This window comes from Neobacillus sp. NRS-1170 (assembly GCF_050468025.1).
In genome coordinates this window covers 115,344-173,014 of sequence record NZ_JBITPF010000011.1, presented here as the reverse complement: position 1 = coordinate 173,014, position 57,671 = coordinate 115,344, and the positions used below count along the sequence as shown (strand labels likewise).

Annotated in this window: 58 protein-coding genes and 1 riboswitch (2 of these 59 cut by a window edge); of the genes, 42 read left to right on the top strand and 16 right to left on the bottom strand. The window is 39.2% G+C overall.

Annotated elements, in window-relative coordinates; genetic code table 11:
- The 12 genes from ACIFOT_RS04450 to ACIFOT_RS04395 form a co-directional block, all read left to right on the top strand.
- A protein-coding gene (locus ACIFOT_RS04450; protein WP_430062136.1) for an FdhF/YdeP family oxidoreductase crosses the window boundary here: on the top strand, positions 1-1,211 show its 3' portion. It extends 1,147 nt beyond the left edge of the window; only the last 1,211 of its 2,358 coding nucleotides appear in the window; the start codon falls outside the window, past its left edge; the stop codon is at positions 1,209-1,211.
- 24 nt (positions 1,212-1,235) lie between these two features.
- Positions 1,236-2,039, top strand: coding sequence for a formate dehydrogenase accessory sulfurtransferase FdhD (gene fdhD / locus ACIFOT_RS04445; RefSeq protein WP_430062133.1), 804 nt, complete (start codon positions 1,236-1,238; stop codon positions 2,037-2,039).
- 17 nt (positions 2,040-2,056) lie between these two features.
- The gene (gene pcp / locus ACIFOT_RS04440) at positions 2,057-2,704 is read left to right on the top strand and encodes a pyroglutamyl-peptidase I (RefSeq protein ID WP_430062131.1); all 648 of its coding nucleotides are present in this window, start codon (positions 2,057-2,059) and stop codon (positions 2,702-2,704) included.
- A gap of 507 nt (positions 2,705-3,211) precedes the next feature.
- The gene (locus ACIFOT_RS04435) at positions 3,212-4,543 is read left to right on the top strand and encodes a MarR family transcriptional regulator (protein ID WP_430062128.1); all 1,332 of its coding nucleotides are present in this window, start codon (positions 3,212-3,214) and stop codon (positions 4,541-4,543) included.
- A 93-nt stretch (positions 4,544-4,636) separates the two neighbouring features.
- Positions 4,637-5,755: a mandelate racemase/muconate lactonizing enzyme family protein gene (locus ACIFOT_RS04430; protein ID WP_430062125.1), complete on the top strand. Its 1,119-nt coding sequence runs from the start codon at positions 4,637-4,639 to the stop codon at positions 5,753-5,755.
- Between the two features lie 22 nt (positions 5,756-5,777).
- Entirely contained in the window at positions 5,778-6,911 is a 1,134-nt protein-coding gene (locus tag ACIFOT_RS04425) for a M20 peptidase aminoacylase family protein (protein WP_430062121.1), read from the top strand.
- Positions 6,912-6,982: 71 nt separating this feature from the next.
- Entirely contained in the window at positions 6,983-7,804 is an 822-nt protein-coding gene (locus tag ACIFOT_RS04420; RefSeq protein ID WP_430062118.1) for a GNAT family N-acetyltransferase, read from the top strand.
- Positions 7,805-7,917: 113 nt separating this feature from the next.
- Positions 7,918-8,592, top strand: coding sequence for a YetF domain-containing protein (locus ACIFOT_RS04415; protein WP_430062115.1), 675 nt, complete (start codon positions 7,918-7,920; stop codon positions 8,590-8,592).
- Between the two features lie 214 nt (positions 8,593-8,806).
- Positions 8,807-10,045 carry an MFS transporter gene (locus ACIFOT_RS04410; protein WP_430062112.1) on the top strand — a complete coding sequence of 413 codons (1,239 nt, stop codon included), beginning with the start codon at positions 8,807-8,809 and terminating at the stop codon, positions 10,043-10,045.
- A 91-nt stretch (positions 10,046-10,136) separates the two neighbouring features.
- Positions 10,137-11,045: a LysR family transcriptional regulator gene (locus ACIFOT_RS04405; RefSeq protein WP_430062109.1), complete on the top strand. Its 909-nt coding sequence runs from the start codon at positions 10,137-10,139 to the stop codon at positions 11,043-11,045.
- Between the two features lie 167 nt (positions 11,046-11,212).
- Positions 11,213-12,385, top strand: coding sequence for an acyl-CoA dehydrogenase family protein (locus tag ACIFOT_RS04400; protein WP_430062106.1), 1,173 nt, complete (start codon positions 11,213-11,215; stop codon positions 12,383-12,385).
- A 34-nt stretch (positions 12,386-12,419) separates the two neighbouring features.
- On the top strand, positions 12,420-13,997 hold the full coding sequence (locus tag ACIFOT_RS04395; RefSeq protein ID WP_430062103.1) for a class I adenylate-forming enzyme family protein: 1,578 nt from the start codon (positions 12,420-12,422) through the stop codon (positions 13,995-13,997).
- A 70-nt stretch (positions 13,998-14,067) separates the two neighbouring features.
- Here the strand turns inward: ACIFOT_RS04395 and ACIFOT_RS04390 are convergent, their stop codons facing one another.
- Positions 14,068-15,627, bottom strand: a complete 1,560-nt coding sequence (locus ACIFOT_RS04390) for a catalase (RefSeq protein WP_430062100.1) — start codon at positions 15,625-15,627, stop codon at positions 14,068-14,070.
- Between the two features lie 123 nt (positions 15,628-15,750).
- Complete coding sequence (locus tag ACIFOT_RS04385) at positions 15,751-16,635, bottom strand: LysR family transcriptional regulator (RefSeq protein WP_430062096.1); 885 nt, start codon at positions 16,633-16,635, stop codon at positions 15,751-15,753.
- 168 nt (positions 16,636-16,803) lie between these two features.
- Here ACIFOT_RS04385 and ACIFOT_RS04380 point away from each other — a divergent pair, with 168 nt between their 5' ends.
- The 6 genes from ACIFOT_RS04380 (at position 16,804) to ACIFOT_RS04355 (ending at position 23,221) form a co-directional block, all read left to right on the top strand.
- On the top strand, positions 16,804-19,692 hold the full coding sequence (locus ACIFOT_RS04380; RefSeq protein ID WP_430062093.1) for a 2-oxoglutarate dehydrogenase E1 component: 2,889 nt from the start codon (positions 16,804-16,806) through the stop codon (positions 19,690-19,692).
- A 284-nt stretch (positions 19,693-19,976) separates the two neighbouring features.
- On the top strand, positions 19,977-21,227 hold the full coding sequence (gene odhB / locus ACIFOT_RS04375) for a 2-oxoglutarate dehydrogenase complex dihydrolipoyllysine-residue succinyltransferase (RefSeq protein ID WP_430062090.1): 1,251 nt from the start codon (positions 19,977-19,979) through the stop codon (positions 21,225-21,227).
- Between the two features lie 24 nt (positions 21,228-21,251).
- Complete coding sequence (locus ACIFOT_RS04370) at positions 21,252-21,437, top strand: Spo0E family sporulation regulatory protein-aspartic acid phosphatase (RefSeq protein ID WP_430062087.1); 186 nt, start codon at positions 21,252-21,254, stop codon at positions 21,435-21,437.
- 105 nt (positions 21,438-21,542) lie between these two features.
- Positions 21,543-21,725: a 4-oxalocrotonate tautomerase gene (locus ACIFOT_RS04365; protein WP_166258818.1), complete on the top strand. Its 183-nt coding sequence runs from the start codon at positions 21,543-21,545 to the stop codon at positions 21,723-21,725.
- 226 nt (positions 21,726-21,951) lie between these two features.
- A complete protein-coding gene (locus ACIFOT_RS04360; protein ID WP_430062083.1) occupies positions 21,952-22,428 on the top strand; it encodes a hypothetical protein in 477 nt (158 codons plus the stop codon).
- A 229-nt stretch (positions 22,429-22,657) separates the two neighbouring features.
- On the top strand, positions 22,658-23,221 hold the full coding sequence (locus ACIFOT_RS04355) for a DUF2062 domain-containing protein (protein ID WP_430062080.1): 564 nt from the start codon (positions 22,658-22,660) through the stop codon (positions 23,219-23,221).
- Between the two features lie 61 nt (positions 23,222-23,282).
- On the opposite strand, the gene ACIFOT_RS04350 is transcribed toward ACIFOT_RS04355, so the two are convergent.
- Positions 23,283-24,011: a GntR family transcriptional regulator gene (locus tag ACIFOT_RS04350; RefSeq protein WP_430062078.1), complete on the bottom strand. Its 729-nt coding sequence runs from the start codon at positions 24,009-24,011 to the stop codon at positions 23,283-23,285.
- A gap of 341 nt (positions 24,012-24,352) precedes the next feature.
- On the opposite strand from ACIFOT_RS04350, the gene ACIFOT_RS04345 reads away from it, so the two are divergent.
- The 6 genes from ACIFOT_RS04345 (at position 24,353) to ACIFOT_RS04320 (ending at position 28,825) form a co-directional block, all read left to right on the top strand.
- A complete protein-coding gene (locus ACIFOT_RS04345; protein WP_430062075.1) occupies positions 24,353-24,661 on the top strand; it encodes a PTS sugar transporter subunit IIB in 309 nt (102 codons plus the stop codon).
- 5 nt (positions 24,662-24,666) lie between these two features.
- A complete protein-coding gene (locus ACIFOT_RS04340; RefSeq protein WP_430062072.1) occupies positions 24,667-26,037 on the top strand; it encodes a PTS sugar transporter subunit IIC in 1,371 nt (456 codons plus the stop codon).
- 25 nt (positions 26,038-26,062) lie between these two features.
- Positions 26,063-27,403, top strand: coding sequence for a 6-phospho-beta-glucosidase (locus ACIFOT_RS04335; protein ID WP_430062069.1), 1,341 nt, complete (start codon positions 26,063-26,065; stop codon positions 27,401-27,403).
- On the top strand, positions 27,391-27,699 hold the full coding sequence (locus ACIFOT_RS04330; protein ID WP_430062066.1) for a PTS lactose/cellobiose transporter subunit IIA: 309 nt from the start codon (positions 27,391-27,393) through the stop codon (positions 27,697-27,699). The genes ACIFOT_RS04335 and ACIFOT_RS04330 overlap by 13 nt, the downstream gene beginning before the upstream one ends.
- Positions 27,700-27,741: 42 nt before the next feature.
- Positions 27,742-28,464 carry a chitin disaccharide deacetylase gene (gene chbG / locus ACIFOT_RS04325; protein WP_430062064.1) on the top strand — a complete coding sequence of 241 codons (723 nt, stop codon included), beginning with the start codon at positions 27,742-27,744 and terminating at the stop codon, positions 28,462-28,464.
- Positions 28,465-28,576: 112 nt separating this feature from the next.
- On the top strand, positions 28,577-28,825 hold the full coding sequence (locus ACIFOT_RS04320) for a hypothetical protein (protein ID WP_430062061.1): 249 nt from the start codon (positions 28,577-28,579) through the stop codon (positions 28,823-28,825).
- Between the two features lie 38 nt (positions 28,826-28,863).
- On the opposite strand, the gene ACIFOT_RS04315 is transcribed toward ACIFOT_RS04320, so the two are convergent.
- Together ACIFOT_RS04315 and ACIFOT_RS04310 are read right to left on the bottom strand one after the other, a co-directional pair.
- Complete coding sequence (locus ACIFOT_RS04315; protein ID WP_430062058.1) at positions 28,864-29,145, bottom strand: hypothetical protein; 282 nt, start codon at positions 29,143-29,145, stop codon at positions 28,864-28,866.
- A 2-nt stretch (positions 29,146-29,147) separates the two neighbouring features.
- The gene (locus ACIFOT_RS04310) at positions 29,148-29,357 is read right to left on the bottom strand and encodes a hypothetical protein (protein WP_430062054.1); all 210 of its coding nucleotides are present in this window, start codon (positions 29,355-29,357) and stop codon (positions 29,148-29,150) included.
- Positions 29,358-29,485: 128 nt separating this feature from the next.
- On the opposite strand from ACIFOT_RS04310, the gene ACIFOT_RS04305 reads away from it, so the two are divergent.
- A complete protein-coding gene (locus ACIFOT_RS04305; RefSeq protein ID WP_430062050.1) occupies positions 29,486-29,995 on the top strand; it encodes a hypothetical protein in 510 nt (169 codons plus the stop codon).
- Between the two features lies 1 nt (position 29,996).
- On the opposite strand, the gene ACIFOT_RS04300 is transcribed toward ACIFOT_RS04305, so the two are convergent.
- The 3 genes from ACIFOT_RS04300 to ACIFOT_RS04290 all read right to left on the bottom strand — a co-directional run bounded on the left by ACIFOT_RS04300 (position 29,997) and on the right by ACIFOT_RS04290 (position 31,690).
- Positions 29,997-30,377 carry a hypothetical protein gene (locus tag ACIFOT_RS04300; RefSeq protein ID WP_430062047.1) on the bottom strand — a complete coding sequence of 127 codons (381 nt, stop codon included), beginning with the start codon at positions 30,375-30,377 and terminating at the stop codon, positions 29,997-29,999.
- A gap of 144 nt (positions 30,378-30,521) precedes the next feature.
- Positions 30,522-30,956, bottom strand: a complete 435-nt coding sequence (locus ACIFOT_RS04295; RefSeq protein ID WP_430062044.1) for a DMT family transporter — start codon at positions 30,954-30,956, stop codon at positions 30,522-30,524.
- 38 nt (positions 30,957-30,994) lie between these two features.
- Positions 30,995-31,690: a LuxR C-terminal-related transcriptional regulator gene (locus ACIFOT_RS04290; protein ID WP_430062041.1), complete on the bottom strand. Its 696-nt coding sequence runs from the start codon at positions 31,688-31,690 to the stop codon at positions 30,995-30,997.
- A 146-nt stretch (positions 31,691-31,836) separates the two neighbouring features.
- Here ACIFOT_RS04290 and ACIFOT_RS04285 point away from each other — a divergent pair, with 146 nt between their 5' ends.
- The 5 genes from ACIFOT_RS04285 to htpG all read left to right on the top strand — a co-directional run bounded on the left by ACIFOT_RS04285 (position 31,837) and on the right by htpG (position 39,686).
- A complete protein-coding gene (locus tag ACIFOT_RS04285) occupies positions 31,837-32,784 on the top strand; it encodes an alpha/beta hydrolase (RefSeq protein WP_430062038.1) in 948 nt (315 codons plus the stop codon).
- A gap of 32 nt (positions 32,785-32,816) precedes the next feature.
- A complete protein-coding gene (locus ACIFOT_RS04280) occupies positions 32,817-34,442 on the top strand; it encodes a flavin-containing monooxygenase (RefSeq protein WP_430062036.1) in 1,626 nt (541 codons plus the stop codon).
- 179 nt (positions 34,443-34,621) lie between these two features.
- Complete coding sequence (locus tag ACIFOT_RS04275) at positions 34,622-35,392, top strand: L,D-transpeptidase family protein (protein ID WP_430062033.1); 771 nt, start codon at positions 34,622-34,624, stop codon at positions 35,390-35,392.
- 292 nt (positions 35,393-35,684) lie between these two features.
- On the top strand, positions 35,685-37,637 hold the full coding sequence (locus ACIFOT_RS04270) for an LTA synthase family protein (RefSeq protein WP_430062030.1): 1,953 nt from the start codon (positions 35,685-35,687) through the stop codon (positions 37,635-37,637).
- Between the two features lie 171 nt (positions 37,638-37,808).
- Positions 37,809-39,686, top strand: a complete 1,878-nt coding sequence (htpG, locus tag ACIFOT_RS04265) for a molecular chaperone HtpG (protein WP_430062291.1) — start codon at positions 37,809-37,811, stop codon at positions 39,684-39,686.
- Between the two features lie 174 nt (positions 39,687-39,860).
- Here htpG and ACIFOT_RS04260 read toward each other — a convergent pair whose 3' ends face one another.
- Positions 39,861-40,718, bottom strand: coding sequence for an MBL fold metallo-hydrolase (locus ACIFOT_RS04260; protein WP_430062027.1), 858 nt, complete (start codon positions 40,716-40,718; stop codon positions 39,861-39,863).
- Between the two features lie 165 nt (positions 40,719-40,883).
- Positions 40,884-40,984, top strand: a riboswitch (SAM riboswitch).
- Positions 40,985-41,097: 113 nt separating this feature from the next.
- Between ACIFOT_RS04260 and ACIFOT_RS04255 the strand changes: the two genes are divergently transcribed.
- The 7 genes from ACIFOT_RS04255 (at position 41,098) to ACIFOT_RS04225 (ending at position 46,591) form a co-directional block, all read left to right on the top strand.
- A complete protein-coding gene (locus tag ACIFOT_RS04255; protein ID WP_430062288.1) occupies positions 41,098-41,208 on the top strand; it encodes a YezD family protein in 111 nt (36 codons plus the stop codon).
- 81 nt (positions 41,209-41,289) lie between these two features.
- Complete coding sequence (locus tag ACIFOT_RS04250; protein WP_430062024.1) at positions 41,290-42,006, top strand: phosphoadenylyl-sulfate reductase; 717 nt, start codon at positions 41,290-41,292, stop codon at positions 42,004-42,006.
- Positions 41,981-43,111, top strand: coding sequence for an inorganic phosphate transporter (locus ACIFOT_RS04245; RefSeq protein WP_430062286.1), 1,131 nt, complete (start codon positions 41,981-41,983; stop codon positions 43,109-43,111). The genes ACIFOT_RS04250 and ACIFOT_RS04245 overlap by 26 nt, the downstream gene beginning before the upstream one ends.
- Before the next feature lie 5 nt (positions 43,112-43,116).
- Complete coding sequence (gene sat / locus ACIFOT_RS04240) at positions 43,117-44,265, top strand: sulfate adenylyltransferase (RefSeq protein WP_430062021.1); 1,149 nt, start codon at positions 43,117-43,119, stop codon at positions 44,263-44,265.
- Between the two features lie 12 nt (positions 44,266-44,277).
- Entirely contained in the window at positions 44,278-44,877 is a 600-nt protein-coding gene (gene cysC / locus ACIFOT_RS04235; RefSeq protein ID WP_430062018.1) for an adenylyl-sulfate kinase, read from the top strand.
- A 28-nt stretch (positions 44,878-44,905) separates the two neighbouring features.
- Positions 44,906-45,628, top strand: a complete 723-nt coding sequence (locus ACIFOT_RS04230; protein WP_430062015.1) for a sirohydrochlorin chelatase — start codon at positions 44,906-44,908, stop codon at positions 45,626-45,628.
- Between the two features lie 120 nt (positions 45,629-45,748).
- A complete protein-coding gene (locus tag ACIFOT_RS04225; protein WP_430062011.1) occupies positions 45,749-46,591 on the top strand; it encodes an aldo/keto reductase in 843 nt (280 codons plus the stop codon).
- A 69-nt stretch (positions 46,592-46,660) separates the two neighbouring features.
- Here ACIFOT_RS04225 and ACIFOT_RS04220 read toward each other — a convergent pair whose 3' ends face one another.
- On the bottom strand, positions 46,661-47,905 hold the full coding sequence (locus ACIFOT_RS04220) for an MFS transporter (protein WP_430062008.1): 1,245 nt from the start codon (positions 47,903-47,905) through the stop codon (positions 46,661-46,663).
- Positions 47,906-48,109: 204 nt separating this feature from the next.
- Between ACIFOT_RS04220 and ACIFOT_RS04215 the strand changes: the two genes are divergently transcribed.
- Positions 48,110-48,538: a MarR family winged helix-turn-helix transcriptional regulator gene (locus ACIFOT_RS04215; RefSeq protein ID WP_430062005.1), complete on the top strand. Its 429-nt coding sequence runs from the start codon at positions 48,110-48,112 to the stop codon at positions 48,536-48,538.
- A 54-nt stretch (positions 48,539-48,592) separates the two neighbouring features.
- On the opposite strand, the gene ACIFOT_RS04210 is transcribed toward ACIFOT_RS04215, so the two are convergent.
- From ACIFOT_RS04210 to ACIFOT_RS04185, 6 genes are all read right to left on the bottom strand, one after another.
- On the bottom strand, positions 48,593-51,025 hold the full coding sequence (locus tag ACIFOT_RS04210) for a cytochrome P450 (protein ID WP_430062003.1): 2,433 nt from the start codon (positions 51,023-51,025) through the stop codon (positions 48,593-48,595).
- A gap of 401 nt (positions 51,026-51,426) precedes the next feature.
- A complete protein-coding gene (locus tag ACIFOT_RS04205) occupies positions 51,427-52,557 on the bottom strand; it encodes a polysaccharide deacetylase family protein (protein ID WP_430062000.1) in 1,131 nt (376 codons plus the stop codon).
- 73 nt (positions 52,558-52,630) lie between these two features.
- The gene (locus tag ACIFOT_RS04200) at positions 52,631-52,903 is read right to left on the bottom strand and encodes a YqhV family protein (RefSeq protein WP_430061996.1); all 273 of its coding nucleotides are present in this window, start codon (positions 52,901-52,903) and stop codon (positions 52,631-52,633) included.
- Positions 52,904-53,035: 132 nt separating this feature from the next.
- Positions 53,036-53,800, bottom strand: coding sequence for a sulfite exporter TauE/SafE family protein (locus ACIFOT_RS04195; protein WP_430061993.1), 765 nt, complete (start codon positions 53,798-53,800; stop codon positions 53,036-53,038).
- A gap of 115 nt (positions 53,801-53,915) precedes the next feature.
- Complete coding sequence (locus ACIFOT_RS04190) at positions 53,916-54,197, bottom strand: hypothetical protein (RefSeq protein WP_430061990.1); 282 nt, start codon at positions 54,195-54,197, stop codon at positions 53,916-53,918.
- 13 nt (positions 54,198-54,210) lie between these two features.
- Entirely contained in the window at positions 54,211-55,455 is a 1,245-nt protein-coding gene (locus ACIFOT_RS04185; RefSeq protein WP_430061987.1) for an MFS transporter, read from the bottom strand.
- Positions 55,456-55,617: 162 nt separating this feature from the next.
- Here ACIFOT_RS04185 and ACIFOT_RS04180 point away from each other — a divergent pair, with 162 nt between their 5' ends.
- The 4 genes in view from ACIFOT_RS04180 to sat (ACIFOT_RS04165) are tightly spaced (at most 21 nt apart) and all read left to right on the top strand, a layout consistent with a single transcriptional unit that may run on beyond the window.
- Positions 55,618-56,385, top strand: a complete 768-nt coding sequence (locus tag ACIFOT_RS04180) for a phosphosulfolactate synthase (protein WP_430061984.1) — start codon at positions 55,618-55,620, stop codon at positions 56,383-56,385.
- The gene (locus tag ACIFOT_RS04175) at positions 56,370-56,897 is read left to right on the top strand and encodes a histidine phosphatase family protein (RefSeq protein ID WP_430061981.1); all 528 of its coding nucleotides are present in this window, start codon (positions 56,370-56,372) and stop codon (positions 56,895-56,897) included. The genes ACIFOT_RS04180 and ACIFOT_RS04175 overlap by 16 nt, the downstream gene beginning before the upstream one ends.
- 15 nt (positions 56,898-56,912) lie before the next feature.
- Positions 56,913-57,623: a phosphoadenylyl-sulfate reductase gene (locus ACIFOT_RS04170; RefSeq protein WP_430061978.1), complete on the top strand. Its 711-nt coding sequence runs from the start codon at positions 56,913-56,915 to the stop codon at positions 57,621-57,623.
- Positions 57,624-57,644: 21 nt separating this feature from the next.
- Positions 57,645-57,671: the 5' portion of a sulfate adenylyltransferase gene (sat, locus tag ACIFOT_RS04165; RefSeq protein ID WP_430062283.1), read on the top strand. The gene runs 1,122 nt beyond the window's last position; 27 of the gene's 1,149 nt are visible here — the first part of the coding sequence; its start codon is at positions 57,645-57,647; its stop codon lies off the right edge, out of view.

Genomic DNA, 57,671 nt, shown 5'->3' with positions numbered 1-57,671 from the left:
CCTTTGCAACAGACAATATCTCTCAAGTGGCAAACCTGGCTCTGCTTCGGGGACATCTTGGAAGAAAGCATGCCGGTCTGATGCCGTTCCGGGGTCACTCTAGTGTACAAGGAAGCGGAGAGATGGGTGCAGACCCATTCGTATTACCTGGCGGCGGCTGGGATTCGACTAACGCAGAAAGAATCGAAAAGCTTTGGGGATTTGAACTTCCAAAGTGGCAGGGAGATATAGTGGGGGTAACACTGGAAAACATCGTGCTCCCGGATGATCACGAGCGAAAAATCAAGCTGTATTACTTATCCGGTGGGAACTTTTTAGAAACGATGCCAGACCCTGATTTTATTGAAAAAGCATTATCTGAATTGGAGGTACGTGTTCACCAGGACATTATCTTAAACACCTCGACCTTAGTTGATGCTAAAGAGGCGGTTATCGTATTGCCGGCAAAAACACGATACGAGCAGGAGGATGGCGGCACGAGTACATCAACGGAACGGATGGTATATTTCTCGCCTGAGATTCCCGGCAATAAAAATAGAATCGAAGAAGCAAGAGCAGAATGGAAAATTTATATTGATCTTGCCAAGCGTGTCAAACCCGAATCTGCTCATTTGATTAATTTTGCCAATGGGTATGCCGTCCGGAAGGAAATCGGGAAAGCAAATCCTGATTATGAAGGCATCCAACACTTGAAAAAACAGGGAGACTCCTTCCAGTGGGGCGGCGCATGGTTATGTGAGGACGGGATTTGTCCGACCTCTGATGGAAAGGGAACATTGATTCCAGTTGAGATTCCAGATTTAAATAAAAAACCTGAACAATTTATCGTCACTTCCCGCCGCGGCAAGCAGTTTAATTCAATGGTTTATAACGAAGTGGATCCGTTAAACGGTGCTGGCCGGTATGACGTTCTCATGAATGCTGCTGATGCCAAAAAGCTGAGCATCGCGGAAGGTGAAGGAATTGTTGTATATAACGGTTTTGGCGTATTCCAGGGCAAAGCAAAATTTGTTGAAATTGCACCAGGGAATATTGAAGTTCACTTCCCGGAAGGAAACTTCTTGCTCCCGCGCGGCCGGTATGAGAAATTTGCCGGAATTCCGGATTACAATATCACGGTTTATGTTGAAAAAGCAGAGAGATATAATGCTAGAAAAGATACAGATTACGTTGAAAATCCAATTCCCGACCTGGAAACAGAAGTAGGTTAATGCTAATAGAAAGGAGAAAGCGCTGTGATAAATGAAATCACTACCCTGCAAAACATTGTCAGGTATAATGGACAGCGATTTGTTGAGGCTGAGGATGACATCGCTATCGAATCAGCCTTAACGATCATATTAGACGGAGACGAGTTTGCCACAATGGTATGCACCCCTTCTGAATTGCAGGAATTGGTGGTTGGGTTTTTAGCTTCTGAAGGAGTGATTCGGAGCTATCAAGATATCAAATCTCTGCACATCGATGAGGATAAGGGATTCGCTTATGTAGATCTAATAAACCAGCATTCAATACAAAAAGATTTTCATTCGAAGCGATTTATTGGATCCTGTTGTGGGAAAGGGCGTCAGTTTTACTTTCATAATGATGTCAAAACGGCAAAAACCATCAGATCAAATTTGACGATTACACCTTATCAATGCCGCAAATTAATGGAGAAGCTTCAGGAAAGCTCTCTACATTTTCAGCAAACAGGGGGCGTGCATAATGCCGCTTTATGCACAAGGGACGGAATCATCATTTCAAGAACTGATATTGGACGTCATAATGCCTTGGATAAACTTTTTGGCTATTGCATTATCCATAAAATTCCACTGAAGGATAAGATTATAGCCTTTAGCGGCCGAATCTCATCGGAGGTTTTGCTAAAAGCAGCTAAGATTGGAGTGGGCATAATCCTATCGAAATCTGCCCCAACGAATCTTGCCTTAAGTCTGGCGGATGAACTTGGAATTACCGCTGTTGGCTTTATTCGTGGAAACGGATTTAATGTATACACCCATCAAGAACGTATCCAAGAAGTAGTAACTCAAGAATAATTGTGAGGGAAATTGCCATGAAAAAGATACTAGTTACAGGCTTTGATCCGTTTGGGGGTGAGCCTGTCAATCCCGCGCTCGAAGCAGTAAAGCAATTAAATGGAAAAGTAATTAGAGGCTATGAAGTTATTACATGTGAAATACCTACGGTTTTCGGCAAAGCCATTACCAGGCTTATTGAGGCAATTGATGAAATCAATCCAGACCTCGTCATTTGCGTAGGTCAGGCAGGAGGGAGGTCCACGATCACTCCGGAACGGGTAGCCATCAATGTGGATGATGCAAGAATCGCAGATAACGAGAATAATCTGCCAATCGACTTAGAGATTGTACCAGGTGGGCCATCTGCATACTTTTCCAATCTGCCAATCAAAGCAATGGTAAAAAATATGACCGAAAACGGAATTCCTGCTGCCGTTTCGAATACGGCCGGAACATTCGTCTGCAATCATATTTTCTATGGTTTAATGAATTATTTGGATACAAGCAGAAAGGACATCCGGGGCGGCTTTATCCATATTCCATTTTTGCCGGAACAAATAGTCCGAAATCCCGGACACCCAAGTATGAGTCTGGATTTGATTGTAAAGGGACTTGAACTATCCATTGAAGCGTCTATTTTAAATGAAAAAGATCTAACAGTGGTTGGCGGAGAAATTTGTTAATTAAAGCTTGAAAAGGAACAGCGGGTTTTTCTTATTGCCAAAAAGTAAATTTCTGAAATTTCATAAAATTAACTTGCCTTTGAAAGCGTTTGCAATTATAGTGATTATAGGCGGATGCAAACAACGCTTTTAAAACAAACCTAGACTATCAAAATGGCTTTCAAGAACAACTTAGTACATTCAGAGGAGTAATAAGAAGTGCTAATATTGTACTAGGAGAGGGGAATTTGATATGGGGAATTGTTTGATTAAACCTTTAAAAGATCTAATTTATACGGTAAAAGTAGATTACCGTGAACTTACTGACGAGGAACAATGGGAAATCATAACAAAGTCTTTCAAATTTTGAATTTAATTTAGAAGAAGCTAATCATTTGGTTAGCTTCTTAATTTATATTGAAACAGAAATTTTTTGATAGCCTGTAACTCCTTCTAAAATGTCAATGATTCTCAAACCATGGTATACTGTTGTTTAAAGAGTGTTTAAGTTATATAGGAGCTGTCAAGATGTTCGTTATTGGTGTTTTAGGATCAAACTTATTTATCGAAGCCATTTCTGAATATTATCCATTATTTCCAGAAGTATCGTTTGTCGACTATACCTATGAATCTCCTTGGGAAATTGACCATTTGATTGATAAAGCAGGAAAAGAGGTTGATACCTTACTTTTTTCTGGAGCCATAGCCTTTTATTTTGGCCAAAGAAAAATAAACGAGTACAACCTTATGGCAACCTATGTTCCCTTTAACGAGTTTGTTGTTTCGTTATCATTATTTTCAATTTATTTTCATGAAAAAATACCGCTGGAAAAGATTTCGATTGATTTGCCGAAGCAGGATTTCATTGAAAATGTATTAAAAGAAATACAGATTTCAAATGGACCTAATTTTATAAAAGATTATCCTTGGATTTTTAACTTTGAAGAAGAGAAGTCATCCTTTGATTTTTCGCAATTTGTACAATTTCACGCTGATCTTTATAAAGCGAAAAAAACACAATTTGCGTTAACTAGCATTCATGCCGTATATGAAGAACTTCAGAAATTAGAGATCCCATCGATTTATATGGTTCAGCCTAAACAAACCTTAAAAGAAGCATTGGAAAAGACCATAACGTTGACAAGGCTAAAGAAAACAAAGGATTCTCAAATTGCTGTCATCTCTTTAAAGGTAAACAATTATCCAACTCATCAGGATGAACAAGTATTTCGACTCCAAATGCTCCAGAGTTTAAATGAGATGGCAAGACAATTAAATGCAAGAGTATCAATGGATCATTATCAACCATTTCTTATTTATACCAATCGTGGTTCATTGGAAGCTGTTCAGAAAGAACGATTGCAAACAATCCTTGAGCTTGATGGGAAGATTAAATCCTCTATGCAAATCGGAATTGGGTACGGTTATACAATGAATGATGCGGAAAACCATGCAAATCAAGCATTGTATTTTACTGAAAAGCATTCTTCGGAAAAGACAACTGTTTTTCTATTAGATGAAGACAAAAAATTAATTGGACCTCTGTTTGAGAATGAAAAACAATATACGTTAAAAAACGAGGATCAGGAAATTCAATTATTAGCTGAACAACTGAAAATGACGGCGAAGAACTTACTAAGGTTTTTTGATTTTCTGAGAATCAATCAATTTCGTTCTTTTTCCGCCCAGGAATTGGCCGATTATTTCGCCGTAAGCAGGCGGTCAGCGGAAAGGATCATAAAAAGATTTCTTGAACAAAAATATATACACATTACTGGCGAAGAGCAGCCATATGATCAAGGACGTCCTCGTGCACTATATAATATCACGGAGAAACTAAGTAATATGCTAAATTCATAAAAATATTGATTTTTGTGAATTTACAGCATATTATTAAATTAACAATTAACGACACTATAACGACATTGTCGTTAAAACGAAAGGGAGATTACGTTGAAAATTATTAAAGCAGACATCGTGGGCATCCATTTGCCGTTAAAAACACCATTTATTATTTCATATGAAACCTATGACTATATGCCTTCCGTTATTGTGAAGCTAGAAACGGATGGCGGCCTAATCGGATATGGAGAAGCCGTTCCGGATGAACATGTAACTGGGGAATCTTTTTTTAGCGCGATTGAAATTTTAAAACATCAATTATTGCCTGCCATTATGGGAGAGAGCCCATTTGCGATTGAACGAATCCATCACATTATGGATAGTCGCATCCATGCCAATCCAGCGGCAAAAGCGGCGATTGATATCGCTTGTTATGACCTGATGGGAAAATATTCGGACAAGCCCGTCTATGAATTAATCGGCGGCAAATTTCATAACGAACTCACTTTTGCAAAAGTGTTAAGTATCGAGGAACCTGAAATAATGGCCGAGAAAGCGAAACAGGCGGTTGCTCAAGGCTATAGCTCCTTAAAACTAAAAGTTGGTTTTAATCTTTATATGGATTTAGAACGGGTGAAAGCTGTTCGAAATGCTGTAGGATTTGAGGTGCCAATCCGAGTGGATGTCAATCAAGGCTGGAAGGATTATTCAACAGCAGCTCAGGCCCTTCCTTTACTAGAACCGCTGCGGATTTCCTGGCTCGAACAGCCAATTAAAATGGGAGACATCGATGGGCTCGCGGAGCTTAGAAAGAAAACAATTATCCCGATTATGGCGGATGAAAGTGTGCATAATGGCGCGCATCTACATGAAATTATCAAGAAAAATGCGGCCGATAAAATCAACATTAAATTAATGAAATCCGGCGGTATCTATCCAGCGATTCATATGGCCAAAACAGCAGAATACGCAGGAATCTCCTGCCAAGTTGGATCAATGGTCGAGTCCTCCATCGGGTCGGCAGCTGGCTATCATACTGCCATGGCAAGAAAAAACATCACAAGTACAGAATTGACTGGGCCATTATTATTTAGTAAGGAAATAGGCAATTTGGAATATCGAATTCCTTTCGTTCATTTAAGCGGAAAGCCAGGATTAGGGGTTGACGTGCAGGAGGATGCGCTCCAAGAGTTAACGGTAAAACAAGAGACTGTCCAGCTTCTAGCCTAAACAGAGATATGAGGGATTGAGTTTGAAAAGTGCAATAGAAAAAATTAGGGCCATTATTTTTGAATTATTTGACCATTTACACGAGCATCCGGAGCTAAGTTGGAAGGAGGTAAAAACAACCGAATTCATCGCAGATTTTTTACAAAGAAACGGATGTCTTATCAGGACTTTTCCAGACCATACCGGTGTTATCGGTGAATGGGGGAATGGTACAGAGGATTCCTTGACCGTTGGAGTCCGTGCTGATATGGATTCGTTGTGGCAGCAGGTTAATGGGACGTTTCAAGCCAATCATTCCTGCGGTCATGATGCCCATATGACCATGGTTTTAGGGATGCTGCTATTATTAAAAGAAATGCAGGTACATTTGCCGGGACGTCTAAAATTAATTTTTCAGCCTGCAGAAGAAACTGGCAATGGTGCTTTAAAAATAATCGAAAAACAGGTTGTCGATGACATTGATTTTTTATATGGCGTCCATTTACGTCCGATTCATGAGCTTTCGAAGGGGACGGCATCACCTGGAATCATTCACGGGGCAGCAGAAACGGTTTTTGCTAGAATCATAGGTTTCGATACCCATGGGGCAAGACCTGACTTAGGAGTTAATGCGATTGAAGTGATTGGAACGATTATTGAGCAATTAAAAGGAATTCGATTGAATCCATATGACTCTTACTCTGTTAAAATGACACAGGTTAGCGCTGGCGGCGAAAACAGTAACATCATACCTGGATCTGCCCAATTCCACTTAGATTTGAGGGCCCAAACCAATGAAACGATGAATGAGTTGGTGAAAAAGGTTGATCATATTTTAGAACGAGTTTCAGCACTATATGAAGTGAAAATTGATTTTGACCATAAAGAAAAGGTATACGCAGCGGTTTTAAATAAAGAGGCCCAACAGATTATGTGTCAAGCAATTGAGGAAGCATTGGGTAAGGAGCAGGTCAAGCCGCCGGTGGTAACGCCAGGTGCGGAGGACTTTCATTTTTATACAAAGGAGCGCCCGCATCTGAAGGCTGCCATGCTGGGTTTAGGCTGTGATTTAGAGCCTGGCTTGCATCATCCAAATATGAAGTTTCACCGGGAATCATTGTTAGATGGAATTGAAATTCTTACTCGAACCGTGCTTGCAACTTTTGAACAAAGCTAATCAGTAAGTGGGACAAAATAATATATAGGATAACTATTCTAAAATTCTATTAGGAAAAGGAAGTAAAATGGATGAGGAATACAAAAAATATCAGTTTTCGTGCCATCGAATCAATCGCAGGCCTCGAAAATGTGAGAAGGTTAGAGTCAATCATTTGGAGTGAGTATGAATCCACTCCAATCCACCAAACCCTCACAGCGATTAAAAATGGGGGAATCATGCTCGGTGCTTTTTTCGATGAGGAGCTCATTGGGTTTCAATACAGTTTTCCGGGATATGACGGCGAAAAGACGTATTTATGTTCACATATTTTAGGCATCCATCCCGAGTATCGGAAATTAGGGATTGGTGAACAACTGAAACGCCAGCAAAAAGAAGAAGCGTTGAAAAAGGGATATGATTTAATAACCTGGACATACGACCCACTGGAAACGGTTAATGGATATTTGAATCTGCACAAGCTTGGAGCAAGATGTAACACGTATGTTGAAAACTGCTATGGAGAAATGCAGGATGAACTAAATGAAGGAATGCCATCAGATCGTTTCACAGTGGAATGGTGGATTAAGGAAGAAGCGCTTGAAAAACCGAACCAGTATGAAATCGATAATAATTCCCTATTAATTCATGTAGTGAATGATTCCAACGGATACCCCGTTCCTTTAGAGCCGGATTTAATGAGAAATTCGGAATCGGGTTTTCTTTTTGTACCAGTACCAAGTGATATGCAAAATCTTAAGAAATTTAGTTCAGAGCTTGCCTTATCGTGGAGAATGAGCACAAGGCAAGTATTTACACACTATTTTCAAAATGGCTGGACGGCAATCGATTTAGTGAAGAGCCAGTCAAATGAGAATTTATATTTGTATGTGTTAAAGCAAATGGATAAATGAAGTAATTAAAGGGATGAGCTAAAAAGCCTCATCCCTTTAATTATTTTCTCAGTATTTGAGAATACTAAACAAATACTTTTAAGTCCTTTTGTTGAATGGAGTTTGTTATTTTAATGAAAATCATGTACCTGACAATAGAACTTATCATTGGATTTTTTTCTCTGTTTATAATAGTGAAGATTGTTGGAAAAAAAATTATTAGTCAAATTACTCCTTTTACCTTTATCGCTGCGATTGTCTTGGGAGAACTACTTGGAAATGCATTATATGATCATAAAATAGGAGTGTTCTATATTGTTTATTCCATGGCAATTTGGGGAGGATTGCTTTTTACTGTTGAGCTTTTAAGTCAAAAATTCCTATTATTTAGGGGTGCTGTAGAAGGGAAGCCGTCTGCCATCATTAAAAATGGAATTATTGATCGTGAAGAATTAAGGAAAAATAGGATGAATATTAATCAGCTTCAAAGCCTGCTCAGGCAAAGTGAAACCTTTTCTATTAGGGAAGTGGCCTATTGTTATTTAGAAGCAAACGGGTCTTTAAGTATTCTAAAAAAGACAAAATATCAAAAAACTACTCAGGAAGATTTTAATTTGCCTTCACAAGCAGTATTTGTTCCAGTTACGATCATTCGAGACGGTGAGGTTTTATGGGATGAAATCATGGAATTGGGCTTTGATGAATCCTGGCTGCAATCACAATTGAAAAAGCAAAATATAACGGATTACAAAGATATATTTATAGCCGAATGGCTGCAGGACGACGGTCTTTTTGTCCAGCCTATTTAAATCTAAAAAAGGAATGAAAGAAAGAGGCCCATTTAATGGCCTCTATTTTTAATGTATATATAAATTTCATTTATGTTTATATAATAATCATTGAATTTACTTAAATCGTATTTATGTTAGAATTAATCCAACATTAATAAAATTCTGAACTATCAATTGAAAACGCTTCCGTATTGGTTGGTAATGAAAAAATGAAATAATGGAGTGAGATGGAATGGAGATGTATGCTAGTAGAAATCGGAAAATGATGATTATGGGTCTTTTATTTTTTGGAATGGTTTTAAGTTTTTTTGACCGCGTAGCCATTAATGTAGCGGTTATTCCTATGGGACAGGAGTTTCATCTTACAACTTCCCAGACAGGTTTGCTTATTAGTATATTTTTTATTAGTTACTCGCTTATGCAGCCGCTTGGTGGATGGATGACAGATAAATTTGGTGCAAGGGTCATGATTACTGTTTCACTCTTTAGTTGGTCTTTGTTTACGTTATTGACTGGTTTTGCTTGGTCATTTATTTCATTATTATTCATTCGTTTTATTTTTGGATTAGGAGAAGGTCCATTTTATCCATCTAGTATGTCTACCATTCGGGATCATTTCCCTCAAAAAGAACGCGGGAGGGCCAATTCCTTTTTCCTTTCTGCTCAAAACATAGGTGGAATATTAGGTACCGCTCTTGCTGCCGCCTTGGTGGCAGCAATCGGATGGAGAGGGATGTTTTCATTTGCCGGTATTTTAGGCATGATTGTCGCATTCGGATTTTGGTTTCTCCTGAAGCCTCAACGCATCCAGGAGAAGAAGGAAGGCAGCAAGAAACAAACTAAAGTTCCTTTGAAGCTATTATTAAAAATAGAAAACATTTGGAAGATTATCTCCTTTAAATTCTTATCTAATATTATTAACTACGGTCTAATCACATGGATGCCTATCTATTTAGTAAAAGAAAAAGGAGTGGATTTTGTAGCGGCGGGAAGTTTGCTGGCCATTCCTTATATAGCCGGTTTTTTTATGTTTAATGTTAGCGGATGGGTTCTGGATAAATTTATGGCCGGCCGGGAGAAGTATCTTGCCGCTGCAGGTGCGCTTGTTTCTGCGATTTTCCTTTATTTCATGGCAAATGCCACATCAATTGCATTGATTATTACGTTTCTAACACTTAATTCCATAGCGTTATCTTTCTTCGGAACTGTTCTTTATACGATTATTATCAAATATTCGCCAAAGGAACTTACAGGTTCTGCTTCTGGGCTAGTAACATTTGCTGGCCAAATTGCCGGAGCAGTTTCTCCGTCAGCAATCGGCTTGATTATTAGCTTATTTAAGGGCTCCTATAATGCAGCCTTCTGGTTTTTAGTTATATCAGCGTTACTAGGGACGGTTATTGCCCTTTCCATAAAAAATAATTCAGCCCAGCCATCAAAAGACTATGAAAATAAAACAGCGGCCGTATAAAATTTTAAAAAAACAAGTATTCTCTATGATTTGAACAGACCTTCTATAAGATGTATGATTCATATAAAGAGAGATATAAGGAGAATCATCCATGAATATTGAACAATTGGAATATATCATAAAGGTCGCTGAAATGCGCTCCATTTCCACAGCCTCAGAAAGCCTCCATATTTCCCAAGCCGGAATTAGTATGGCCATAACGAGCCTTGAAAAGGAATTAGGCATTAAGATCTTCAAACGTTCACGATTAGGTACGATTCCGACAGATGAGGGAAAGGAAATCATACAAAAAGCGTATGAGGTTTTGAGTAAGCTTGAAGAAATAAAAGACAAGGCTCAAATGCATACAGGGACGATGGAAAAAGAGCTCCGCCTTTCATCTACCCAAGGCCTATTTCTTACGGTTTTGCCCAAATCCCTCGCCTTATTCAAGAAAAAGTACCCTGATGTCAATATCGTTATCGAAGAAAAAGGGGGACAAGAAGTCGTTAATGATGTCTTAAATAATAAGATCGACATCGGACTATTAAATATCCCAAAGAAAAATCCAAGAGAAGATGAGCTAGATTTTCAATCCTTGATGGAGGCAAAGGTTATCGTATCAGTCAGCAGGAATTCTCCTTTAGCCAGCCGGAAAAGTATTACACCGACTGAATTATTGGATCAGAACCTAGTTTTTTATAATGGTCCAAAAATGAAAGAGTATATCAAAGATTTTTTTGAACAATACGGAGAAATGAAAATTTTGTTTTTAACGAATAATACAGAGATTATTAAGAAAACGGTTGCGGAAGGATTAGCGATTTCATTATCTTATGAAATTGGTATTAACAGCGATCCGTATTACCAGACCGGTGATCTTGTACCAATCCCCTTGGTTAACTTTAATAACAATACAATGAAACTCGGGTTTGTGCGCTCGAAAAAACAGCACTCTTCAAAGGCAGCCAAAGAGTTCATCAAATGTCTTGAGTTCTATACAACTACTTTAAAATATTAGTTTCCTATCAAAGATAGGGGCTAATTTTTTTATTGTAATAGCATAAATAAAATTTAAGTATACATAATAATTGTTTATTTTACTTAAAAATAATTTATATTTATAATTAGTTTAAGATTTAAAATATTTAAACATTGGCAAAAAAAAGACTGAAAGAAGGGAAATCAATGTTAACAACGCTGGGAGAGGACTTAAAGGTAATTCGTGCCAAATTGCAGGATTTCATCCAGACTGAATTTCTTCCATATGAACAAAAGCATCACTTGAATGCAGAGGAAGATATTCCAAGGGATGCTATTAAATGGGTAAGAAAGCGATCCAGAGAACTAGGATTCTACGGAATTAACCTCCCGATTGAATATGGGGGACAGGGTATCAGCTTAAAAGGTCTTTGCTTGCTAAAAGAGGAATTGGCTCGTTCTGGAGCTGTATTATGGGGTCAGGTACTTGGGGAAATTGGCGGGCCGTTAAGAATCGGTCAAATGCTGGAAAGTTTAACAAAGGAGCAAATCGAAAAATATGTCATTCCAGTCGTTGCCGGAGATGCAAGCTGCTGTTTCGCACTTACGGAACCGAATGCTGGTTCGGATGCCTTCGCAATTGAAACCACAGCCATTCGAGAGGGAGAGGACTATATATTAACCGGGAAGAAGCATTTTATCAGTGCAGCCCCTTATGCTGATTTTGCTATTGTGATAGCGAGAGAATTAGTGGAGGGAGAGAAGCCTAGAATCACGGCTTTTCTTGTAGATAAGAAATCACCGCATAATTCCGGCTTCGAACTAGGTGACATTCAAGTCCCGATTTCGGGAGAACGCATTCATGCTGAATTAATTTTTAACCAATGCCGGGTACCTGCCTCTAATATCATTGGAGCACCAGGAAAAGGCTTGCTCCTTGGGTTGAAAAGAATAAACACGAACCGCGCCTCCCACGCTGCCGGTTTTGTCGGAATGGCTCAGCACCTTCTTGATTTATCGGTAGAACAGGCTAAAAAGAGGGTACAATTCGGACGGCCTATTTCGGATTTTCAAGCCATTCAGCATATGCTGGCGGAAATGGCTACAGATATCTACGCTGCAAGATGCATGGTTTATGATGTGGTTGAAAAGATTGATCAGGGAGAGGAAGATCGGTCAGGTGCCTCGATGGCCAAACTATTTGCATCAGAAGTAGTAAACCGTGTCGCTGATAAGGCCATTCAAATATTCGGCTCCCAGGGATTGGCTAAAGGGCATCCGGTCGAAAAAATGTACAGAAGCTCACGGATGTACCGAATTCTTACCGGGACCTCTGAAATTCAAAAAAATACGATTGCAAAAGAATTATTGAGGGATTAATCATAGATTGATAGTTTTGGGGAGGGAACGATTGATGATGAAAAAGATGACATTCCAGTCATTGCTTCTTAAAGGATTAAAACGATTTGGCGAGCTGCCCGCCGTCACCCTGCTGCCATCAGAGGAGACGTTGACATATAGGGAGTTGTTGGCTAAAACAGAACTCTTAACTTCATATTTGTTCGAATTAGGGTGCGGGAGGGGCACCCATATTGCCACTCTTATTCCTAATAGCCTAGAGGCTGTGCTATTTGGTTTGGCAGTCCAGCAAAGTGGAGGAACGTTAGTCCCGTTAGGAGAGAAGCTGGGGACCCGTGAAGTTGGTTTCATTTTGAGGGAAGCAAAACCAAAAGTGGTCATTATGGCTTCCCAGGCACATACTGCAACAATTCTTGAATACTTGGAAGAATCTAATAGTCAGGATATCCATATTATTGGGCTTCCCGAATTTGGTGTCGAGTACCCCGACCAGTTTGAGCTATTCCAGTGGCCGAAGGAAAAAAATGAATTATCTTTGTCTGCCGCCATGCCGGAGGATATCGCTGTCCTATCCTACACAGGCGGGACGACGGGCACACCCAAAGGCGTCATGCATACCCAGGAAGGATTGGCCGCTGGCCTTCTTTCTGCTGCCATTGAAGATCCGCTTGACGACAGAGACAGAGTATTGTTGAGTACGCCAATCGTGCATTCGGCCGGTTCTCTGCTTTGGAGGTCACTAACCTCAGGAGTGCACGTCTATGTCATGCGTTCCTTTGATGCTGAACAGTTTATCGAAAGCATTAAGGAATATAAAATTACAACTACATTCATGGTTCCGACCATGCTGTACAGGATTCTCGATCAGACTAAGAAAATGGACTATGATGTAAGCTCCATGCGCAATATTTATTATGGTGCCTCACCTATTTCACCAAAGCGGCTGAAGGAAGCGTTTGAAGTGTTTGGACCTATTATGCGCCAGCAGTACGGAATGACAGAATGCAATATTGTTATTTCTAGATTATCCAAAAGTGCCCATTTTTGGGCCTACCATCACAATCAGGAAGTCTTGAAGAGCTGCGGGAAACCGTGCCTATTAACCGAGGTTCGACTTATCGATGACAAAGGGAATGATGTGGGGACAAATGAGCTGGGAGAGATTATCGTAAAATCTCCTGCCATGATGGCGGGATATTATCAAAGACCCGAACTTACCGAAGAAGCCATTCGTAACGGCTGGTTCTATACGGGTGATATTGGCAGGATGGATGAAAATGGTTACCTTTATATTGTAGACCGGAAAAAGGATATGATAATATCAGGCGGAATGAACGTCTATTCTTCAGAAGTGGAAAGGGTAGTCAATCAGCATCCAGCTGTTGCGATGAGTGCGTGTATAGGTGTTCCCCATCCCGATTGGGGCGAAGCTGTCTGCGTCGTTGTAGTGCTTAGAGAAGGGTTCAGCTGTTCGGAGGAGGAAATCATCGGTTTTTGCAAGCAGAGCACGTCAAAGTATATGGTTCCTAAAGTGGTCTATTTCCAAAAGAATTTCCCGCTTACTCCGATTGGAAAGATTGATAAGAAAGAATTAAAAAATAAGTACGCGCAAGGGATGTTAACCATTAAATAGAAAGAAAGCTGGGGCATAGATGGGCAGGAAAAAAAGAGCTGAACTCTTAAAGTTTAGCTCTTTTCAACTTTTAATATGGGTCAGAAGGCTGCCCCATTTGTTCAGCTTGTTGTACGGCCTTTTCCATTTTGGTATTTTCATTGGTTCCAGTGTTTTTAAGGCCTTCCGCAACTCTTTTTCCATAGTCTTCATCACAATGTGTAAATATTTCAATCATCTTGTCCTGAATTTCTTTTCGGCATGAGGAAAGGGCGCCGACAAGGTTGGAAATTAATTCGTCCCGTTCCCAATCACTGAATCTCCGATACGTTTCGCCTGCCTGCCCAAAATTGTTCTCGCGCGGAATGGTTTCCCTTTTTAGGTTGCCCTCGACATATGGCTCATGTTCTTTTCCCGGGTTTTTTGCTTCCTTTAATCCACCTATCAACGAGGGCTCATAATTCACATGGATGTTTTTGCTTTTTCCAAATTCAGTCCGATAGTCCATTTGTCCGCCTTCTTGATTGGTGGCCACATGTTTCTTTGGGCTATTTATCGGCAGCTGTAAATAATTTGAGCCGACTCGGTAACGTTGTGTATCCGAATAGGAATAGGTACGCCCCTGGAGAAGTTTATCATCAGAAAAATCCAGTCCATCGACAAGGACACCGGTTCCAAAAGCTACTTGTTCTACTTCTGCAAAGTAATTCTCAGGATTTTTGTTTAACACCATTTTTCCAACTTTATGCCATGGGAAGTAATCTTTATACCAAAGCTTGGTTGGATCAAGCGGATCAAAGTCTAATTCCGGATGCTCTCCGTCCTCCATGATTTGAACATAGAGCTCCCATTCCGGATAGTCGCCCTTTTCAATGGCTTTATACAAATCTAATGTAGCGTGGTTGAAATCGCTCTTTTGAATTTCATCAGCTTCATTTTGGGTCAGGTTTTTAATTCCTTGAAGCGGCTCCCAATGATATTTAACCAATACCCCTTTACCATCTTCATTCACCCATTTATAGGCATGTACACCTGAGCCCTGCATTTGCCGGTAATTGGCTGGAATGCCCCATGGAGAATTTACAAAGGTTACCATATGGGCAGATTCAGGACTTTGGCATAAAAAGTCGAAGGTTCTTTCAGGGTCTGCAACGTTTGTTACCGGATCTGGCCGAAATGAGTGAACCATATCAGGGAACTTTAATGGATCACGAATAAAGAAAATCTTTAAATTGTTACCGACTAAATCCCAGTTGCCATCTTCCGTGTAAAATTTAACCGCAAAACCTCTGGGATCGCGCAGGGTTTCAGGAGAATTGCCGCCGTGTACAACAGTGGAGAAGCGAACGAATACAGGTGTTTGGACATCTGTGTTGGTAAAGACCTTTGCACGGGTATATTTAGAAATCGGCTCACCATTAACATTGCCATATGATTGAAAATATCCATGTGCCCCAGCACCGCGGGCATGAACGACCCGCTCCGGGATTCGTTCCCGGTCAAAGTGGCTGATTTTTTCTAAGAAATCATAGTTCTCTAATGTCATAGGACCTCTGTTACCGACAGTACGAACACTTTGATTGTTCGTGACGGGATGTCCTTGCTGGTTTGTTAACATATCTTCTGTTTCATTATTATGTATTTCCGACATAAATGAGCCTCCTTAATGTACAACATTAGAAAGTATTTCCACCGGACGTAGAAGTATGTATGGATTGACATAAATAAGGCCACGTAGAAATAATCTACGTGACCCTATTTCATCACAAAAAAATCAATTATCTTTCCAACCAAAATCTTCGATGAACTGGACAAATGCTTTAACAACATTCCACTCCAGAGATTCCTTATGATAATACATCCACGTTCTTCGTAATATCGGATTTCCATCTTGATCCTTTAATTGGATTTTGTATAAGTCATCTATCCCGGCCAGGACCCTGCTGGACAAGATGCCATAGCCTAAACCGTTTAATACCATTTCTTTACACGTATCCACTTGATCGACTTCAATACTAATAAAAGGCGCCTCGGCATAATTTTCCGCCCACCAATGATCAATGACGGATTTTAATAAGTAATCTCCTCGATATTCGATTCTTGGCAGACGCGGGAGGTCAGTAATATTGATCTGTTCCTTAGAAGCGATGCAGATGGTCTCCTCAAATAGTTGATGCGTTGATAATCCTCTCCAACCGTAGTCTCCTCGAACAAAGCCGATATGAACATCCTTATTGTGAATCAATTGGGTTACATCTCTGCTCCATCCTGTAATAACTTTGAATTCCACGTGGGGGTATTTGATTTTAAATTGTTTTAATATATATGGAAGTTCATAGTTCGCAAAAAAATTAGATACGCCTAATTTCAACGTTCCTGCGACTAGATTACTCTCGTTATTACTCATATTTTGGACATTCTCTTTAATCTTTTGTAAATGAGCGAGCGCTTCTTCAGCACAATGGACAAGATATTCTCCTTGAGGGGTAAAATGGATGCCCCTGCTTTCCCGAGTTACAATTTGAACACCCAGCTCTTCCTGCATATGCTTTAATCGGCTTGTTAATGCAGGCTGAGTAAGAAATAAAAGTCGTGCTGTTTTTGTTAAATTTTTTTGATTATATAGTTCTTTCAGTATTTCCCAATCACGGTAATCCATTGTTTCACCCATCTATCTGATATAAAAATTTTTTATAAATAAATATAATTTTTTCGCATTTTATTTATTTCAATTATTACATTATCCTTATTCTTAGGCAATTAAAATTACCTACTTTAAAACTATTCAAATATAACATAAAAAGTACTAATCATGGGGGTAAAGTGAATGGGAGAACGGAAAAACCAACCAAATCCATGGAAAAAATTTAATGGTCCAAACCTTGGCTATGTAATCGAACAATATGAACGTTATACGAATGGGGAAGAAGGCATTGACCCAAAATTAACAGATCTTTTTATTCAATGGGGCTCGCCTTTGTCGTATGAAGCAACTCAACAAGAAGATACCGTTGAACATGCAACTATTGTTCCATCTGCAAATATAGCAAAAGCAATGAAAGTAGTAAAACTTTTTGAAGACATTCGCGCACATGGACATTTAGCGGCAAACATGTATCCATTAGAGGCTAATGCACAAAATCATGAGATTTTTGCCCTGGGAAAGTATGGGTTGAATGACAATGACCTGAAAGCGATTCCAGCGAAGCTCGTTTGGGAGGATGCACCGGAAGGCATTCAAACCGCATTTGATGTAATGAATCGTTTAAAGGAAAGTTATACATCGTCCCTTGCCTGGGAGTTTAACCACGTTAGTGATGAAGAAGAACGGACTTGGCTGACTCAGATGGTTGAAAAGGGTTCCTTGAAGCGTTCTTTATCGAAAGAAGAACGAACAAGTCTATTAAAGAGTTTGACAGAAGTCGAAGGTTTTGAACAATATTTACATAAAACCTTCGTTGGTCAAAAAAGATTCTCCATTGAAGGCGTAGATATGCTCGTCCCAATGTTGGACGAAGCAGTGCGTGAAGGTATCGAAGAGGGTGTACGAAACGTCGTGATTGGAATGGCTCATCGCGGCCGTTTAAGTGTTCTGGCGCATGTGTTAAAAAAACCGTATAGCAAAATTTTCTCGGAGTTTCAGCATTCCTATGCTAAACAACAAGGTCCGTCAGCAGATTTAGTCGACATTAGCGAGGGCTGGACAGGGGATGTGAAATACCATTTAGGCCGGGATCGATTCGAGGAAGGTTCAGGTACGGTCCGTACACGTATTACCTTAGCGAATAATCCGAGTCATCTGGAATTTGTCAATCCTGTAGTGGAAGGTTTCGCAAGGGCCGCACAGGAGGAAAGACAAAAACCAGGTTATCCAGAGCAGAATGTGAAAAAAGCCTTTGCCATTTTGGTCCATGGAGATGCTGCCTTCCCGGGCCAGGGAATTGTAGCGGAAACCTTAAATTTAGGCGGACTAAAAGGATATAGAACCGGTGGAACGATTCACATTATTGCGAATAACATGGTCGGCTTTACGACAGACAGCCATGATTCTCGTTCAACTCGATATTCAAGTGATTTAGCAAAAGGATTCGAGATTCCGATTGTCCATGTTAATGCTGATGATCCAGAGGCTTGTCTAGAGGCTGTTCGTCTTGCTTATCAATACCGTGCTCGTTTCCAAAAGGATTTTGTGATTGATTTAGTTGGTTACCGCCGATTTGGCCACAATGAAATGGACGATCCTGCGGTTACCCAGCCACAGGTGTATAAGAAAATCACGAACCATCCAACGGTTAGAGCATTGTATGCTGCACAGCTGCTAAACAATGGTACTCTAAATCAACCAGAAGTAGAAGAAATCAATCGTAATGTTCAAGAACTATTACATGCTGAGTATGACAAAGTGTCTGAGAAGCAGCAGGGTGAAGCACCAGGAGAAATTGCGGTTCCGGGTGTAATTGCAAAAGGAATTCCACCGTTGGAGACAAAAGTGCCGCTTGACACTCTTCGAGATTTAAATCGTGATTTGCTAAACTGGCCAGAAGGGTTCCGTGTGTATCCAAAATTAAAGCGGATTCTCGAGCGCCGTGAAAATGCCTTAGATGAGAACGGAAAAGTGGAATGGGCGGTAGCTGAAGTGCTAGCCTTCGCGTCGATGTTAAAAGAAGGCACTCCGATTCGTTTAACAGGTCAAGATTCCGAGCGTGGGACGTTTGCACAGCGTCATATTGTACTCCATGACGCAGAAACAAACGAAACGTATTCACCATTGCACCATCTCCCGCAAGCAAGCGCATCGTTTGCGGTTCATAATAGCCCGCTGTCGGAAGCTGCAGTAGTAGGCTATGAATATGGTTATAACGTATTTGCACCTGAAACGCTTGTCATGTGGGAAGCGCAGTACGGAGACTTTGCCAACACAGCACAGCCACTCTTTGATCAATTTGTTTCATCTGCAAGAGCAAAATGGGGGCAAAAATCAGGCTTGACTCTCCTTCTGCCTCACGGTTATGAAGGGCAAGGTCCTGAGCACTCCAGTGCCCGCCCGGAACGTTTCTTACAGTTGGCAGCGGAAAACAACTGGACGGTTGCGAACTTAACAAGTGCGGCTCAATATTTCCATATTTTACGCCGTCAGGCCGCTACGTTAGGAACAGAATTTGTTCGGCCATTGGTGATTATGACACCAAAGAGTCTGCTTCGTCACCCGCAGGTATCTTCTCCTGCAGCGGCTCTTAGCGAAGGCGGTTTCCAAACGGTGATCGAACAGCCGCAGCTTGGAAAAGAAACAGAAAAAGTAAAGCGTTTAGTGTTAACAACAGGTAAGATGGCCATCGATCTAGAAGTAGAAATCGAATCAGGTAAAGAAAATCGAAACTTGGATGAGGTACACATCGTTCGTATTGAGCAATTGTATCCGTTCCCTCAAGAAAAAATAGAAGCCATCGTAAAGCGTTATCCTAATTTGAAGGAAATCGTTTGGGTACAGGAAGAACCGAAGAATATGGGAGCGTGGCATTATATTGCGCCAACCCTTTTCGAACTTGCATCCGGCAGGCTGTCAGTCGGTTACATTGGACGTCAATACCGTTCAAGCACCGCGGGCGGCGATCCACTTGTTCATAAAAAGGAACAAGAACGCATTGTCCAACAGACATTAGATTCAGAGAGTTTTGTAGATACACAGAAACAAGAAAGTCAGTTATTTGCACGTTAATAATGAAGTGATTAATAGGAACTCTATAGGACAAAATACTGCAGAATTGCTAGGTTAGTGTCCCATAGGTGAGTTCTATGAGACAAAACACTGGCGAATCGGATGGAAAGTGTCCCATAGAAGAGCTCTATGGGACAAAACACTAGCGAATTGGGTGGAAAGTGTCCAATAGGAGAGTTCTATGAGACAAAACACAGAATAAACCAGAGGTAAATGTCTCATACAGCCACATCATCGTCAAAAAAAATAGTGGACTTAACATAATTCACAGGAGGATAAGACACATGATTGAAATCAAAGTACCAGAACTCGCGGAATCCATTTCGGAAGGAACGATTTCACAATGGCTTATTAATATTGGAGATAAAGTCGCCAAGGGTGATAGTATCGTAGAATTGGAAACTGACAAAGTTAATATCGAATTGAATGCGGAAGATTCAGGGGTTGTCACAAAGGTATTAAAAGAGCCTGGCGATACGGTAGAAGTAGGCGATGTTATTGCCATTATAGAAGAGAATGCAGCTGAAGGCTCTGCTCCGGCTTCATCGACTGCAGCTCCGGAAAAACCAGCACAAGAAATGATCAATCAACCAAGCAGCCAACCTGAGCAAGAACTTCCGAAAGCTGAACGTCCTATTGCGTCGCCGGCGGCAAGAAAAATGGCAAGAGAACTTGGAATCGATTTAAACCAAGTACGCAGCAGTGATCCACTTGGCAGAATTAGACCAGATGATGTGAAAGCACATACGCAAACACCTGCAAAACAGGAAGCACCAAAAGTGGAAAAAACTAGCCCAAAACCAGCCGTACAACAAATAGATGAAGAGTTTGATAAACCAGTAGAACGCGTTAGAATGTCTCGCCGACGTCAAACTATCGCAAAACGTTTGGTTGAAGTTCAACATACTGCAGCGATGTTAACCACATTTAACGAAGTTGACATGTCCGCTATTATGAATCTACGTAATCAGCGGAAAGATGCCTTTTTTAATAAGCATGGTGTACGTCTTGGCTTTATGTCGTTCTTTACAAAAGCGGTGGTCTCAGCCTTAAAGCAATTCCCGCTTTTAAATGCCGAAATTCACGGAGACGAATTAATTATCAAGAAGTTTTACGATATCGGTATTGCCGTGGCAGCGCCAGAGGGCTTGGTCGTTCCAATCGTACGCGATGCCAACAAGAAAAACTTTGCCGAAATTGAAGGGGAAATCAGTAATCTTGGTAAAAAAGCCCGTGATAACGCCCTTACATTAAATGATTTGCAAGGTGGTACATTTACGATTACTAACGGCGGAGTGTTTGGTTCTTTAATGTCAACACCGATATTGAATAGCCCGCAAGTAGGGATTCTCGGTATGCACAAGATTCAAACAAGGCCAGTAGCAATCGATGAAGTAAGAATGGAAAACCGCCCGATGATGTATATTGCTTTGTCTTATGATCATAGAATTGTTGACGGAAAAGAGGCAGTTAGCTTCCTGGCTGCAGTAAAAGAATTATTGGAAGACCCACACTCACTATTACTAGAGGGATAAAAGCATAAGGAAGGAGAAAGATTCATGATGCTTAAGAATGCCCTTGACTTAAGGAAAGACATACGCGAACATCGAAATGACTTGTATGTTTTGGCCAAAAGTAAAGGGTTGACTCATCCGGAAGTCATAAAAATCAGCCAACAAATAGATGATGAAATTTCCTTGTTACAAAAAATCATCCGGGATCTCAGCACTTTGAAGAAAGTTTAGCTGATTAGTGAAAAAAACTTAAACTGCACAGTGATTTTATCACTTGTGTAGTTTTTTTATTTTCTCCAGTGTTAATATAGTAGGATACGAGGAAGGAGTGGTTAAATGCCGATTATTCATGTTCAAATGATGGAAGGAAGACCAAAGGAAAAAGTAGCCGAATTAATCCGCAACGTTACGAACACTGTATCCGAAACATTAGATTCACCTAAGGAGAATATTAGAGTACTTGTCACAGAAATTCCTAAAACCCATTGGGGAAAAGCTGGGGAACCAGTTGAAAAATAAAAGACGAATTTAAGGGAAAAGAATTGTTGATTTTGATATCAATACCTTATCAAAAAGCTGTACTCAATGGAGAGGCAGCTTTTTTAGTTGATAACATTCCTAATTTAATTACTTCAAATTTTTAAGACAAGAAGAAATTTTGGATTTTAGTTGGATTATGTTAGATAAAAAGTGTTAAAATAACCAAATATGAGAATATGGTATTTATTATCGTCTGGAGGCAAATATGCTAACTTTTGAAGAAAAAATTGCAATTATAGAAGAATTTCCTGAACTTGAGAGAGTAAATGTTTCTCTTGGCAGGGTTAATTTCCAATTTAAAGAAAGTGTTTCCGATAAGAAAAATGTTGTTTATCACCTTCATCCAAATGGAAATGGCTTTGTTTATGCTGGCCAACTGTCGAATTATCAAACCAATGATAAAGGCATGGCTAATATCCGTGACTATTCTGAGAAGGAATTAAAACAAATCATTAAAGAAGCGATTATCAGCTTATCTGCAGTTGAAAGACCGGTGACAGAGACGGCAATTATTGGAGAAAATCTAGAAGAACGCTGGGTTAACGAAGAAAATGAAGTTCTTCTTTTAATAAATGAAGACGAAGCTTGGAATATTTATTTTGGACTTAACCTGGAAGAATCCTTCAGCACTTATGAGGAAGCTGAGATGTTTTTAGTTGAAGAAGGCTTTAAACGCAGTTAGGTTCTTAAACCTCTTTCCTAAAAATTAGGCAAAGGTTTTTAATCTGTAAGAAAATTTAAAATCCCCTGAAATTGTTAATTTTCATTTTAGAACAAAAGGCTTATTTTATGCTATATTGTAAGTAAGAAGATTTAATTTCAAGTGACAACGCTTAAGAGTTTGGGCCTGGCCTTGAATAAATTACTTTTAACTAAAATGACTCTACTTAATTTCAAGACGGGGTGACCTAATGAAGATAAATCAAAAAAAATATAATTTTTTTTCTCGGATTGGAAGGGCTTTTAAACTGAATTATGTGAAGCTTTTGCGGTCTTCAGGCGGGGCAAAAAAAGTATCGTTAGGTTTTGCGATTGGATTTGGTTTAGAAATGTTAGTGATTTCAACGGCATCGCTGATCTATATTTTTTTTATTCCAGTTGTTCGTTTAGCGAAAGGATCATTACCTGCATCAGTTATCGGAAATGTTATTGGCAAGCTTACTTTTTTACCCATTATTCTATTACCCTTTGCTAGAAAAATCGGGAAGTTAATCCTGCCAATGAAGGTAAGGGTTGGCCATCATACACCATTTTCCTTTCAAAGTTTAATGCATGGCGATTTCCGTTCATTATTAACGCTCCTACATGGAGGAGTTCATGTTTTAATCGGTATGACTTTTTTCGGGATTGTATTAGGAGTGGCCTCTTACTTTGTTGTCCATTACCTTTATGAAACGGAAAAAAACAGAAGATTAACCAAAAGACGTACGAAACATTCAATTCAAAAGAATGTACCCAATAAGAATTTCGTGTAATGCTTAATAGGATTGATGTAAAGGAGCAATGAAAAAATCATTGCTCCTTCTTTTTTTATCGTTAGTAATTTCGTTCGATGACAAAATGGGCCAAATCACCACGATAGATGGTTTTTGAAAATTCGATAATTGATCCATCATGAAGATAGGCAAAGGTATCGAGTACAAAGCACGGATCACCGATATTAATTTGAAGTTTTTCAGCTGCCTCCTGATCTGCGATAAACAACTCAAGACTTTCTATGGTCTTGTCGATTTTTAATCCAAATTGTGTTTCCAATTGGTTATATAATGATTTTTCGCACCCTTGTTTATTTAAAGCCGGCGTTTTATACCAAGGTAAATAAGCGGTTTCATACTGAATCGCTTCCTCATTTACATACCGGATTCTTTCAAGGACATTAACTGGTTCACCTTCAGGAATCTTTAATTGCTCACTTAGAAATTCGTCTGCAGGTATCACTTCTAATTGCAATACCTTGATTAATGGTTTTTTTCCCTGCATTGAAATTTGACTGGAAAAATGGTCAACCGTCGTGGTTAAAATTTGTTTTACTTTATTTGCGGATACAAATGTTCCGCTACCCCGTTTACGATAGACATAGCCTTCCACTGTCAATTGTTGTAAGGCAGTCCGAATGGTTGTCCTGCTTACTCCGTATTTTTCGCAAAACTCTGCCTCAGTTGGCAGCTGTGAGTTAGGTTTGTATTCTCCCTCGTTTATCAACTGGATAATTGCATCCTTTACCTTAAGGTGCAGCGCGCTACCGTCTTTCACATCTTCTATCATTTTGAACTTCCCCCTCAATATCTATAGATTATCAAAAAAATGGAAGGAAATGTACTACTTAAATACAAATTTTTAAAATTTGTTATTACAAATAATAAAAATAATAACAAATAATTAAAAATTGTATTGTAAATATTCTGAATTGTTATTACAATGAGCTTATAACATCGAAATAAATGCTATTTCCGTAATTGGTTTCATTTTTGCATTCTGGTAAAAGGAGGTTCTTATAAACTAAATTACTACAGTTTTCAATCTTCTATTATGATGTGTTTTATTACTTATTGGATGCTTTTGCAATCATTTAATTTATGTAATCGCTTTCTTAAAGGGGGATATGAATGAACATTTTATTATGCTGTTCAGCTGGTATGTCTACGAGTCTATTGGTTTCCAAAATGGAAGCTAGCGCAAAGTCCAAAGGAATTGAGTGTACCATTTGGGCCGTGGGATCTACTGAAATCAATGAACAAATCAAAAAGGCAGATGTATTGCTTCTTGGACCGCAAGTTCGCTATATGCTTTCTCAGCTAAAAAAGACAGGGGAAAAGCTGGGGATTCCTGTTGAATCGATTAACCCGATGCATTATGGTCTTTGCAATGGAGAGGAAGTTTTAAAGCAGGCCATTCAATTAATAAAAGGGGAGTAGATACGATGATGAATTTTATCGATAAATTTATTATGCCTTTTGCAAATAAACTGGGGAACAATCGGCACCTTCTAGCTATTCGCGATGCATTAGTCGGGATGATCGCCATTACCATGATCGGTTCCTTGGCGGTGCTCCTAAACAATCTAGGAAAAGTCCCAGGGATCGGCAAATATTATGAAAAACTAATGGTATCCCTTTTCGGGGAAACTTGGACAACATTAGGCGGGGATATATGGTGGGGAACCCTTGCTTTTATGACCATCTTTGCGGTTTTTGGAATTGCATATAAACTGGCAAGGTCTTATGGAGATGATGGTTTTGAAGCGATGCTTGTTGCTGGAGCAGCCTTCTTTGTTCTCATTCCTCAAGTAGCTAATGTATCGATTACGCCTGAGGGCGGTGAAGCTGTAACAGGCGGTGCCTGGGGGTTTATAGGCTGGAATTATTTCAATGCAACCGCGTTATTCACCGGTATTATTGTTTCGATTGCCGCTACTGAAATTTTTGTCCGTTTAGCTAAAGTAAAGTATTTGGTCATTAAATTGCCTGATGGCGTTCCTCCGGCGGTATCACGATCATTTGCTAAGCTCCTCCCTGGAATGGCAACGATTTTTATCATTGGATTGTTTGGTCTAGTTTTACGTAAATTTATTAGTGACGGTGTTTATTTAAACGACTGGATCAATAAAGTTCTTGTATCACCTCTCACAGGCGCGGTGGACTCCATGCTGTTTGCTATTTTAATCGTATTTTTGGTGCATGGCTTTTGGATTCTTGGTCTTCACGGACCAAACATCCTTGGGGGAATTACCACTCCTTTAATGACTAAGCTGGGGCAGGAAAATGTCAACATGTATGCGCAAGGGGTAGATGATTTAAGCAAATATCACGTCCTATCAGGCTCATTCTTAGATGCTTTTGTCTATTTAGGAGGTTCAGGCGCCACATTAGGCCTGCTTGTAGCCATGATAATTGCCGGACGGAAACGTAATAAGCAATTAATAGCCTTAGGTACTCCTCCGGGGATTTTCCAAATTAATGAACCCATTCTCTTCGGATTGCCGATTGTATTAAATCCCATCTGGTTTATTCCTTTCATCTTAGGACCAATTATTATGACCATTGTATCTTATTTATCTATCAGCTTAGGTTTGGTCCATCCCGTTGTGGCTGATATTCCTTGGGTAACACCAGCAATCGTAGGTGGCTTATTAGCAACCGGCGGGCATATTTCCGGCGCGGTTTTAGCTGCAGTAAATTTAGGCATTTCTATCGTTATTTATCTGCCTTTTGTTATTGCTCAAGGACGTATGGATGCAAGGAGAGAAAGGGTAGAAGAAGCATCTAAACCTAATAACACTTTAAATATCTAATCGAAGCAACCAGAGGTGAGGAAGAATGAAAAAAGGTTTAAAAATTGTAACGATAGGGGGAGGCTCCAGTTATACCCCTGAATTAATAGAAGGTTTTATTAAATATTATCCTGAACTTCCTGTAAGCGAACTATGGCTGGTTGATGTTGAGGAAGGGAAGGAAAAGCTTGAAATCGTCGGAAATCTAGCAAAAAGAATGGTCCAAAAAGCAGGAGTTCCGATTAAAATCAATATGACCTTAGATCGTAAAGAAGCATTAAAGTCTGCCGATTTCGTAACGACTCAATTTCGTGTAGGTTTACTGGATGCTCGTAAAAAAGATGAAAGTATTCCATTAAAGCATGGTGTACTTGGTCAGGAAACAAATGGGCCAGGAGGTTTATTTAAAGCCTTTAGGACCATACCTGTTATTCTTGATATTTGCCGGGATATAGAGGAGCTTTGTCCCAATGCCTGGCTTATCAATTTTACCAATCCGGCAGGTATGGTTACGGAGGCTGTGCTTCGTTACAGTAATATTCATAGAGTTGTAGGGCTGTGTAATGTACCTATCGGGATGGAAATGGGCGTTGCCAATCTATTAGGAGTGGACCATCACAGAGTCAGAATTGATTTTGCTGGATTAAATCACATGGTTTACGGATTAGATGTTTTTGTCGATGGTGTATCTGTTAAAGATCAGGTTTTTTCCCTCATTAATGACCCGAAGAACAGCATCACCATGCAAAACATCCATGCAATGGGATGGGAGCCTGAATTTCTGAAAGCTTTAGATGTTTTTCCGTGCCCGTATCATAACTACTATTATAAATCTGGAGAAATGTTAGAAAAAGAATTGAAAAACTATAAAGATGGCGGCACACGCGCAGAGGTTGTAAAAAAGCTGGAGGATGAACTGTTTGAGCTATATAAAGACCCTGATTTAGCCATTAAGCCTCCTCAATTAGAGAAAAGAGGCGGTGCTTACTATAGCGATGCTGCTGTTCGGCTGATTCACTCAATGTATACGGATAAACGGGACATACAGGCAGTTAACACGATTAATAGAGGTGCTATTTCAAGTCTGCCCTATGATTCAGCAGTTGAACTTAGCTGTATTATTACAAAGGATGGACCAAAACCTATTTCTGTTGGTGAATTACCAATACAAATACGCGGACTTGTCCAGCAAATAAAATCTTTTGAAAGGGTTGCGATTGAAGGTGCCATCAGTGGTGATTATGGAACGGCATTACTGGCCATGACCATTAACCCTCTTGTGCCAAGTGATAGTCTGGCAAAGGTTATCTTAAACGAGATGCTCGAAGCACACAAAGACTACCTCCCGCAATTTCAAAAGAGGAGAGAAATAGAATGGAAAATTTAGAGGCGGTCATCTTTCAAATCATTCTTCATGGCGGTAATGGTCGCAGCGCGGCGATGGAAGCCATACAAGCCGCAAAACAAGGAGAATTTGAACAGGCAGAAGGAAAATTAAAGGAAGCAGAAAATGCCTTAAATGAAGCGCATCATATTCAAACCTCACTCATACAGGGGGAAATTAGGGGAGAAAAAACGGAGATTTCTCTTTTGATGGTTCACGCTCAAGATCATTTAATGAATGCTATAACAGTGAAGGATTTAGCTGCAGAAATGGTTGAGCTATATCAGAAAATCAAATGATTCCTAGCCGTCAAGAGAAATCACCTAAAGGGTGAAATCAAAATGATTAATTTAATTGTTAACGCTGATGACTTTGGCTTTAGCCATGGAGTAAACCATGGAATAGTTGACAGCTTTTTGTATGGAATTGTAAATTCAACGACGATGATGATGAATATGGACGGTACAGAACATGCGATTCAATTGGCTAAAAATAATCCAGAATTGCACGTAGGAATTCATCTCACCCTTACATGCGGGAAACCCATCCTTGATAACGTACCATCTTTGGTAGATGAAGAGGGGTACTTTTATTCCTTGTCGGCATTTAATCCAACTGATATTTCATTAGAGGAAATAGAAAGAGAGTGGACTGCTCAGATTGACCGGTTTATCCGTTCAGGTCTAAAACCGACCCATCTTGATAGTCACCACCATGTTCATACCATGAAAGCATTGTATCCTGTGGTTAAAAACTTATCTCATAAATACAGGCTGCCGGTTCGGCCAAATGGATTCATTTCCATTCCCGATGTTGAATCCTTCACTGATGTTTCTTTGTCCGATTTCTATGGGGACGGGGTAAGAGCAGATTACTTTGACAGGTTAAATGATGGGATATATGATGGGTTAACAATTGAAGTTATGTGTCACCCAGCATACCTTGATCATCACTTATTAAATGGGTCTTCCTATACTCATAAAAGATTAACTGAACTAGAAATTCTGACTTCCGTTCAATTACCTAAAAACATAAACCTGCTGTCATTCGCTGAACATATTTAAGGAACCATTTCTCCTAATAAAATTAACCATTAAGGGTTGTTCGTCACCGAAATGCTGGTTAAAACATAAAATGGTTAACAGTAACGGAGCGTTTGGAATAGGAGGAAATTGAGTGCCGTCAGTAATCAATTTAGGAATGGTGAATGTTAATTCCCAGCAGCCTAGTGCGGCAATCTTTATCGGGGAATCTGTCGTGACAGGGATGGACGCCAACCGAAAATATAATTTAGGGATTGGGGGACTTTATGGTAACCTTAATGCTGTAACAGGGAATCTCGTTAATAATGCAGATAGTTTTGAAGTTGTGGATGGGGTTATTTTTGACCAAGACTTTAAACCAAGTATCGGTGGAAATGTATAGAGAAGATAAATCATTACAAAACAACAAACCCTTATTAATCATGGGTTTGTTGTTTGTTTTTTGGCCATTTTTTGCAATTTGTGTTCTTCTTTTAGTTGTTTTCTATTCGCCGCTTCCTGTTCATAATTTGTTAACGATGCACTCGTACGGGCAAGATTGTTTCGATCTCCATGGATGTTGCCTAGACCTTGGTTATGTTTTTTGTTGCTTTTAAAGTCTTCAATGAAATTGTTACCAATGCTAAAGCAAGATGCTCCTTCAATGCTTCCGATTTTTATTGTTCCAATATGAAAAGTTGGAGATAAAATAGGGGACGCCATTATTATTCATCCTCCATTTTTACTTTGGTTGTAACCCATTGATTTTCACTGATCCAATTTTCATCTCCTGAAATTACGCCCATTACTTCATTAGTGACCTCAGTGGTATGAAAATTTTTAAGCTTGTTTTTATTTCCGATAAAAACGCCAGCGGATTTTCCCAATTTCATGATGTCGATATTACCAAGAGTAAGATTAATCACGGTAGCCATCCCCTTGCCTCATTATATATTAGGGTATTCAATTAGTGGGCTAATGACACTATTCTGAGGAAAATCACCATCCCACTGCCGTAAACATAAAGTAATTTAATACAAATTTAAAATGTGGTGAGCCATTTATGTTAAAAACTTCACAATTCAATTTTATCGGGGGTATAAATGTCCAAACTATGCAAAGACAATCCGGCATTTTTATCGGGGAACATAACAATGCGATTGGCTGGAGCGCACATGGAAAAGATAATTATGTAATTGGTAATATTAGCGGGCAATCAAATTTTCTCTACCAAAATACTTCTTTATTACTGGACCCTGATTTTGTTGATACACCAATTGATGATCGGGATATAAATTTATCTTTTGACTTACCAGGGAAAGAAAATCAGGAGTCAAGTATCAATCTTGATAGCATTAATGTAAATACGCAAGTGGACAATAGCTCTGTTTTCGTAGGAAAAGGACATGTAACGGGGATGGATGCGAATCAAAAAGCGAATTATACGCAAGGAAGTTTATTTGGGAATAGCAATCAATTATTAAATAATTTTAATCTGAACTATGATCAGGATACAATTGATGCCCTCATTGATGATCAGGATATTAAAATTGCCAATATCGTTAAGGAATAATTTATAAATCGTTTCGGACTCGAAATCCTTTTGAGGTTTTAACCATTTTTTCTTGTTGAAAAGAAGAGTGGTCAGACTTTGCTTCTTTTTTGGCACTTTCTTTGTCAACCTTAAGAATAAGCGGTTCTATCAAGTCTTCGGTGCTGCTGATATTATTCCCGATGATTAATTTCCCACTCAACTCGTCAATTTCAATATTATCCAAGCGAAAAACAATATTCTCTAAGTAATCAATTTGTACATGATCAAAATGGAGATTTTTATCGCTGCTCTGCTTTTGACCTTGTTCTAGTAACTCAATAATCCTGTCCAGTTTCGTTTCAATTTGAGAGTTTATTTTACTTTCTTCCTGTTTTTTTCTAAAAGAAAAAAATTTAAACATAAACTCCCTCCTCGTTTGGACAATACTTATCTTATAAAGTTTATTTATCAGAGCGGCAGGTTATGAATTAAAAGGTGAAACAAAAAGCGCATTGTGATTATGTCACAATGCGTTTATTCAATATAATGGAATCCTTAAAGAAAATTATTTTTTTTGAAACAGTACGACAGAAGTAAACAATAGGATAATGGCTATTATCTTTTTTGTATCGATTGGAATTGTTTTCCCCCCGAAAAGTCCAAAATGATCGATTAAGGCTCCAATGATTAATTGCCCTGCTATTACAGCAACCATGGTAGGGGCTACTCCGATTTTTGGAACAACTATTACCATGATGCATACATATAATGCACCTAGAAACCCTCCAAACAGCTGCCATTTTGGTACAGAAAAAATAGCTCCTAGATTGCCTTTGCCAAAGAACAAGACAAGAAAGAATAGGGCGAGTGATCCTATTGAAAACGAGATAAATGCGCCTTCTAAGGCCCCTGTTTTTTTACCTAATCCTCCATTAATTTGAGCTTGAATTGCTATTGCAACACCACCGACAAATGAAATAAATGGAAAAATCCACTTCATTTTTCTCCCCCCGACACTAAATAAAGCGCTTTCAATTTTTAAGAAATAATCCCTTTTCGAAATAGTTCTCCGACAGCATGTGAACGATTTTGCGCTCCCAGCTTTTTGATGGCTGATTTTACATATTGTTTAACCGTCAATTCGCTTATATCCATAGAATCTGCCATTTCTTTTGTGCTTTCTCCCCATGCGATTCTTCTCATGACCTCTAATTCCCGTTTGCTTAATACTTGTGAATCCTCAGCAATCTCAGACTTTTCAAGGTATTTTCCGACTAATTTGCCATAATGGGTCAGTGTTGTCAGAGTTTTATCGTCAAAAACTGCTTCCCCTGAAACTTCATTTGAACAAATATATCCAATAACCACAGACCTGTAGCAAATAGGTACAACCACGATAGAATTCATGTTAGAGGTCGTTATGTACTTACTGCTAATTTGCTTCAACAGATCCAAACCAGTGCAATGCTTGGCTTTTTTCTCACGAATAGCGGAATAAATGATGGGCAATGAACGGATATCATCACGAATTTCGCCTATATGCACAATTCCATTTTGGGTCAATAAAATAATACCTTCTCCAAGGTAGCCTAATGGAGAAAATCTAAATAAGTAGGCATTCTTGACAGGAAAGAGCTCCATATATGATTCCAGGATTTTATATAACCTTTCCTCATGGCATGAAGCATTATCCAACTTATGGATATGTTGCTGTAAGGTATACTGAGAAGTCAAATTATCAACTCCTTTTAGGGGATATAGTACGTATAAAAATGGGAATATTCTAACTATATAAATAATTATATCCTATAGATAGGCATTATGAGAAATCGTATCTCTTAATGTATGATAAATATTCAAATAAGAAGGGAAGATGTGTTTTGGCCAATTTAGACCCACAAGCAAAAGTATACTTAGAAATGTTTAGCCAAATGCCCGCACTCCAATCCTTAGACGCACAGACAGTTAGAGAAATGTTTGCTCTAGCCCCGCCTGTTGAAGTGGAATTAGCTCCGCTTGCAAAGGTGGAGGATAGAATGATTCCTGTCGCAGATGATGCTGAAATTAAAGTTAGAATTTATACCCCTGAAGGCCAAGGACCATTTCCTCTCTTTGTTTATTACCATGGCGGAGGCTGGGTGATCGGGGATCTCGAAACCTCAGATGCCAGCTGCCGAATGATTGCTAATAGGACAGGAAGAGTTGTAGTTTCGGTGGATTATAGACTGGCTCCGGAATTTAAGTTCCCAGTGCCTGTTGAAGATAGCTATGCAGCTTTGAAGTGGGTAAGTGAAAATGCTGTGTCTTTAAATGGAAACGCTTCCAATCTTGTAGTGGGTGGCGATAGTGCTGGTGGAAACCTTTCTGCTGTCGTTTCATTGCTTGCAAAGGAACAAAATGGACCAAAGATAGCGGCACAAGTATTGATTTATCCAGTAACAGCCCTTGGTTACGACACGAAATCCTATCAAGAATTCGAAAACGGATTTGGTTTGGATCGGGATTTGATGATTTGGTTTGGGAATTACTATATTAATAGTGAAGAGGAAACAAAAAATAAATATGTGGCGCCATTATTGGCTGAGGATTTAACCGATTTACCTCCTGCATACGTCCTAACAGCAGAAAATGACGTTCTAAGAGATGAAGGATTGGCCTATGCGGAACGCCTTAAGCAGGCTGGAGTAAGAGTTGAAACGACAATTGAAGCAGGTTTAGTCCACGGATATTTTACTAATATGGCTGTTTTCCCTGAGAGAATTAAAGAATCTATTTCTAAATTCGCCAAATTTTTAAGTGAAATTGACCAAAAGGTTAGTAGAGTTTGATCAAAAATACTTTGTGTGGGGGGTAGGGATAAATGGCCAATAAGCTTAACAATTTCGACGCGGTTGTCGTTGGGGCAGGCTTTTCGGGTTTATATATGCTGTATCGCTTACGCGAGGCAGGTTTTTCCACTCGGGTTTTTGAGGCAGGAGAAGGGGTTGGAGGCACTTGGTATTGGAATCGCTACCCTGGAGCGCGCTGTGACTCGGAAAGCATCTACTATAACTACACTTTTTCGGAAGAACTTTATAAAGAATGGACCTGGTCATCACGATATCCTGAACAGCCGGAAATACTGAAGTACCTTAACTTCGTTGCGGACAAATTCAAATTGCGTCCCGATATCCAGTTTAAAACCCGCATCACGGGGGCTCAATACGATGAGGATCAAAATAACTGGCAGATCCAGTTAGATGATGGGACGACTGTGACGGCTAAGTATTTTATCACCGGCGTGGGTTGTCTTTCTGCTGCCAATCTGCCTAATTTTAAGGGCTTAGAAAATTTTAAAGGTGAGCGGTACCATACAGGGCACTGGCCGCATGAGAAAGTTGATTTCACGGGTAAACGGGTTGGAATCATCGGAACTGGCTCAAGTGGAGTCCAGGCAATCCCAGTAATTGCTGAGGAGGCGGGTCATCTTACAGTCTTCCAACGGACTCCACAGTACAGTGCACCGGCGAGGAACCATCCCTATGCCCCAGAATACATCCGGCAATCAAAAGAAAACTTTAATGAAATCAAGAAGCAAATGCGGGAGTCCCAAGGAGGCCAGCCTGTACCTATTCCAACCAAGTCGGCACTTGAAGTTTCCAAAGAAGAACGTGAGCGGGTATACAACGACGCCTGGGAGAATGGCGGTTTAGGCATTTTTAGCTCCTATTATGACATCACCATAAATGAAGCAGCTAACGAAACGGCAGCTGAATTCATCCGGTCTAAAATTTGCGAAATTGTTAAAAAACCAGAAATGGCCCAAAAGCTGCTTCCCTCTTATTATTACGGAACTAAAAGGCCAATCATTGATACCAATTATTATGAAACATTTAACCGTGACAATGTTTCATTAGTTGATGTGAAAAGTTCGCCTATTGTGGAAATTACACAGAAGGGGATCAAAACCACTGAAGCAGAGTATGAGCTTGACGCGATTGTACTTGCAACCGGTTTCGATGGTATGACAGGACCATTGTTAAAAATGGATATCAGGGGTAAAGATGGTGTGTCCCTTAAGGAAAAATGGATGGGAGGAGCCCAGACAAGAACCTACCTTGGAGTAGCCAAAGCTGGTTTTCCTAATTTCTTTATGATTACTGGTCCAGAAAGTCCTTCCGTCCTAAGCAACATGCCTGTGTCAATTGAACAACACGTCGAATGGATAGGAGATTGCATTGAGTATCTTCGAGAAAATGGTATGGAAACAATTGAGGCTAATGTTGATGCTGAAGAAGCATGGAGTCAACATTGCAGAGAGGTTGCAGAGGCAACACTATTTACAAAGACTGACTCTTGGTATACGGGGGCGAATATTCCTGGAAAACCGCGCAGATTTTTGATTTATCTTGGCGGTGTTGGAGCTTACCGCCAAAAGTGCGACGAAATTGCGGAAAAAGGTTATGAAGGGTTTACTATGAAGCCTTCAAAAAAGCCTGTACCTTAATAGTGAGATAACTAAAAAAAACCCAAATGATTGCCACTGAAATAAAAAAGTGTCTAATATTTGGGTTTTTTTATTTTTTGGGAAAATGTAATAATTTTAATATTATTGTAATTTTAACAAGCCTCTCCAACATATGATACACGGATTGGTCATTTAAACATCGTATTGGAGGGGTAGCAGTGCCAAGAAGATGGGGTATACTGTTTGTTGTGGTTTTGTTGATGTTGGCAAGTTTCACTTTTGGGATTCCCTCGGCGTATGCGGCTTCTGTGGGCAAGCTTATTATCATTAATAAGGCAAATAACCGTCTTGCGTACTATGACAATGGTCGATTTATCCGCGAGTTTAAAGTTGGGACGGGAAGAAGCCAATCATTAACGCCGGAAGGGAAATTTAAAATTGTCAATAAGATTGTGAACAGGCCATACTATACAGGCCATATATCTGGAGGAGACCCGCGTAATCCCCTTGGTAACCGCTGGCTCGGACTAAATGCACGAGGGACATGGGGAACAACGTATGCCATTCATGGAAATAATAATCCAAGCTCCATCGGCGGTTATGTGAGCAGCGGCTGTATTCGGATGTATGATAATGAGGTAGAGTGGCTATTCAGTCAAGTGCCAATCAATACTCCAGTTGTAATCACCTCATCGGGAAAATCCTTTAATTCAATCGCTGCAGCCAATGGATATAAGGTTTCAGGAGGGTCTAGTACACCGGCAGTACCAGTAAGTACAAATGGAGGTATCCTTAAGAGAGGCAGCCAGGGTCCAGCCGTAATGGATCTTCAACAAAAGCTGACTTCCCTAGGATATAATACGAAAGGGACAGATGGAATTTTTGGAGTAAATACCGAAAATGCTCTGCGACAATTTCAAAAAGCCCGAAAGCTGACAGTCGATGGTATTGCTGGACCAGTAACGAAAAAAGCACTAGGCATTCAATAAAATATCGAACATCAACGCACTATGGATTCTTCTTTAGTGCGTTTTTTTATTGGTTCTGTTAAAGGGCATTGTTGATTTTTAACATTGTTGATTGAAGCGAACCGACTGGAGCGCAAATCAACAACAAAGTTTAAAAGAGCCTTTTTTATTAAAAATTCTCCTTATTTCATAATTTGTTCATAAATAGGACATATTTAGTAGTTATGATAAATGATAGTTGGATTGGATTGAATATGATATAGAACTGTATTTTAAAAGTATGTAATATGTACTATAAGGTAGGTGTTAATAAATGAATACTTTGTTTCAAAAAGGTCAAGGTATTTTTAATAAATATGTTGGCTTTTTCTTTTTGGCTGTATTTTTCCTTTGGATAAAAACATATATAGTCCAACTAACACAGTTTGACTTAGGCATAGAAAATTATTTACAAAAGTTTTTATTATTTATTAATCCATTGGGATCATCTCTTTTGTTTTTAGGATTGGCATTCTTTTTTAAGGGCCGTAAAAAATATATTTGGTTAATTATTATAGACTTTTTCTTGTCGTTTCTTTTATATGCCAATGTTGTTTATTATCGTTTCTTTAATGATTTTATTACACTCCCGACATTAACTCAGACCCAAAATTTTGGTGACGTAAGCAGCAGTGTTACTTCCTTATTAAGGCCTTATGATTATTTGTTTTTTGTGGATATCGTTGTTTTGATTGCTTTAATGGCCTTTCGTTTTGTAAAACTTGAGGTCAAAGATATGGGCCGCCATAAATTAGCTGCCTTATTTTCCATTACATTGTTCATTTCATGTTTCAATCTTGCATTAGCTGAAGTTGATCGTCCGCAATTATTGACAAGAGGATTTGACCGTAACTATATTGTGAAGTATTTAGGGATGTATAATTATACGATTTACGATGCAGTTAATAGTACAAAAGCATCTGCTCAAAGAGTTATGGCAAACAGTGATGACGTTACAGAAGTCCTCAATTATACGCAATCAAATTATGCTAGTCCGAATCCGAAATACTTTGGTGCCGGTAAAGGCATGAATGTGATTTATTTACATCTTGAATCCATGCAAAACTTCCTGATTAATTACAAGTTAAATGGAGAAGAAGTGACTCCATTTTTAAATTCATTAACGAAAGATAAGAATACTCTATATTTCGATAACTTTTTCCATCAGACCGCCCAAGGTAAAACGTCTGATGCAGAATTTATGCTGGAAAACTCGTTATTCGGGTTACCACAAGGCTCGGCTTTTACTACTAAAGGTTTAAATACGTACCAGGCAGCTCCAGCTATCTTAGGACAGAATGGATATACTTCTGCCGTTTTCCATGGGAATTCTGGAAGCTTCTGGAACAGAAATGAAATTTATAAATCGTTTGGTTATGACAAATTCTTTGATTCACAATACTATAAGATGGACACTGGTAACTTAGCGGAATATGGACTGATGGACAAGCCTTTCTTTAATCAATCCATTCCATTATTAGAAACATTGCCGAAGCCATTCTATACAAAATTTATCACCGTATCGAATCACTATCCTTACCCTCTTGACGAAAAAGAGGCGACGATAGCACCGGCTACTACAGGAGATAAATCAGTTGATACGTATTTCCAGACTGCCCGTTATGCAGACGAAGCATTAAAGCAATTCTTTGATTACTTGAAGAAATCAGGACTATATGATCATTCCATTATTATTATGTACGGTGACCACTACGGTATTTCAGAAAACCATAATAAAGCTATGGAAAAAGTGCTAGGAAAAGAAATTACTCCTTTTGAAAGCTCTGGATTACAACGTGTACCTTTCTTCATTCGTGTACCCGGTATGGAAGGCGGAGTAAGCCACGAATATGGCGGACAAGTTGATATTCTTCCTACACTGCTGCATTTGTTAGGTATTGATACAAAAAATTATATTCAATTTGGTACTGATTTGTTGTCAGAACAGCACGATGATTTGATTCCATTCCGCAATGGAGATTTTGTTAGTCCAACGATTACCTCTGTTGGTGGTAAATTCTATAATTCCAATAGCGGGATGAAATTAGATGATGATCAGGTAGAAGAGGCTAAGAAAGACCAGAAAATCGTAGAAGAAAAATTATTACTTTCGGATAAGGTTGTGAATGGGGATTTATTACGTTTCTACACCCCTCAAAACTTTACTCCAGTTGATCGTTCAAAATACGATTATAATAAAAAAGATAAAACGGATTCCAATAAATAAGCCAGCTGCCCGAGCTTAACTTGGGCAGTTTTTTGTATATTTCCCTTACAGGGATTGACTAAGTAAAATATTTATGATATTTAAAATAATGGTTAGCACTCAAAGAGATGGAGTGCTAACGAGTATATTAAGGAATTGATTTTTCAAATTTGAAAGGGGATATCTTAAATGATGGAAACAAAACAGTTTCAAGCTGAATCCAAACGACTATTAGACATGATGATTAACTCCATTTATACTCATCGTGAGATTTTTCTAAGAGAGTTAATCTCCAATGCAAGCGATGCCATTGACAAACTCTATTATAAAGCGTTAACAGATGATTCTTTAACCTTTGATAAAGATAGCTACTACATAAAGGTAAATGCTGATAATGCAGTCAGGACCCTGACAATCACCGATACTGGAATTGGGATGACAAAGGAAGAGCTTGAAAATAATCTTGGAACCATTGCCAAGAGCGGCTCATTAGCCTTTAAAAGCGAAAATGAAGTGAAAGATGGCCATGAAATCATTGGTCAATTTGGTGTCGGGTTTTATTCTGCCTTTATGGTGGCTGACGTTGTTACCGTTACTAGCAAAGCGTTAGGCAGCGATACGGCCTACAAATGGGAATCCAGAGGAGCGGAAGGATATACGATTGTTCCATGTGAGAAAGATTCCGTAGGTACGGAAATAATTTTGAAAATTAAAGAGAATACCGAAGACGAGAATTACGATGAGTATTTAGAGGAATATCGTTTAAAATCGATCATTAAAAAATACTCAGACTTTATTCGCTACCCAATTAAAATGGAGGTTTCTTCAAAAAGACTTAAAGAAGGCAGCGAAAATGAATACGAAGATTATCAAGAAGAACAAACCATCAATAGTATGGTTCCAATTTGGCGCAAGAACAAAAAGGACCTGACTGATGAAGATTATGCTAATTTCTATGCAGAAAAGCATTATGGTTTTGATAAGCCATTAAAGCATATCCATATCAGTGTTGATGGGGCAGTAAGATATAATGCCATCCTTTATATCCCGGAAAACATTCCGTTCGACTACTATTCACCTGAATTTGAAAAGGGCTTAGAGCTTTATTCCAGTGGAGTATTAATTATGAACAAATGCTCTGATTTACTTCCGGACTACTTTAGCTTTGTCAAAGGTATGGTCGACTCAGAGGATTTATCACTGAATATTTCACGTGAAATGCTGCAGCATGACCGCCAGTTAAAGCTGATCGCGAAAAATATCAGCAAGAAAATCAAAAGCGAATTGCAAGCTTTATTGAAAAATGAACGCGAAAAATATGATGAGTTTTACAAGTCATTTGGGCGACAGTTAAAATACGGTGTTTACAGTGATTTCGGAACACATAAAGAAGAACTGCAGGATCTATTGATGTTCTATTCTTCTAAGGAAAAGAAAATGGTAACCTTAGATGAATATGTTTCAAGAATGCCGGAGGATCAGAAATATATTTATTATGCTACCGGTGATTCCATTGAAAGAATTGAAAAATTGCCGCAGACTGAGCTAGTGGCAGACAAAGGTTATGAGATTATATATTTCACCGATGATATTGACGAGTTTGCGATCAAAATGCTTATGAACTACAAGGAAAAAGAATTCAAATCTGTCTCTAGCGGTGATCTCGGAATTGAGGCAGATGAAAAGCAAAATGATTCAGGAGAAGAGACGGAAAACAAGGACCTGTTTGAATATATGAAAAACATCTTATCCGGCAAAGTAACGGATGTTAGAGTTTCAAAAAGATTAAAGACCCATCCGGTATGTTTAACCACTGATGGTGAAGTCACGATTGAGATGGAGAAAATTTTGAAAGCCATGCCTGGCAACCAAAATATTAAAGCTGATAAGGTATTAGAGATTAATACAAATCACGAAGTATTCAAGTCGTTAAAAGATTCATTTGCGAACGATAAAGAAAAATTGTCTTTATACACGAGCCTGTTGTATAATCAGGCCCTGTTAATTGAAGGTCTTCCAATCAATGACCCAGTTGAGTTTACAAACGATATTTGCAAAATCATGATATAAATAAAAAGGATTGCAAGCGAGGCTTGCAATCCTTTTTATTTGAAGAGCGTTTTATTGCCCGAAAATCAAAAAAAAAGGTATCTGCGGTAAATGAAAGTGCGTTTCATTGCCTGAAAATCAAAAAAACAAGCTTCAACGGTAAATGAAAACACCGAACTTATTATAACTTTGTTTTTAATGCAAATTACCATCCACATATTTACCATAATCCGGAATTGCGATTCGATCAAACTCGCATACAAGTCTTTTCAATCCATCCTCTAACACGTCTCCAGTCACTGGGAATCCATGGCCTGTTACAGCAACAGAGGGCTTCAATGCTTCCAATTTTTTAACTGATTCCCAGGCTGCCTGCCAATCGGTTGTAAAGTATCTCGGGGGCCCATTTATACCTTGTTCCTGAGTAATGACCTTATACAACGAATCCTGTTTTACATTAATAAAAGCATCACCGGCAATTAAAGCGCGGTCTTCCTCTCTGAAAAAGGAAACATGACCAGGAGTATGTCCTGGTGTATGGATCCAGCGGAATCCAGGCAAATGTGGGACGCTTCCATCAGAAGGGAGTTTTTCAACTCTCGTTCCAAGATTGATTGGCTCATTTGGAAATATAGGAGACATCTTCGCCACCATTCCGCCTTCTACAGTCGGATCTGGTTCTGGATAGCTTTCTTTACCTGTTAAATAAGGTAATTCCATTTCATGTGCATAAACTGGGACTCTCCAATGATTGACTAACTCAATAATCGCACCCACATGGTCAAAATGTCCGTGTGTTAAAATAATCGCTTGCGGCCTGCAGCCAGTACCAAAACGCTCCTCCGTTGCCGAGATAATTTCATCGGCAGATCCAGGCATACCTGCATCAACCAATAAAAATGCCCCTGAATCAGGGTTACCAACTATGCAAATATTGACAATCTGAATGGTGTGACAATACAAATCTGGTAATACATTAATCCCAACACCGCTGCTTATAGAAGTGGCGGGAATAAATTTATAATCATCTCCATACGATAGTTCTTTATCCATTGGGAATCTCCTTATCATTAAATGGTTTGAAAGTAGTTTTTTCCCAGCATACTTCATTTATTCTAATCACAGTTATTTAAACAAAATAAATTGTTAAAATATTTTAATCATTTATATTGACGAATCCCTATTGGTATAGTAGGATTAATGACATCAACTAAATATCGCTTATCTAGAGCGGCTGAGGGACTGGCCCGTTGAAGCCCGGCAACCTACGAAGAAAGGTGCCAATTCCAGCAAAATGTGCTCATTTTGGGAGATAAGGTGTTTTACATAATTGAAGACGCCTTTCCTTAATGGGAGAGGCGTTTTTGTGAAAAGGGGGGCGAATTATCTGAAACCATCAGAATGGCAAGAAATTGCTTCACACCTTGAGCAAATGCTTGGCACATTAAAATTCGGATCCATCACCCTAGTGGTTCAAGATGGCAAGGTAATACAAATTGAGAAAAATGAAAAGGTTCGTATTCAATCGAATAAAACACGCTGACTAGAAAAACTAGAGGCGGTCTTCACCAAAATTCTGATGGAAGACTGCTTTTTTTATAGACTGAGAGGAGGCTAATAAGAAATGACGAGTTCAGTAACTTATGAAAATTGGAATCAAATTTCAGATTCGTTTTCTATAGAAGATGAAACCAAGGGTGCTCTTGGCGTTCTAAAGTGGGCCTATAACAATTATCAAGAAGAGAAAATTGTTTATGCATCCAGTTTTGGTGCGGAAGCAATTGTATTAATTGATTTGATTCACCAGGTGAAACCAGATGCCCATATTGTTTTTTTAGACACAGGGCTGCATTTTTTGGAAACCTATGATGTCATTGATAAAATCCAAGCCCGTTTCCCTACATTGAAAATTGAAAAGAAACAGCCGGCACTTACATTGGATGAACAATCTGCCCAATATGGATCAGCTTTATGGAAACGGGATCCAAACCAATGCTGTCAAATTCGAAAAGTAATTCCGTTAAGGGAAACGCTGACCCAGAAGGAAGCTTGGATCTCGGGGCTTCGCCGCGAGCAGTCACCAACAAGGCAGAATACTCAATTTCTTAACAAGGATGACAAATTTGAAAATATTAAAATTTGTCCATTGATTCACTGGACATGGGATGAAGTCTGGTCCTATATCCGCGAGAAAGACCTTCCTTATAACGAATTGCACGATCGAAATTATCCAAGTATTGGATGTTTTCCTTGTACTCAGCCTGTAAGCTCTAATGGTGATTCTCGTGAAGGACGCTGGACCGGAAGCAGCAAGACTGAGTGCGGTTTGCACTCATCGTAAGGAGGGGGTTCTAACGCTTACAATCATTGCTGTTACCATCGGATTATTCTTTGCCGTAAATATTGGAGCCAGCGGGGCAGCCGCCTCAATGGGAATTTCCTATGGTGCCGGAGTAATCAAAAAACAAGTGGCCTTGTTCCTTTGTGGAATAGTAGTCTTTCTAGGTGCCTGGCTTGGTGGTGGAGAGGTTGTCAAAACAATTGGCAGCGGTATTGTTCCAAGCAGTACTTTTACAAATGCGATAGCCTTAATTGTGCTAGCCGCAGCAGCATTATCCTTATTTTTAGCAAATGTTTTTGGAATTCCGCTATCCACCAGCGAAGTTACGGTAGGTTCTGTGGTTGGCGCAGGTATTGTCTATCAATCGGTATACCTAGGGAAGCTTTTATGGATTGCCCTGTTTTGGCTGTTCACACCCTTTGCAGCCTTTGTGATTGCAATCCTTGCTGCCAGCTTTTTAAAAATAAAACCAATAAAGTCCTTTGTTGAAAAGTCAAAAGCTGGTCCCATTTTGGTAGTAATGGTTATCATCATGGGATTGTTCGAAGCCTTTTCAGCAGGAATGAACAATGTGGCAAATGCTGTTGGACCATTAGTGGCTGCGGGTTTAATGTCTAAAGGAAGTGGAGTTCTTTGGGGCGGTCTGGCGGTTGCCTTAGGTGCTTTCCTTCTTGGTCACAAAGTGATTGAAACAAATGGCAAAAAAATTACCACTCTTAAGTTAGAAGAAGGCTGTGTCATTTCAGGTACTGGAGCAAGCATTGTCACTGCTGCTTCCATATTCGGAATACCGGTGCCATTAACGCAAATCACTACGTCTTCGATTATAGGAATTGGTTTTGCCAAGCATGGGAAATCTGTTTTGAAAAAGGACATCGTTGTACAGTTGTTGAAAGTTTGGATTGTTTCACCCGTTTTATCAATGGTGCTTTCCTATACGATCATTCAATTAGTAATTGTCCAAAATTTTTACCCAATCATAGTTATGATTGGTGCTCTCATCTCCGTCTTCGGAGTTCTGTCCTTAATGAGAAAGTCTTCACCATCTGGTGCGGCTTCCAATACAACAATCACAAATGAATTTAAACTAGTAAAGAAAGGTTGATCATTATGTCATTTTTACCAAAACCTCATGGAGGAAAGCTTGTAGAAGCCTTCGATCCTTACTATGATTTTTCAAATGTTGAAAAAGTACTTAATATTGATACGATTGCATTAAGTGACCTTGAATTGATTGGTATTGGGCTTTTTAGTCCATTAAAAGGATTCCTTGGGAAAGAAGATTATGAGTCTGTTGTAAGCAATATGCGTTTGGCGGATAATACGATTTGGTCGATTCCTGTTACCCTGCCTGTATCCTATGAATTTGCAGGTACGCTAGTTGCGGGTGAGGAAATTAAGTTAAAATATAATGATGAAGTTTATGGAGTTATTAAGGTATCTGAATGGTATGAGCCAGACTTAGAGAAAGAAGCTCTTGAAGTATATAAGACAAATGAACTTGCTCATCCTGGTGTGAAACGTCTATTTGAAAGAGGCCCTGTTTATGTTGCCGGAGATGTAGTCCTAGTTAAAAAACCGGAAAAAGGCGTTTTCGGAGATGTTTGGTTCGAGCCAAAGGAAACCCGTGCGTTATTTGAAGAAAAAGGCTGGAAGACTGTAGTTGGTTTCCAAACTCGTAATCCTATTCACCGCGCCCATGAGTATATTCAAAAAGCTGCTCTTGAGACGGTTGATGGACTGTTTGTTAATCCGCTTGTTGGTGAAACAAAGTCTGACGATGTCCCAGCAGATGTCCGCCTTAAAAGCTATCGTGTATTACTAGAAAACTACTATCCTAAAGAACGTGTTCAGCTCGGAGTTTACCCAGCTGCAATGCGATATGCTGGTCCTAGGGAAGCAGTTTTTCATGCGATTGCCCGGAAGAATTTTGGCTGCACCCACTTTATTGTAGGCCGTGACCATGCTGGAGTAGGCAACTATTATGGAACCTACGATGCACAGCACATTTTTAGTAATTTTACAGAAGAAGAGCTTGGAATTAAACCTTTATTCTTTGAGCATAGCTTCTACTGCACAAAATGCGATGGTATGGCATCGGATAAAACTTGCCCGCATGGTAAGGAAGATCGTGTGATTCTTTCTGGTACAAAGGTTAGAGAATTACTACGTGCCGGTCAGCTTCCACCGTCAACCTTCAGCAGAAAAGAAGTGGTCGAAGTTTTAATTGAAGGCATGAGAGAAAAAACAACTGTTTAAGGGTGAACTAAGATGAGTAAATCAACGAATATCACATGGCACGATACAACCATCTCGAAAGCTGATCGTAATGCACAAAATGGACATGGAAGCTGTACACTTTGGTTTACTGGTCTTTCTGGTTCTGGCAAATCGACAATCGCTAATGCAGTCTCCAATGAATTGTTCCGCCAAGGAATTAATGAGTATGTTCTCGATGGTGACAATATTCGCCACGGTTTAAACAAAGACCTTGGATTTTCAGACCATGACCGAACAGAAAACATTCGTCGTATTGGGGAAGTGGCGAAGCTTTTCGTGGATAGCGGAAAAATCGTCACAACCGCCTTTATTTCCCCTTTCCGCTCCGATCGGGAACAGGTAAGGGATTTATTTAATGAGGGAGAATTCATTGAAGTTTTTGTTAGCTGTCCAATCGAAGAATGTGAAAAACGTGATCCAAAGCAACTTTATGCAAAAGCGCGCCGCGGAGAGATAAAGGATTTTACAGGGATTGATTCTCCTTATGAAGCCCCTGAGAAACCGGAAATCACTATTCATTCTCATCAAGTTTCAGTTGGAGAAGCGGTAGAACAGGTATTAAATTATCTGCGAGAGAAGAACATAATTTAGAAGGTTTCGAGTGAAGGGAGCAATCACCGTGAAGGCAATTCTATACATTGGCCATGGAACTCGTTCGAAAAAAGGGGCGAAGGAAGCCATCTCCTTTATCCAAAGGGTAATGGATAGGATTAATGTCCCGATTCAGGAAGTCAGTTTCCTAGAGCTGACTCACCCATTTATTGAAGAGGGCTTTCGGCGATGTGTAGAAAGGGGAGCAACGGAAGTGACTGTTGTTCCGCTGTTCCTTTTAGCTGCCGGTCATATAAAGGAAGATATCCCTTATGCTCTTTCTGCTTTGCGTGAGAATTATCCTCACATTCCTATAAAGGTAAAGGATCCTTTCGGAGTTCAGGGGATCCTCCTTGATGGTGTAGCTGAACTTGTTAGAGATACTGCATCAGATTTAACTTCAAACGATTCTCTTCTGATTGTCGGGAGAGGCAGCAGTGATCCCAGTATTCACGATGCCTTTACAGAAATTTCTTTTGGTATTCGTCAGCGTCTTGGTGTGGAGCGGGTTTCAGTTTGTTTTTTGGCAGCGGCTGAACCAAGACTCGATGAAGGTTTGGAGAATATTAGCAATGGTGCGGCCGGACGAGTTATTGTTGTCCCATATTTATTATTTTCCGGTCTTCTATTAAATGAAATAAATCAAAAGGTACACAAAAGGCAAAATCGTGGTCAGCAGATAGTACATACTGGGCAATTAAGTAAGCATCGTGTAATTGAGGATATTGTTATTCAACGAGCAACAGAATAAAGAATTGGACAAGCACTCTCTTGGGTGCTTTATTTTTTGAGCATAGTTCTTGGATAAATTTCACAACTTATTATAGTATTTTAGGTAGGAGAAATTTTTACTAAAGAAAGGAGAATATCAATGCCAACAAGTTTAAAGGATACAACAACCCTACATAATGGTGTTGAAATGCCATGGTTTGGGCTCGGTGTTTTTAAAGTAAAGGAAGGTTCCGAAGTTATTGAATCTGTTAAGTCGGCAATTAAAAATGGTTATATAAGCATTGATACAGCTGCCATTTATCAAAATGAAGAGGGCGTAGGTCAGGGGATTAAAGAGGCAGGTGTACCAAGAGAAGAACTGTTTATTACTTCAAAAGTGTGGAATTCTGACCAAGGGTATGATTCAACGCTTGAGGCTTACGAAACAAGCTTAAAGAAACTTGGGCTGGACTATTTGGACCTCTACCTAATTCACTGGCCTGGAAAAACCAAGTATAAAGAAACATGGAAAGCACTTGAAAAGTTATACAAGGACGGACGTGTCCGGGCAATTGGTGTAAGTAATTTTAAGATTCATCATTTAGAGGACTTGCTACAGGATGCCGAAATTAAACCAATGGTCAACCAGGTCGAATATCATCCACATCTAACACAGAAAGAGTTACTAGCTTTTTGTCAAAAGGAAGGTATTCAGCTTGAAGCGTGGTCACCGCTTAAACAAGGGCAGTTATTAAATAATCCAGTGATTACGGAAGTTGCTGCAAAGCATGGAAAATCCGCAGCTCAAGTGATTTTACGCTGGGATCTGCAAAATAAAGTGGTTACCATTCCAAAATCAATCAAAGAGCAGCGAATCATTGAAAATGCCGATATTTTTGATTTTGAATTATCTTTAGAGGATATGGAAAAAATTGATGGGCTCAACAAAGATGAACGAGTAGGCTCCGATCCGGATGATATGTCGTATGGGTTTAGTGAGTGAAATAAATAGAAAATAAAAGTGAGTAAGAAAAAAAGGATCTGCTTTTTTATGGCAGATCCTTTCGTATTATTAATGCCCAGCACCAACATCATCCACATGTTTAATATGCTTCGCATTAAACCAGATAAACAGCACGGAAACTAATACAAATCCAGCTCCAACAATAAACGGGACGGATGGGTTGTAAATCTCGGCTAGCTTTCCAGCTGTATATGGAGCAATCGCACCGCCGATAAAGCGTAAAAAGCTGTAAGCGGCAGATGCAGTTGACCTTTGAACTGGGGCCGCGTTCATTACAGCAGTCGTAATCAGAGTATTATTATTACCTAATAAAGCCCCCGCAACGATAACCGCTGCAATGATTACCCATTGTGTTGTAGTCCAAATGCCCATTGCAACTAAAACTAGGGCAAACAAAGTTAACATTGCACACATAGATTTAATTGTTCCAAATCGAGCCTGTAATTTTGGTGCCATGAAAACCGAAGTGACAGCTAATAAAATTCCCCAGCCTAAGAAAACATATCCTAATCCATGTTCATCCAAGCCCATAACGAATGGTGCAAAGGCTAATAAAGTAAAAAATCCAAAGTTATATAAAGCAGCAGCGATACCGAAAACAAGCAATGAACGATGTTTCAAGGCTCTAAACGGATCGGCCAAGGATGTTTTAGTTTGTACTGTATTTTGTGATGTGGCTTTTGGCATTAAGATTAATAAACCAAAGAATGCAATGACCATTAAAGATGCTACACCAAGGAAAGGGCCTCTCCAAGACATAGCGCCTAACCAGCCGCCAAGAAGGGGACCAACAGAGATCCCAAGTCCGATAGCCGCTTCATATAGGATAATCGCTTTTGCGGTTCCACTATTTGAGAGCGACACAATAGCTGCTAAAGCAGTTGCCACAAACAAGGCATTACCTAAACCCCATCCTCCACGAAGACCAACAAGTGCCCAAATACCATTGGACGAACCACCCAATGCAGAGAAAACAGCGATGATAACGATCCCCACCATAAGAGTCCATTTGATTCCGAGTCTTGACGAAATCATCCCAGTAATCAGCATCGCCACCGCCATTACGGCATTATAGCTGGTGAATAGCAGGGTTACTTGGCTTTGTGAAGCATGCAGCTTCTCAGCAATTGCCGGTAGGATAGGGTCAACAAGACCTAGTCCCATAAAAGCAATAATACAAGCGAAAAAAACAGCCCAGACAGCCTTTGGTTGTTTTAGTAAACTAGATTCGTTTTTTTCTATCGATGAACCCTTTGCTGAACCTGATGCAACTGATTGCGATGTTGATGACATTTAATTTCTCCCCTTTTAAAGATTCCCTTTGTTTTTAACTTGAAAATAGTTGTATAATGAAAGTATATATTTGTATTATACAACTATTATTCAGAGTGTCAATAGTGTAAATCAATAATGCACAATCGTCCTGCATTACATTTGCTCATCGGAGTATGTTATCATTATTCGTAGAAAATAAGTATAGATGGGGGAGATTAGAAAATGTATGATGATTCCTTGGAAATCATTGAGTTAGAATTGGCAGTCCTCATTCGCAGAATAACATCTGCAACTTCTCATAAAAAAGTTGGCCATCTTGACCGCTCTGCGTATCTGTTACTTCATCAAATAGCTACAAATGGTGCTGCCGGAGTGAAAGCTTTGGCTGGTGAATTTCAACTAGATATTTCTACTGTAAGCAGACAAGCTGCCGCTTTAGAACAAAAAGGCTTATTGTATCGGATTCCTGATGAAACCGATGGGAGGGCTTATTCGCTTCAGATAACCGAACAAGGTTTAACGGAGTTAAAAGAAGATAAACATCTAAGGATGAAAAGAGTAGGAGAGGTAATGAGAACCTGGACAGATGATGAACGTCAAACATTTGCCATACTTTTAAAAAAATACAATCAATCCGTTCTAATTGAATAGAAAAAAGAGGTGACGCAAAAAGTCGATGAAACAACTTTTGGTCAGCCTCTTTTTTTATTTTGCTTTACTTGTTTGCTTCAGAGGTGATAAAAGCTCAATAAATCTTTCAAAAGGGAGTTCGCATGCCGGATATTTTTCTAATAAGGATAGCATTGAAATTCCTTTATCAACGACATGGACTTTGTATGAATCCTCATTAAGAAGGGCATCTATTTCTCTTTTATGTGGAGGACATACTGTAAAGGAAGCAAGTTCCTGAAGTTGTTCTTGTGTAACAGTCTCCTCGAGATCAACACTAAAGCTTAGCAAATCCCCGGCACGAACCGGAAAATCTAATGGAAGATGTGCTGCATCATGTTTTATTCCTGTCAAAACTAATTGGTCTTTTCCTTCCAAACCATAACGAAGAAGAGCACGTTCCACTAGTCCTGCTGAATTATGTGGAAGTTCTTCAATATGGACATTTTCTTCGAAATTAGCCTTTTCTTGATGCTGGGAATCCCCATTTACAAATTGAATCGTTAAACCATTGACAGACTGAGCAGGCTCTTCCGTGAATTCTATCCCCAATGCCTCGATGACATTAGGCCAAAATTTTTCATGCCAATCCTCGAACTGCTTTTCAAATTCGCTGCTGGCATCGCCTTGCCCCTTTTGTACTAATCGAGTGGCGCCTTTTTCAGCCAGTTTTTCATCTATAAAATTCGGTATACTTTGATAGGTGCTTGCCCAATTGGTGTCACCGCAACCGAAAACGGCATAACGAACTCCATTTAAGTTTGTTTCTTCCTCTTTAAGCCACTTCACAAATTTGCGGGCATTTTTTGGCGGGTTGCCATTATAAGAAGAAGAAACAATTACTACTAAGCCTTCTTTAGGAAGGGTGCCGGCAAACCCATCGAGCGGGGCAGCCTCACTTTGGAAACCTTTGAAACGAGCTGTTACCGCCAAATCCTTGGCAATCCCTTCTGATGTACCCATATTTGAACCATATAGCACAAGAAAAGGGGTGTTGTGCGACCCCATGACGGATTGACTAGCCGGAGGTAATTCAATCTTTGGTTTATTAATATCTTCACCGGTCTGATTTAGTAATAAGGAATCCTCACTTTGGGATTCACGCGGACGGACCTGCATTGTTAAACCGTCTGGCTTAAGTGTCAAGGTTTCTTTAACGGACAATTGATAATTGGTATGGTCGATCAGCTGGAAGTGCTTTAAAATCATTCCAATTAATAATGTAGCTTCGTGCATCGCAAATTGTTGTCCAATACATGCACGTTGGCCGTTACCAAATGGTTTATAGGCATGGTGCGGGACGGTTTTAGGATCCTCAAATCTTTCTGGTCTGAATTCCTCAACATCTTCGCCCCATGCAGCCGTATCACGATGAAGTTTTAAATTAAATACGTTGACAACATCCCGTTTCTTAAGGGGATATTTACCAGCCAGCATCGTGTCTTCTTTTGCATAAAGAGAGAAGAGCGGTGCAGTAGGCCATAGTCTTAAGGACTCATTTAAAATCATGCGAATGTATTTTAAACTGCGAACTTGTTGATACGTTGGTATAGTACCAGTTAGTACTCGGTCTACCTCCGAGTATGCCTTTGCCAAGATTTCTGGGTGTTTCATTAGAAAATACAAGGTAAAGGAAAGTAATCCACTTGTCGTTTCATGGCCGGCAATTAAAAACGTTATAATTTGATAGCGGATATTTTCGTCACTTAGCTTTTCACCTGTAGCTGGATCCGCACTGTTTAGCATCCGTGAAAGAAGGTCTTCCGCGTCATGATCTTCACTCGATTTACGTTCTTCAATGATTTGATCAACTAATGAAAACATGTATTGAATATCGCGTTTAAACTGCTGCTTTTTCTTTACCATTAATTTATCATGTAAGCCAAGACGATTGCTTTGATTCATTGCTTCATCAAGAGCACGGCTCATGCTTTTAATAAAACGGTGTGGTTTTTCACGGTAAAAGCTGTTAAAGCGATAATTGAATCCGCATAATCCAATTGTATCTAACGTCAGGCGGGTCATATCTTCCGAAACATCTATCATTTCGTCAGAATTTAGTCTGGCCCATTTTTGAATGAGCTGGACTGCAATATCCACCATCATCGAATGGTACCCTTTCATGGCACTTTGACTAAAGCTAGGGAGGAGAATATTATGAGCCTTCTTCCAATTTTCCTCCTTGGTCCAGCTCGTAAATAGACCATCTCCTGAAAAGGATCGTACTTTTTGCAACGGTGCATTGACAAGCTTATCGAAACGCGACTCATCGGATGCATCTTCTACTAATTCAGCAGAAGAAATAAATATACCAGTCCCAGTCGGAAATTTCAGTTTAAAAATAGGACCGAACTCATAGCTAAGTTTCATGATGGATTGTGTTGGTTTATGTACATCTAGTTGTGGGAGGTTACCAAGCGGGCCGTACGTTTTAGGCTGCGGAATTGCAGCGTTGTCAGTAGTTACCATGTCTTTTAATGGACCTTCCTTCCTGTCAATTGGACTGATTTTAAAAATTTATAATATTAAAATAATATTAATATAGATTATAACATGTCTGTGTTGGTAATATAAGATGTCAGAAAATTAAAGATTTAGATAAATTTCGACAAAATTATTACTTTCGACATCATACATTGTTAATAAAAAAGGTTTCAACGACTGTAAACGGTTACAAAACCGGTAAGTAAAGAAAACATGTCGATTTTATTTTAAACCGATTTTTTCTCCTCTCTAAATATTCCGGAGGACGAATTATTATTTTGACAGAATATCTAATGCGTAAGTAGTAAATCAAGTCCCATTCGGACAAATAAAAATTGCCGAGAAAAATACCCTTTCTCGACAATCTGGGGAAGCTATCCGGCTTCCTATTTTGGTTCAACCAATGCAGCGAATTGATTAATGGTGGTTGAGTAAGAGATGCGAACGCGATGCATGAGCAACATTTCATCTGGTGCACCCTTCTCAATAAATTGCCCAGGTTTTGTGGTAGTGGCGAATTGATAGTATTTCTTCGTTTCCTCTACAACTTGATTATTAAAATGACCATAGGGGTAGGCGATGGCAATAACGGGTTTTCCAGTTATTTGCTCAATTTTTTCCTTTGAAGCATAAAGCTCTTCCTTATAATTGGTAATTTTCGGAAGATCCGCGTGGGACATCGTATGGGATTGAACAGAGAATATTCCCGAATTCACCATTTCCTTTATATCTGATGAAGATAAGCGATAATCCCCGCTGTCGATGTAGCTGGCGATGACATATTCCGTAGCAGTGGGAAGGAACTTGTCATCTTTCAATTCTTGTAGGATCCGAAAAGCATTTAAATTATTTTTCATGCCATCGTCGAAAGTAACGAGTATCGGTTTATTTACCTTATTTATTTCATCCCAGCGTTCAAAGGTGAGAAGGGTGTAGCCATTATCCTTTAAATAGCGCATTTGAGCTTCGAAATTAGCTGGGGTTACGAATAACTCTTTTAGTCCTTCACCTTTATATTCATCAATCGCGTGATACATCAGAATCGGTACATATTGTTGAAACGTTATGGACGACTTCGCCAGCAGCTCCTCAGTTCCATCTGGGTGAACGCCATATGCCTCTACCTGGTACTCGCCGCGCTTCCCTGAAAATTCCTTGGTATTAAATAAATACGAAAAATTATTTTCTTTTTGATTAGAAATAAATGATTTCATATTTGCTGGACCGTCGGCTGTACGCCAAATATGGTAGTTTATCTCTGACACTTCTACTGTTCTATCAATTATAGATATCATGGCATTGGTTGATTCATAGGCGAAGGGGCTGACTGAAATGCCAGCTTTTGGCTCGAAGGCTGTCACTTTGTTCACTTCTGGTTGTTTAGTCTCAGGTTCTTTAGATTTCTCTGTTTGTTTAACCGGTTTTTCTGCTTTGTGCATCTTTGCGTCCGCCTTTGATAGGCTGCAGCCTGAAAGCACTAAAGTGGAAATAAGCGCAATATTAAGCAGCTTGTACATCTTTTCTTAACCATCCTTTAAAATAGTAATCTCGAAAAGTATCATACCATTTACGGATGGGGAAGAAAAGACTCTATGACTTTACACCTATTAATATGAAACTGACACCGAGGAAAATCCATAGCATCTTTATATACGATATTTTTTCAACAATGCTCAAAGTCCCGATTGTTGTAGTTAAAATCAATATGAGAGGTCCGACTAATGCAAGCGAACTATTAACTATAAGTGCTTTTTCAACCGAATTAAACTTTATCATTAAAATAGCAGCACTTACCTCGATGCATCCTGAGATAATTCTTAAGAGTGCCATTCCTAATACGGCTTTTTCAATAAAGGTAAACATGAAATCCTCCTGTATCTATCCTTTTCTACCTCATTATATGTTGAATATTCCAATAAAAGGACATGTATTTAGATTAGAAGAGAAGGACATGGAAAAAACACGGTAATTTTTCCGTGTTTTTTCGCCTCATGGTTAAATTAGTTTAAATCCACTAATTAAAATGATTACCGCTAAAATGGTCCGGAGCGGTTTTGCTGGGAATTTTGCTGATAAGGTGCTGCCTAAAATGACACCTGGGATCGAACCCAGTAAAAGGTTAAACATTAGTTGATAATCGACATTGCCAATGCCTGCATGCATGATTCCTGCCGCAGAGACCAATAAAAAGGCATGAGCGATATCCGTCCCGACTAGCTCAGAGGGTCTCATTTTATAAAGATACAACATGGCTAAAGCGAATAATGATCCTGAGCCAATGGATGTAAGCCCAACGATAAATCCTAAAATAGCCCCAATTCCAATGGTTAAAAACCTTTTGTCACGAATAGGCTTCAATTGAATCGAATTCAATTCAAATTTATCCTTTGCAAAGGTTTTGATAAGTGTGGTAATGGCTACTAAAATTAAAACATATCCGAGTGCATGCTTAATCACTAGCTCTTGATTATGAAAAAAAGAATCAAAAAGATGCAGGATAAGAACGGCGGCGATGGCACTCGGTATACTGCCCATAGCTAAGTATTTTACAAGCTGGAGGTTAATAGTCTTTTGCCTCCAATGCTGGATTGAACCGAACAGCTTGGTGATGGAATTATATACAAGATCGGTTCCTACAGCAATGGCTGGATTAATACCTAACAGGATTAAAACAGGTGTCAATAACGCGGCTCCACCTACACCTGTCAGGCCCACCAAAAATCCAATTATAAGACCCATTACAATGATACCAATACTCATTAAGCACACCCCGTATTTATCTATAACAATTGACTTTACACCATTAAATTATGAAATGGGTATTTGTCTTGCTAATAAAAAAAGAGGAGACTCAAAGTTTATTTTGAGTCTCCTCTTATCCTTCTTCCTCATCATTCAATTTTATTTTTTTACAACCAACATATAAGCAAGTGAAAATATCAAGACCTGGCTTTGCTTTCGTTAATCCTTTTAAATACGGGGTCACCAAATCTTTAAAGTCCGCACCAACGCCTTCTTCTTCCAGAATTCCATAAACGAACAACTTTTTTTCATCAAACAAAAAGGCGACATTTCCAACAGCTTTGTTTTTTGAATCTACGACATTTAGGACTTGAAATTCAGGTGTAATCACCTCTGGTGAAAAATAAATTTGCAAGCCAATCATCCCTTTATGTAAACTGTAATTTTTCAAACAATGTATCGCTATTTTCTGCCGGTTCTTTTTTCGCGACATGAATTAGAATGAGGCAAAGCAGACCGCAAAGCAACGTTAACCCGGCAGTTGTTAGAAACATCCCTGTGCGGGACCACTCCATTAATTTACTAAATATAGGCGGGCCGATGGCTACTCCTAAGAACCGAACCGAACCATATAGAGAAGTAACAAAGCCTCTCCGATCAGCTGAAACAGATCCTGTAATAAAACTATTTATGCATGGGAGGACAAGCCCTGTCCCAATACTGCTAATCACAAGAACAGCAAAAAAAGGAATTAATTTATGAAATAAAATCAAAGACGAGAAAGAGGCAGTCATTAAGAGCAAACCTAAAATAATTAACGCCTTCATTAATTTCATCTTTTTCCCGATTTTACTGCCAGTAAAATACGAAGTTGTGGTCATAAATAAAAGGGGAATCGCCAGGATACTGCCTTTTAACAAACCATCAATATGATGTTCCTTTTCAAGAATATCAGAAATATAGAACAAAATTCCAAATAGAGCAAATAGGCAGGTTGCCCCGGTTAAATAAGCGGCAAATAACCAGCGTCCTTCCGTTTTAAAAACAGAAATCAGCCCTTTAACATATTTCCCAACTGGCGGCGGCTCTTTTTCCTTTTTCTTCTCCTTGATAAAAAAGATCGTTAATAGCACAGAGATAAGGCAAAAAATCGGAAAGGCAAAAAATACGGCATACCAGAAAAGAAGGGCTAATAAAGAGCCTATAATCGGACTAATAACCTTACCGAAGCCATTTGACGCTTCTACTAATCCTAAAACCTTGCTTTGTTCTCCGCCTTTAAATAAGTCCCCAGTTAAAGCCATGGCAATCGGTGCAGTTCCAGCTGCGCCGATTCCCTGCATAATTCTGCCTGCAAGAATCCACATATAAGAATTGGAAAACCAAGCGGCTGCAGCTCCTGCTAAAAATCCGCCGCTTCCATATAAAATGAGCGCAGGGATAATCACGGCCTTCCTTGAAAACCGATCTGATAAGTAACCCAAAATGGGAATAGAAACAGCAGCCGCAATCGAAAAGACCGAAATAATGAAACTAATCTTAAATTGAGAAACATCCAGCTCTGCTTTCATTTTTGGAAGAATCGGTATCAGCATCGAGTTACCCAGAACAAGAATCAGCGGAATGGAACCGATGGCGAGAACCGTTAAGCCTTTATGTTTTTGCTTAGGCACTGATAGTACACCCCTGACAATAATGATTAGCTTTATTATTGTTTGATGCCAGGCTGTTGTTTATTCAGGCAAATGCCTATTTTCTTAGGAATGGGCCCATTATTTACACATTCACCCATTTTCCGAATAATCTATTTTAGAAAAATAGAGGAGGCGCATCCTATGGATTTTTTAACCTTGCCAAAAAGGACTTCCGGAACAAGAACCCACGGATTGACTTCAGTTGTCGATTTCGGAACTCCAATTGGTGAATTAAAAAATATATTAGCTGATTACAGCTCATACATTGACATTGCAAAAATTGGAATCGGATCTGCATTGGTTACACCTAATATAAAGGAAAAAATAGAGCTGTATCAGCACTATAATATTATTCCTTATTGCGGCGGCACATTATTTGAAAAATGCTATTTCCAAAATAAACTCACAGAGTATCAAACCTATTTACATGATTTAGGTGTGAACTGGGTAGAAATTTCAACGGGGACCTTAGAAATTCCATTACAAGAACGCCTCCATCTTATTTCTCTATTTAAAAAGGACTTTCATGTTATATCAGAAGTAGGATCCAAGGATTGCCATAAAGAAATGCCGATTTCTGAATGGAGAAGGGAGATCCAGTTTTTGTTAGAAGCAGGCTGTAATTATGTGATTACGGAAGGAAGAGATTCTGGAACTTCGGGTATATATAAACAATGCGGAAACATAAGATCCGATTTAATTCGAGAATTACTAAGAGATATTGATCATAATAAAATTATTTTTGAAGCTCCTGCAGCTAAGCACCAAATGTACTTTATTAATGAAATCGGCCCGAACGTTAATTTAGGAAATGTAAAATTAACAGATGTACTAATTCTAGAAGCCCAGCGTTGCGGACTTAGAAGTGAAACCTTTTATTTGGAGGCGCATGAATGCAACTTACCTTAATACGACATCTTCCAACAGAATGGAATAAAAGGACTTGGCTTCAAGGACGGCGAGACATTGACATTTCGGAAATTACCGCCGAAGTAAATAAAGAGATTGCTGACAATCAATTGCTACTCGAAAAACTATCCCCATTTACTCATGTCTTAGCCAGTTCATTAAAACGTACTCATCAAACAGCCAAGCTCTATGATTATAAGTGCGAAATAGAAAATTTGTTGGACGAATTAGATTTTGGAGTATTTGAAGGTGTACCAAAGGCAGATATGATTTTAGAATTCGGCGAAAGGTGGACTGAATCTCCAAAGGAAATTGTATTAGGCGAGAGTATACAAAATCTAGAGAAAAGAATTGAATTGTTTTTAGAAAAATATCGAAAATCATCTAATATTCTAGCATTCGGCCATGGTTCTTGGATCAGGGCGGCGATTTCCTATAATCAGTATGGTCATGTAAATAATATGAATAAAATTTTAATCGGTAACAATGAATGTATCACCGTAACATTTTGAGAGGGAGGAATGGATTTGCCCGAAATGTTGACGTATGAAAATTGGGATGAACGAAAAGAGGCAGAGCTTCTGGATAAACATCCAGACTATTTAGATGTGTTAAAATGGGCCTTCGATGAATATGGTGATGATATTGTTTATGCCTGCAGCTTTGGAGCCGAGGGAATCGTGTTAATTGATTTAATTCATAAAGTTAAGAAAAACGCCAAGATTATTTTCCTTGATACCGGCCTGCATTTTTCTGAGACCTATGAATTAATAGAAAAAGTTAAAGAGCGTTATTCAACATTACAAATTGAATTGATCAAACCAATTATGACACTAAACCAGCAGGAGAAATGGTATGGTGAAGAGCTTTGGAATCATAACCCAAATCTTTGCTGCCATATGAGGAAGGTTGTTCCTCTAAAAAATGCCTTAAATGATGTAATCGCATGGATTTCTGGTTTAAGAAGAGAACAATCCCCAACAAGGAGCCTCACGAATTATATTAATAGAGATGAAAAATTCCATAAAATAAAAATTTGCCCCCTTATTCATTGGACTTGGAGTGATATCATGACCTATATCCACTTAAACAAGCTCCCCTATAATCCATTACACGATAAAGGTTATCCTAGTATAGGCTGTGCCACATGTACAAAAGCAATTACAAATACAGATGACAGCCGTTCAGGCCGCTGGTCGGGTCATTCTAAAACAGAATGCGGACTTCATCAACAATAGAGGTTTTGGGAGGAACAAATGGTGAGTGAAAGTGTGCCCCATGGCGGT

Bases quoted from the DNA above. Each gene is read 5' to 3' on its own strand.
- pcp (WP_430062131.1), top strand. From the start codon at position 2,057: ATGAAAAAGATACTAGTTACAGGCTTTGATCCGTTTGGGGGTGAGCCT.
- ACIFOT_RS04435 (WP_430062128.1), top strand. From the start codon at position 3,212: ATGTTCGTTATTGGTGTTTTAGGATCAAACTTATTTATCGAAGCCATT.
- ACIFOT_RS04420 (WP_430062118.1), top strand. From the start codon at position 6,983: ATGAGGAATACAAAAAATATCAGTTTTCGTGCCATCGAATCAATCGCA.
- ACIFOT_RS04415 (WP_430062115.1), top strand. From the start codon at position 7,918: ATGAAAATCATGTACCTGACAATAGAACTTATCATTGGATTTTTTTCT.
- ACIFOT_RS04410 (WP_430062112.1), top strand. From the start codon at position 8,807: ATGGAGATGTATGCTAGTAGAAATCGGAAAATGATGATTATGGGTCTT.
- ACIFOT_RS04405 (WP_430062109.1), top strand. From the start codon at position 10,137: ATGAATATTGAACAATTGGAATATATCATAAAGGTCGCTGAAATGCGC.
- ACIFOT_RS04400 (WP_430062106.1), top strand. From the start codon at position 11,213: ATGTTAACAACGCTGGGAGAGGACTTAAAGGTAATTCGTGCCAAATTG.
- ACIFOT_RS04395 (WP_430062103.1), top strand. From the start codon at position 12,420: ATGATGAAAAAGATGACATTCCAGTCATTGCTTCTTAAAGGATTAAAA.
- ACIFOT_RS04390 (WP_430062100.1), bottom strand. From the start codon at position 15,627: ATGTCGGAAATACATAATAATGAAACAGAAGATATGTTAACAAACCAG.
- ACIFOT_RS04385 (WP_430062096.1), bottom strand. From the start codon at position 16,635: ATGGATTACCGTGATTGGGAAATACTGAAAGAACTATATAATCAAAAA.
- ACIFOT_RS04380 (WP_430062093.1), top strand. From the start codon at position 16,804: ATGGGAGAACGGAAAAACCAACCAAATCCATGGAAAAAATTTAATGGT.
- odhB (WP_430062090.1), top strand. From the start codon at position 19,977: ATGATTGAAATCAAAGTACCAGAACTCGCGGAATCCATTTCGGAAGGA.
- ACIFOT_RS04370 (WP_430062087.1), top strand. From the start codon at position 21,252: ATGATGCTTAAGAATGCCCTTGACTTAAGGAAAGACATACGCGAACAT.
- ACIFOT_RS04365 (WP_166258818.1), top strand. From the start codon at position 21,543: ATGCCGATTATTCATGTTCAAATGATGGAAGGAAGACCAAAGGAAAAA.
- ACIFOT_RS04360 (WP_430062083.1), top strand. From the start codon at position 21,952: ATGCTAACTTTTGAAGAAAAAATTGCAATTATAGAAGAATTTCCTGAA.
- ACIFOT_RS04355 (WP_430062080.1), top strand. From the start codon at position 22,658: ATGAAGATAAATCAAAAAAAATATAATTTTTTTTCTCGGATTGGAAGG.
- ACIFOT_RS04350 (WP_430062078.1), bottom strand. From the start codon at position 24,011: ATGATAGAAGATGTGAAAGACGGTAGCGCGCTGCACCTTAAGGTAAAG.
- ACIFOT_RS04345 (WP_430062075.1), top strand. From the start codon at position 24,353: ATGAACATTTTATTATGCTGTTCAGCTGGTATGTCTACGAGTCTATTG.
- ACIFOT_RS04340 (WP_430062072.1), top strand. From the start codon at position 24,667: ATGATGAATTTTATCGATAAATTTATTATGCCTTTTGCAAATAAACTG.
- ACIFOT_RS04335 (WP_430062069.1), top strand. From the start codon at position 26,063: ATGAAAAAAGGTTTAAAAATTGTAACGATAGGGGGAGGCTCCAGTTAT.
- ACIFOT_RS04330 (WP_430062066.1), top strand. From the start codon at position 27,391: ATGGAAAATTTAGAGGCGGTCATCTTTCAAATCATTCTTCATGGCGGT.
- chbG (WP_430062064.1), top strand. From the start codon at position 27,742: ATGATTAATTTAATTGTTAACGCTGATGACTTTGGCTTTAGCCATGGA.
- ACIFOT_RS04315 (WP_430062058.1), bottom strand. From the start codon at position 29,145: ATGGCGTCCCCTATTTTATCTCCAACTTTTCATATTGGAACAATAAAA.
- ACIFOT_RS04310 (WP_430062054.1), bottom strand. From the start codon at position 29,357: ATGGCTACCGTGATTAATCTTACTCTTGGTAATATCGACATCATGAAA.
- ACIFOT_RS04305 (WP_430062050.1), top strand. From the start codon at position 29,486: ATGTTAAAAACTTCACAATTCAATTTTATCGGGGGTATAAATGTCCAA.
- ACIFOT_RS04300 (WP_430062047.1), bottom strand. From the start codon at position 30,377: ATGTTTAAATTTTTTTCTTTTAGAAAAAAACAGGAAGAAAGTAAAATA.
- ACIFOT_RS04295 (WP_430062044.1), bottom strand. From the start codon at position 30,956: ATGAAGTGGATTTTTCCATTTATTTCATTTGTCGGTGGTGTTGCAATA.
- ACIFOT_RS04280 (WP_430062036.1), top strand. From the start codon at position 32,817: ATGGCCAATAAGCTTAACAATTTCGACGCGGTTGTCGTTGGGGCAGGC.
- ACIFOT_RS04270 (WP_430062030.1), top strand. From the start codon at position 35,685: ATGAATACTTTGTTTCAAAAAGGTCAAGGTATTTTTAATAAATATGTT.
- htpG (WP_430062291.1), top strand. From the start codon at position 37,809: ATGGAAACAAAACAGTTTCAAGCTGAATCCAAACGACTATTAGACATG.
- ACIFOT_RS04260 (WP_430062027.1), bottom strand. From the start codon at position 40,718: ATGGATAAAGAACTATCGTATGGAGATGATTATAAATTTATTCCCGCC.
- ACIFOT_RS04255 (WP_430062288.1), top strand. From the start codon at position 41,098: ATGCTTGGCACATTAAAATTCGGATCCATCACCCTAGTGGTTCAAGAT.
- ACIFOT_RS04250 (WP_430062024.1), top strand. From the start codon at position 41,290: ATGACGAGTTCAGTAACTTATGAAAATTGGAATCAAATTTCAGATTCG.
- sat (WP_430062021.1), top strand. From the start codon at position 43,117: ATGTCATTTTTACCAAAACCTCATGGAGGAAAGCTTGTAGAAGCCTTC.
- cysC (WP_430062018.1), top strand. From the start codon at position 44,278: ATGAGTAAATCAACGAATATCACATGGCACGATACAACCATCTCGAAA.
- ACIFOT_RS04225 (WP_430062011.1), top strand. From the start codon at position 45,749: ATGCCAACAAGTTTAAAGGATACAACAACCCTACATAATGGTGTTGAA.
- ACIFOT_RS04220 (WP_430062008.1), bottom strand. From the start codon at position 47,905: ATGTCATCAACATCGCAATCAGTTGCATCAGGTTCAGCAAAGGGTTCA.
- ACIFOT_RS04215 (WP_430062005.1), top strand. From the start codon at position 48,110: ATGTATGATGATTCCTTGGAAATCATTGAGTTAGAATTGGCAGTCCTC.
- ACIFOT_RS04210 (WP_430062003.1), bottom strand. From the start codon at position 51,025: ATGGTAACTACTGACAACGCTGCAATTCCGCAGCCTAAAACGTACGGC.
- ACIFOT_RS04205 (WP_430062000.1), bottom strand. From the start codon at position 52,557: ATGTACAAGCTGCTTAATATTGCGCTTATTTCCACTTTAGTGCTTTCA.
- ACIFOT_RS04200 (WP_430061996.1), bottom strand. From the start codon at position 52,903: ATGTTTACCTTTATTGAAAAAGCCGTATTAGGAATGGCACTCTTAAGA.
- ACIFOT_RS04195 (WP_430061993.1), bottom strand. From the start codon at position 53,800: ATGAGTATTGGTATCATTGTAATGGGTCTTATAATTGGATTTTTGGTG.
- ACIFOT_RS04180 (WP_430061984.1), top strand. From the start codon at position 55,618: ATGGATTTTTTAACCTTGCCAAAAAGGACTTCCGGAACAAGAACCCAC.
- ACIFOT_RS04175 (WP_430061981.1), top strand. From the start codon at position 56,370: ATGCAACTTACCTTAATACGACATCTTCCAACAGAATGGAATAAAAGG.